Origin of the sequence: Mesorhizobium sp. Cs1321R2N1 (genome assembly GCF_037179725.1) — a bacterium.
Lineage (GTDB): Bacteria > Pseudomonadota > Alphaproteobacteria > Rhizobiales > Rhizobiaceae > Mesorhizobium > Mesorhizobium salmacidum.
This window is the reverse complement of record NZ_JAPYKP010000004.1, coordinates 57,672-111,656: the sequence shown is the minus strand read 5'-3', so window position 1 is coordinate 111,656 and position 53,985 is coordinate 57,672. Positions and strand designations below refer to the sequence as shown.

Genomic DNA, 53,985 nt, shown 5'->3' with positions numbered 1-53,985 from the left:
AGCAAGCCGCACCGTCCAAACCGTCTGCGACGCGATCGGCCAAATTCTCAACCGCATCACACCGACAGAATGCTCACACTACTTCGAAAACTCCGGCTATGACCGAAACTAATCTCATCACGCTCTAGCTATCTGGGACGCTGGCTCGCGCACGAATTTCATTTTCGGCGGCACGGCCAACTGGCTGAACCGATCAGCCAGGCTGTCGAGAGCTTGGCGCATGCCCACGCCCGCAGCCGCCGCCCCGTGTCCGCTGATGACCATCTGCGGCTTCAGTGCGGCCAAGCGCTTCACCGATCTTTCCGCCGCATCCCAGTCGGGCGTGAAATAGCGTGGCGGACCGTGCATCTCGAGATCCTGAACGGCGACCTCATAGACCGACTCCTGACCCGTGGTGATGAAAGCGTCTCCCACGATCAGAGAGCGGTCTTCCTCCCGCCAGAGCGAGATATGCCCCGGGGCGTGTCCTGGCGTGTGCAGCCATTGCCATCCGGGCATCCCGGGGATCGATCCGTCGGCAGGCAAGGACACCAAGCGGTCCCCAAGATCGATCGGCCCGCGTGGAAAGAGCGGCGAAAGCAATGCCATCAGTCCACCCCCTACCCAGGGGTCCGGTGGCGGATAGAACGTGGTTCCGTCCAGATAAGGGCGCTCGAGCGGGTGTGCGAAGACAGGCACGTCCCACGTATTCGCAAGGTCCAGAACCGTTCCCACATGGTCGAAATGGCCGTGAGTCAAGATGATCGCGGCCGGCCGCGTGTCAGTCCCAAAGCGCTTTTCCGCGACCGCAAGGATGCTGCTCCGGGACGTCGGCAACCCTGTATCGATCAGCACCCATTTGCGATCTCCGCTGCCCGGTGCGCCGAAGAACACGACATTGACGATTGCCAATCGCAAATAGCCCAGATCTGGTGCGATATTCCAAGCGCCGTCGCCACGATCCTCGCGCCTGGCGCGGTCGATATCGGAAAGTCGAATTTGAACGGTCATGTGATCCCGTGCCTCTGTTGTTTGCCGAGCATCCGGCCGAGCTGATCGATGCCGGTGGTACATCCCCGAACTTGGCTCGGGCCGCCTTGTTCCTGATTTGCGTTCGCCACCCAGCTACCGGACGGTGGACCACCGGAACAAAGACACGACCAATCGGTTCGGCACTACTCGGTCACGTAAGAATGAGGGGTATGCCGAACTGAGCAGGGGGATGCTGCTTGCCCGAACGGATGCGGTTTCTCCAAGGCAGTTCTCGCTCCGAACAATCCGGCCGAGTGCGAAGCCGACTGACCAAAGGAGACTTCGAATGAACGAGGCGGCACGCACGAAGGGCCAGGAGGTGGATGCTTCGGTTTCCGGTGCTTGGCGCTTTGCCAGTTTTTTCATGGCGGGGTTTGAATGCTCCTCGCATCGGCGCAAGGACGGCGTTCGCCTCGACCTTATTCGTGCGACCTCGCACAATTTGCATGCCCTGGGCGACTACCGCGGCTGTGCCGAACTCGGCCTTCGCACCATCCGCGACGGGTTGCGCTGGCACCTGATCGAAACCGCTCCCGGAACCTATGACTGGTCAAGTTGGGCGCCTATGGTCGAGGCAGCCCAAACGGCAGGTGTCCAGGTCATCTGGGACATCTTCCACTACGGATCCCCAGACCACGTCGATCAGGGGTCGCAGCATTTCATCGATGCCTATGCCTCGTTTGCGGCCGAGGCCGTGAGGGTGCACCGCTCGATTACCGGAACATCGCCTCTGTTGTGTCCAATCAACGAGATCTCCTTCTTCGCCTGGGCTGTTGAGGTCGGCTATTTCCCGCGCGTGGGGCCGAACAAACGCGGATGGTTCAAGCGGCATCTCGTCAAGGCTGCCATCGCGGGTGTTCGTGCAATGCGGCAGGTCGACCCAGCATGCAGGTTTGTCTGGGCCGAGCCGCTCATCCATATCGCTCCCCGCGACCGGACCCGCGCCGAACGGCGCCGGGCCGAAAACGCCCGACTGGGACAGTTCGAGGCTTACGACCTGTTGCTGGGCCGCGTCGAACCTGAGTTGGGCGGGAGCGAAGACGTTGTCGACGCCGTTGGCCTGAATTTCTACCCGCACAATCAATGGTACATAAATGGGCCGACCATTCCGATGGGGCACCACGAGTACCGGGCTCTGTCGGAAATGTTGATCGAGGTCGCTCATCGATACGGCAAGCCCATGTTCATCGCCGAGACCGGCTCGGAGGGATCCGGCGGGCCGGCTTGGCTCCATTATGTCTGCGACGAGGTGCGTGCGGCAATGAGCCTCGAAGCACCGATTGAGGGTATTTGCCTGTATCCGATAACCGCCTATCCCGGATGGGATAATTCCCGCCATGCCGAAGTGGGGCTGTTTTCGGTCATCCAGGCGGATGGCCTGCGACGCCTCCGCCAGCCAATTGCGGATGAACTGATTCGTCAGCAAGACCTGTTCGTGCCGAACCGCTGAAAGCGTGGCCGACAAAACCATGGGCAGGGCGCCAGCGATGGACGCCCCCCGCGCCCTTGGATCAGCTTTTTGCGGTTTCCCCCTCCTCGCGCAACTTGGCATACCGCAGGGTGACGTCGCTTAGGTTTTCCTTCAGCCAATCGGCCATGGCTTCCTCTTCGCTCAGATTTTGCTTGAGGGCCATTTCAGCATCCTGAAATCCGCCAGCCTCGGCGAGCACCAGCAGCGAATTGTAGGCGGCAATCTCGTAGTTCTCGAAGGCGAAATTCGCCAGGCTGTTCTTGATGATCTCGTCGCCGGCCATCGAGTGGCCCATGGCAGCCATGCTACCAACCATCGACAGGGCTGTGTCCTTGAGAGTGGAGTGCTCTTCATCGAGCCCCTCCAGAACCGCCTCGAGCCGCGTGATTTGGCCTTCGGTCTCCCGAATGTGCCGGCGCAAGCGATCGGCCACCTCTGGATAATTCTCAATACGCTCTACCTGTGGTTTCATGATCGACAGCGCCTGGTTCTCCATTGCATGCGCGTTGCGCAAGCCAACAATGAAGATCGAACGGCTCTCCGAGTTGAAGTTTGTGTCCATCGCAATTCTCCTTCTGATTTTGCCCCGCCCAAATTTAACTCCGGGGTGACGGAGTACTTACCGCCAGGCCCGCCAACGACGTCTTTCCCGCGCTTGCCCATTCCGGGACGCTCCTTTGGATGCGGGCGAAAGTAGCCAGAGCCTGTCCGACCACCTGATCCATATTGTAGTAGCGGTATGTTGCCAGGCGGCCGACAAACCACACGTCCGGACAGGTTGCGGAGAGCGCTTCATAGCGCTTGTAGAGCGCTTCGTTTTCGGCCCGCGGCACCGGGTAGTACGGATCCCCGATATCCGTGGGGTATTCGTAGGTCAGGCTGGTCCGCGAGTTCTGCTGGCCGGTGAGATGCTTGTATTCCGTGATGCGAGTGTAATCTTGCGTCTGCGGATAATTGACGACCGCGACTGGCTGAAACTGCTCGCAGTCCAGCGTCACGTGCTCGAAACGCAGCGAGCGATAGGGAAGATGCCCGAGCTGCCACCCGAAATATTCATCGATTGGGCCGGTATAGATCATGCGCCTGAACGGGATCTTCTCACGGATTTCGCGGAAATCGGTCTGCAGCATGATCTTGATGTTCGGATGATCGAGCATGCGTTCGAACATCCTTGTGTATCCGCCGGCCGGCATTTTCTGGAAGCTGTCGCTGAAATAGCGGTCGTCATGATTGGTCCTGGTCGGCACTCGTGCCGTCACCGATTTGCTCAGTTGACTGGGATCGACGCCCCATTGCTTCCTCGTATAGCCACGGAAGAATTTCTCGTAGAGTTCGCGTCCCACGGTGCTGACGACCACGTCCTCGGCCGTGCGGACGTCCTCCACAGTCTCGCGTCGGGACGCGAAGAAATCCTCCAGCTGTGCCGAGGTCAGGTCGAGCCCATAAAGGCGGTTGATCGTGTCAAGATTAATCGGGATGGGAACGAGTTTTCCGTCCACCGCCGCCAACACCCTGTGCTCGTATGACCGCCACTGGGTGAACTGCGAAAGGTAATCCACGATCGCCTGGCTGTTGGTGTGGAAGATATGCGGACCGTAACGGTGGATGAGGATGCCGGCTTCGTTATAACAATCGTAGGCGTTGCCGCCGACATGGCCGCGGCGATCGACCAGCAGAACGCTCTCGTGACGCTGCGAGGCTATTCTTTCGGCAAGCACGCTGCCGGCAAAACCTGCCCCCACGACCAGCCAATCGAACATGGCTAAGCGCTCCTGCGAAGCGGGACGACCTTTTTACGTTGATAAACGCGCTCAATGTGAGCTGCCATGGCATTCCATGTTCGTTCCCAGGACATGTCTGCAAGGTAGGCATCGACTTGCTGCAGAAGCACCTGGCGCGGGCGCAAAAGAACGGACCGCAGCTTGATTTCCAGGTCGTCGCCGTCGGCGATTTCCACCAGTCCGGCCGCGCCGTAGCTGCGCACCACGTCAACGATCGCCGTCGAGATCACCGGCAGGCCAGCCGCTAGGAATTCCGGCGTCTTGGTCGGGCTGATGAACCGGGTCGCTTCGTTGAGCGCGAACGGCATCCAGCCTGCATCCCAATGGCGCAGGTAGTCGGGCAGGTCGTGGTAGGCTTTCCCGCCCAACCAGTGCAGATTTTGCGCCTGCGGCAGGTCTGCGGGGTCGATCTTGACCACCGGGCCAAGCATGACGAAATGCACGTCCGGCATAGTCTCCGCCGCTTGAGCCACGAGATCGACATCCAGCCGCTCGTCGATTACGCCGAAATATCCTACCCTCGGGTGGGGAATGTCGGCCTGATCGGCTGGGTCTTTGCCCAGCTTCCTGGCCTTGTGAAAGTGGTTCACATCGATGCTGCTAGGGAAGGGATAGATCGCATGGTGTAGGTGGCGCTTGGTCTCGAACAAGCTCAGGCCGCCGGTGAAAACCAGATCGGCGCGGCGCAGAAGCGCCTTTTCCATCTGCTGCAGTTCGGGGGGCGCATTCTTGAACGCAGAGAGTTCGTCCATGCAATCATAAACGCATATGTCCGCCTCTAGATACTCCGTAAAGCGAAGAGCCATCGGCGTGTAATACCAAGCGATCAGCCGGCTGTGCGGCATAGAAGCGATTGTCTGCTGCACAAATCTCCGCTGCACGGCATCTGCTTTCGCGGCCGACGTGCCGACCGGGAGCACTGGTGTTACAATCAGAATGTTTGGCGAGGCCTCGCTCGTCCGCATTAGCGGCTGCGGCAGTTCTTCGAAAAGGGGTTCTTCAAAGTACACCACTCTCTGCTGCATGGACGCGAGAGTGAGGATATGCTGCGGGCGTTGATGAACGAAATTCCACCTTAAATGGGAAAAGCAAACCAGAAGATTTTGCCTGCCAGCGTGTTTACTGGCCGTTACCCCGCCCAAGGCTGCTTCCATTGAGATATTCCTTTTTATAGGCTGTGGTTTATGTTTGCGACTAACATTTGTTAGTCGTGCGTGAGGCGAAACTACACTTCCATTCCAGCTCCTAACTTTCGGACAGGGGACTTGTTCCAAGGTGAAACAGAGAGCCTCAGTCACCGCTTTGCATTGGACGAATGCAAACCCCGGCTGCAGCCGCCCGCGGCTGGTCATCGAAAGCCTCCGGACCAGGGTTTGGTGGTGGAGAACCGCCTTTGCCGTATTTGTGTTGAACTCGCCGGCTATAAAATGCTCAGGACATCAAATTGATTCGCCTGCATCACTGGGCGCGTCCAAGGGCAAGGGCAGATCCCGGGGGCTGAGATGAAGATCGAGTTCGATACCAACGTGTTTCCGCTGTTTCATCCGCAAAGCGTGGATGACCTCAAGGACCCATGCCCCGTCTTCGATGGCAGGCTGTGGCATGTCTTCGGTTCAAGCGGGACGGTAACGACCGAGACGTGGAGAATCCTGCACGCGACGGCGCCCGACCTTTATGGGCCTTGGTCTGAGCACGAAGTGATCGAGCTGCCTATCAACGGGACGGGGGTCGCGGCTCCGGGCGTCATCCACGAAAGTGGCGTCTTCCACATGTTCATCCAGACCGAGTTCATGAAATCCGGTGGCCGTTGCGAGCATGCGGTTTCCAACGACGGCTTCCATTGGGTGGTTCTCAGCCCAGCCATTCTTGCCATCCCCGACACGCAGGAGGATGGCATCTACGATCCGCACCCCGCCGTCATTGCTGGCAAGCGCTATCTCGTTTATTCCGGCATGCCAAAATTCAACAGGGTGCCGCAGCCCGACATCTATCTCGCACGCAGCCAGTCCGACTCGTGGTTCGGTCCATGGAAGCGGATCGGCAAGATCCTCGATCACGCTGATGTTCCTCATCACAATACGCGAGAGGATCCCAACTATGAATGGGGCATAGAGGGTGCACAACTGGTCGAGTTACCGGATGGCCGCGTGCTTTTGAACGCCACTTGCTTTCTCCCAAATGGCCTTCGTGGGAACCGTCAGCGCGTGTTTTTCGCCATCGCGGACGAGGTTGCTGGACCCTACGTGTCGATAGGCCCGGTGCTCGAACCAGGCCAGCCGGGCGAGAACGGTCATTCAACGGTAATGATCGAAGGCAGTCAGCTTTCACTGTTCTACCAGAGCCGGGTTGCCGCGACCGATCACCGGTGGCGCTACGGCTTGGCCAGATGTGACGTCGCTCTGTTTTCCAAGGTAGCATGACCCCGACCGTTAGCGCCAACAGTGCTCAGCCGGCCAGGGGTCTTCGCCGTGTTGCGTCCGCGAGCACGATGATGCCCCCTACCAGGACTTTCATCGAACGAGACCTGGCATGGAGATCAGGCGCAATCCAAATTGCTTGGCGGCTTAACCTGACACCCCAACATCGCTACCTATCCTACTGTACTTCGCGGTGATCAAACCTCGACATGCCAGCACCTGCACCACGTCAGTTTGACCTGGTCGGCCGGTGCCGGACATAATTTCAAAACCTTGTGGACGTTTCTATTGAAATCGAGATCAGCATGAACCTGGCAGGAACGGGCTATTGGTTTGCTTTGGCTGGGTTTGATGCGGAGGCCGGCGTCCGGACCGATCAATGCGGTCACGATATTCGTGGTGACCTTATCGGCGAAGGTAGAAACGAAGGTAGAAACTTAGTCTCGGCATAGCCGCGTGCATTGTTGCTCGAAGCCGCTTGACGAGAGGGTGGCTACCAGGATCTTCCGGAACTGTAAGGTGTGCTGCAAGATTTCCTCACTTGTGTGGAAGCAACTGCAAACCCGCTAGCAAACCCAACAAAGTCTCCTGTGTTGAGTTCCGCCGGGATCAATTTTAATGCGTGCAAGGATGATTGCGGACGCCTTCCTGCTCCCGCCGGAGCGACGTCCCCCTGCCATGCAAGCTGCATTAGGCCATTTTGGTCTAGAGCCGCGCCAGCCGTCCGCCATCCACGTTGAGCGCCGCGCCGGTGACAAACGCAGCGTCGTCAGATGCCAAGAAGGCAACTGCGGCGGCAATCTGATCGGGCTTGCCGACATCCTCGGGGCTGATGGTCTCAACGCCGGACTTGATGTTCGGATTTTCCCAAAGCATTGGCGTATCGATGGCTCCAGGCAGAACGGCGTTGGCCCGTATGCCTCGCTTCCGGCCCTCAATGGATGTAGACCGGGTGAGCGACAGCAGCGCAGCCTTGGCTGCGGCGTAAGGGGCGACCTGCGGCGTCGTTTCTACCGCGTGCACACTTGCGATGTTTACGATCGCGCCACCGGCGGTCATGTGGGCGAACGCCTCCCGGGTGAAATAGACCGCCCCAAGCAGATCGACGCTCAGCACCTTCAGCCAGTCGGCGCCTGTGAACGCCTCGAGGGGCTTGAAAGTTATCAAGCCGGCGTTGTTGACGATGATGTCCAGCCGGCCGAACCGGTCGAGCGCCAGTTGGCGGCACCGGGCGACCGCGGTCTCCTCTGAGACGTCGCAAATCGCCACTGCGCAGTCCGCCCCAGCTTGTCGGATTGCTTGCGCGGCCATTTCGGCCTTGGCTTGATCCAGGTCGGCAACGACGACCCGGGCGCCTTCGGCGCCGAGACGTGTAGCGACGGCGAGCCCGATGCCGCTTGCGGCACCGGTTACAATTGCGGTCTTCTCAGCCAGGCGCATCGGGTTTCGCCTTTTCCTTGGAAGGTTCAAGTGGTTCGGCCCCAGCCTCGGCGATCCGGTCCACATGCAAAAGGCCACGCGCATGATCTTGCTGCGCGAGAACAGTCGGGTCGTCCTGCTCGGATGGCAGAAAGATGGGCAAAGCGAGACAGACACTCTGGGTGGCGAGCAACTTGTTCCAGTTCGCGATGAGCGCCTTGTAAGCTCGGCCCACCGCCCTGACATTGCGGTCCAGATCGTAGAGGCCGACCGCATTGACCCGCCCGTTGCTCTCGCGAAGGGCACTATCCCAGTCAACCTGGTCGGTGAGGGAGTACCACGTGAAGCCCACGATAGGGATGCCGTCATTGCGGATGCGCAGCACGTTGGCCCACTCTTTCCATAACCAGTAGACCGCTTCGTCTCCCTTCGGGCCTTCGCTGATGTTGGTTTCCGTATGCATCACAGGCAGCCGGTAGCGGTTGAAGTACTGGCGCGTAATCTCGTCATAGCCAAACACCTCACCGGAGGCAGACGTGGTCCCGTCCGCCCAAACCCGATGTTCGTTGGTCTGGTAATAGTCAGTGCCCATCACGCAGTGCCTGCGCAGATGGTTCTCCAGGAAAAAACTGTACTCCTCGGCCGTCATCCCGTTTTCCAGCAGGTATCGATAGGTGCGCGCATCGACGTCATGTCCGTAGTTGAGGTCAAGCGATAGGAAACGCTGGCTATTGAAGCGCTCCGCCTTGCCGATGGCCTCCGGGGTGTCGGCGTGGAAGTATTCGGAGGACTCGCTTTGAATGAAGATGGCGTCCGGCCGCCCTTGCAGGATTGCCCGCATCGCCAGGACATTGGCTTTGACGATGTGCTTGAGGGCCGTGACGAAGGCGGTATCGGTGCTCAGTTGCTCGTTCCACCATCCCCAGCGGGCGGAAAAGGTGGCGCAGATGAACATTTCATTGACTGGGGTATAGAGCTGGATCCACGGAAAGCGGGTTGCGAAGTCGTGAGCGTAGCGTTCGAACAGCCGTGGAAAGTCCGGGTTCTGGAAATTGCCCACCCAGTCCGGGACACCAAAATGGCAAAGGTCGACGATCGGAAGAATGTCCTTAGCTTTAAGGTCCGCGAAGGTCTCATCGGCGAAGGTCCAGTCGTAGTGTCCGTCACCCAACCAAGTCTTGTGAATTGGAGGCCCGTAGCGGAGGAAACGAAGTCCCAAATCATGGACCAGTTCGAAGTCGGTCCGCCACAACTGGTAAAAGCGGCACTTCTCCAGTTCGTCGACCCGCTCTCGGCCTTCCCTGATGGTGGGAGCGCTGTTCTCGATGCCGGTAGCAAAGACGAAGTTGAACATGAATGGTCCCGAGGCAACCGAGGCTTGCCAGCGGTCTCCTAACGTCCAGGTGGCAACGCAGTTCCGGCACGTCGCGCTGATCCTGATGGCGACGCCGTCGCCGGCGACATGCCGGAGGAGGCGGCGCTCGATGGCGATGCCGCCGAACTGCCGGCCTTTCTCGCCGAGAATGTGGGTGCGTCCTCCGATGAGCCGGTGATCATCGACGGCGGCGAGACGGACCACCTCCAGGCCGCCCAATAGGCCCTCCAGTTCCACACCGGGCCCGGCACATTCGCCGGGCCCATTCTGTTTTTCCAAGATGGAGAAATTCGCATGTCCGACATATCATCTACGAAACCGCCCCTGTCATCCGCTACTCGGACGGCGCGGCGAAACCGCCCTCGCGCTTCACAAAAAAGCTCGCGACCTGGGGAAGCCGCAACGGCGTCGGTCGACTGGTCAGGAAGGAACCGCCGCGAACCCACACGACCTATACCTCGCCGGCCACCTTCACCCTGCATGAGGTCGATTTCGGGCAGGACGGCATCATCGTCGTCTCGGATCTTTGGCCCAGGGCGAGAACCCGGCCCTATCTCGCCCTGCCGGTGCTGGCGGGCAGCGCCGCCTTTGGAACAGGCGCGAGCCAGTCCGCCACGACGAGCGTGCCGGCATATTCTGAGTCCCTAATGGAACAAAGGGGGCCAAGACAGATTTGAAAGGTCCGTTGGCTTTGGAGTGGCGGACGGCTCGGCCCTCCGCGAGGTGCCGGCCGGCCTCCACCAATTAGGGCGCAGGTCACATGACGACAGGATTACAGCAATGAAACGTGTCCCCCTTATTCTGCTCAGTTTGGGTGCCATGATGATGCCCGCACCACTGCTCGGTGCTGAACAGTGGGAGGGCTTTGGGATCAAGCATCTCGGATTCGTATTCGATGTTCCTCCGGGGTTTGTGCTTGCCCAGCGCTCCGATCAAGGGGCAGCCTTTGAGGGCAAAAACAACGCGTTTCTCGCAGTCTGGGGGGCGCAACTCGGCAAAGCGAGCTTTCGCACCGAGATTGAGCATCGCATGGCGGTGAACGAGAACGACGGCTGGAAGGTGACCTATAAGCGAGTGACGCCGCAATGGGCCAGCTATTCAGGACTGAAAGATGGTCAGATCCTGTATGTCCGCGCCATCAAAATCTGCGGGGACAGAGCTGCATTGTTTACGGTCACGTATGCTCGCAACGAGAAGGTCCCTTATGATCCGCTTATCGTTCGCATGGTCAAATCACTCAAGGTCCAGAGCTGCTAGGCGGGTGCACGGCGCCAGCCGTTGCGGTGCTGGACGTCGGCGGCTCCCTTCGTGGTCGGACCACACAGACCATAGCGAACCATCGTTTGCCCGTCCCGAACTGCGCAGCATCGACTTCTCGGCCGCTCCTGAAGCTCCAGCGGATCGGCTATGCGCGCCATGCGGCATCAAGCGATGCCGGCGAAGGGCGCTGTGCCGGCCTTCTCTGAAGAAAGGAGCAGCCGTAGGAGCGTCATCCAAGGGGGCGGCGGTGCAGGCGCGACGCGGGACTGAATGCAACGACGAGACCGGTTATGAGAGTAGCCTAAACAGCGTCAGCATAGCGCCGCCGGGGGCGGGACGCGGGGCAGACTCCCGCGAGGAGCGCGGTATGGATTGCTGGAAAGCTGCGCTGCGCTTTGATCTGACATCCAGCCGCTGCGTACGGCAGCTTCTGGGAACTCGCCCGGCTGGGCTTCGCTTACTAGGCAGAGGCGCGCTCTGATACGACCCCGAGAAGGTCTTGGAGCTCCCCCTTGGGCAGTGGCCTGGACAGCAGAAAGCCTTGTAGCTGGTCACAGCCGAGTTTGCGCAGATAATCGCATTGGCTCTCCGTCTCAACGCCTTCGGCAGTGGTACTAAGTCCGGTCGCACGGGCTAAGTTGATAATCGCCTGAACGATCGCCTCGTCACCATTGGAGCGGCCAAAGCCCTGCACGAAGCTGCGGTCGATCTTGATCCTGTCGACTTCCAACGTCTGCAGCCTTCCCAGAGAGGAGAATCCAGTGCCGAAATCGTCAAGTGCAAAGCGCACCCCGATGCTGCGCAGAGCCTCAATGTTGTTTCGGCATTCGGTCCTGCGCTCCGAGAGCGCGCTTTCGGTAACTTCGATTTCGAGCCGCCGCGGATCCATGTGCGTCTCCAACAAGATACTCGTCACCCTCATGGCGAAACTGGGATTGTTCAGCTGCAAGGCTGACACATTTACCGCCAAGGTCTCGATGGGCCAGTGCACCGCGTCAAGGCACGCCTGTCGGAGAACGAGTTCGCCAAGCGGTTCAATTAGCCCTGTTTCTTCCGACAGCGGTATAAACAAGTCTGGCGCAACCCAGCCCCGCTCCAGATCAGACCAGCGGGCCAGGGCTTCGACACCCGTCATCCTGTTTGTGTCGGCGGCGTATAGCGGCTGATAGTGGACCTGGATCTGGCCTGGCATCTCCAGCGCTTTGCGCAGGTCCTGTTCGAGGCCCTTACGCATGGCCAGCGTCAGGTCCATCTCGTGCCCAAAGAAGGCGTAGCTACTGCGGCCGCCGGCTTTGGCATGATAGAGTGCCACGTCGGCTTTCCGCACCAACTCGACCGCGTCCAACCCGTCCTTGGGTGCAACCGCCACCCCGACACTCACGCCGACAAAGACCTGCACCCCGGCGACTTCGAACGGCCGACGGGCAGACTCGATCAAACGCTCGCACAGCGTCCTGACCTCATCCTCGCCTGCGAGCGAACGCTTGATGATGATGAATTCATCGCCACCCAGACGCGCCACTGTGTCTGCTTCAGTCGTCAGCCGCCTTAGCCGGTCCGCGAACTCCCTAAGCAGCTCGTCACCGGCAGGATGGCCGAAGCTGTCATTAACCTGCTTGAAGCGATCGAGGTCGAGGTAAAGGATCGCCAGTTGCTCGTCTGTCGATGGCAGGCGCGCCAACGCATCGGCCAGACGCTCGTTGAACTGACCGCGATTGGGCAGCGCCGTAAGCAGATCGTTATGAGCGAGGTGGTAGATCCGATCCTCAGTCTCGATCAGCTTCAACGTCCGCCTACGAAAGGCAATCAGGGCCACGATAACGCCCGCCAGCACCAAGCCGAACAAGGCGCCCAGAACTGGAACCAGTTGAAAGAGGACAAATGCTCCGGGCCGGTAGGGCCGCCACACGAAGAAGCCGATAGGGCCAGATCGGTCGACAAAGGGATAGGAAGCCTCTCCGGAAGCAACCTTGTCGGCCCAGGAGAACCGCGCGTCATCGAGCAGATAGTCTTGGCGCAAAGAAGTAAGAAGACTGCCGTCGAGATACCGAACGGCTACATGCAGGAATTCCTGACCTGGTATTTGTGCGATGTGGCCACTGTCGGAAACCACAGGCTTGATGCTGACGACTGCGGGGTGACCGGCGATAACGGCCATATCGGAAGCGCCTATGGTGAGCACCTGTTCCGTGACACCCTCGGTATCTCCCCGTTTCAGCCTGGCTCTGAGAGTCTGAACGAGAGGTGCGGTGGTCGCCTGTATGGAGCGGTAGCTGCCGGGGTCAACGATCGAACCGTCGGAGAACGCATAGACAGGCGCATTGTTCGCATCGAGAATATAAACCTCGTCATGGCCAAAGTAGGTGTGCATCCAGCTGCCGAGATTGGTATCGAGCCATTTCGCATCGCCGCTGCGCAACGCGTTAACGGCGTCGTCCCAAACCGTGACGCTCTCCTGGTCGTGCGCTACTGCGCTCTCCAGCTTGGATATGATCAGTCCAACCAGGCTTCTCTGCCGTGCAGCGGCAACGCGGTCAGTCTGGATCGTGGACCAAAGCAGTAACCCGGCGGTGATCATTGCGATGAGCAGTGTCAGCCCGATGACCGGCAGAGCCGTTCTCAAGAGGAAGAGACGACGGGTTGGTTCGGCAAAATGTCGACGTAGTTTCATGAGACCGCTATAGTCGACGAAGACTTCTGGACCGTTAAAAGGCCTGCGCTTCAAGCGCAGCTGCGCGAGGTTGCCAAGCGGCTTGGGGTTCGCGGGCGCTGCATTGCGGCACCCAGACCCACCGAAAAGCTGCGGGTCGAATCCGTGCAAGGATCAATGAAGGGCGAGCTCAAGAGGGGCTAAGATCGTGCTGGACGACCTTCGACTGAGAAACTTGGCGCAGGCCCCTTCCGGACTGCCTTTATGGAACGTTTCAGGGCGAAGCATGCAGATCCGCGCATGTTGAGCCGGACTGGGGGCATTGGGCTGTTCGTCTCTTCTCAGCGGCGTATCGAGCCGCCTGCGGGCCCTCCCCTTGAGGCTTAAGTCTTAGGCCAGCAAGCCTGTAGCCCGGTAATATCGCCGCAACGGTCCTACCCTCGCTTTTCGGGGGCTCAAGCGGGAATATCTGCGCCTCCTGTGCGTTTCCTCGATGTACAAGAGGAGGCGATCTATCATGCAGAAATTGAGCTTCACCCGAGTCGCGCTGCTGGCTCTGCGGGCTTCAGCCGCATTGTTTGTGGTTGTTGCGCCCTATCAGCTCAGCTTTGTCGGCTCGGGCAAACTCCAGCCAGCCGCCGCCTATGCCAAGAGCGAGGGCGGTGGTGGTGGTGACGGCCATGGCGGCGACTCCGGATCTGGCGGCGACGGAGACCACGACGGCGCCTCAGGGTCTGGCGGCAGCTCTGGGCCCGGTGGCGGCGATGGCGCAGGCGGCGACGACAACGGTCATCATGGGCAGGAGCATGTGAATGCTGCAGGCGACAAGGTTGAAGTCTCGGATGACAAAACTGAAGTCACTCATCCCGATGGCACCAAGGAAGAGATCGAAAATGGCCGTCTCGAAGTGAAGGACGCGACAGGGCGGACGATCGTGGAGCGGGCTGCAACACCTCAGGATATCGCGCGGCTGCGTTCGCTGTAAGGACACGAGCCAGCCTGCACCAACCGCACATCACGCCCCCTCGGCCGGACGGCGGAGGGGGCTTTCCTGCATCGCACTCGGCCGGAGTCCGTCACGCACGCTTCACGCAATCGGGACTGCGCAAGTGGCAACCGTTCAAAAAGGCTATTTCGCAAATAGCTTTTGGCGCCGCTATCCGTCGTACAGTGGCCGCCGCGCGGACCTGTGCAACAGTGGCCTGATCTGCAAGAGCATTCGGTCGGGTCGAGGCTCGGTGTCATGTCAACGTCTTCGCCGCCCAATAACCCCACAGCTTGGCCAGATCCAGCACCATGTCCTGCGGAACAACCTTTCTTGCTGGCGCTTACCGAACCATCGTTGCAGATGAACGTGCTGCCTTGGCAGTGTGAAATGCCGCCTTTGCGACCGCTGCACGGCGTATTGGCGGCTAGGGATGGTGAGTCCAGAATTGCCGCTAAGCAAATCCCAGCCAGATACTAGCCAACCGCCTCAAATGCCGCCCGCGCACCACATACTGGCGGTGTCACTGTTGATCCGCCACCGGTGCGTAGCGCATTAACGTCCTGCGGGATCCGACTACGCCGTCATCAATAGTTGCCGTTATAGTAACGGTCATCGCAAGGCGCGGTGTAAATACGGCCGTAGCGATCCTGGTAGCGGCAGAGCTGATCCTCGCGACGTTGCGGGGTGGTTGCGGAGCCGACGACTGCTCCGAGCAGCGCGCCGCCGGCCGCGCCGATCACGGTGCTCTTGGTGTTTCCGCCAATGGCCTGGCCGACCAGGGCGCCGCCGGCGCCGCCGAGCAGAGCGCCAGTGGTCGCCCGCTGCTGGCCTTCCGTCTGCGTTTCGCAGCCTGCCAGGGCCGCCGTCATCAGGACGGCCAAAACCGCTTTCTTGAGTATCATCTGAGGAACCTCCTTGAGGCCGCGTGGGCCGATCGCGCCAAGTGCTGCGGCATTGCGGCGGAACCGCGGCAGGCTCTCTCACGATGTGAGACATGGTTTCTCGCTGGTTGAAGGCTTCATGGCGTGCTGCGAAGGCTGGCTCCTGCCCGACAGCTTGAGGTCGCCAAGCTTTTGGTCGCCATGAATAGTAACCTATAACTACGCGAAGATGGCCACAGCCTTGAGCTCACAGTCGCAGCTAGCCGACGCATCGAGCCCAGAATCGAGGTTCGCCCGCCTGACCGACGCGCAGTTGGCATCGTTGAAACGCCAGTTCGCCAGTCTGTGCAACCGGTTTCGAACACAATGGAGCAGTATGGAATTCTGGCGCTGAGCTTGTCGTGGCACGCGGATATCTCAAGGACCTGACTAAAAAATGTGCGCGCCGCTCGATTTCGCGCGGAAATTCCCCGCAGGCCCCTTTCAGAATTTTGAGGGCGACCGAGCCTAAACAACCAGATGGTTAGCCGCGTCGTTGACGTGGTGGCGCAGACAGTGTTCCTGGCCGGCGCCGATCCGGCCATTTTCCCAACAGCGGCGTTGCATCGTTCTCAATTGCCGAAGTGCCCTTTATTGGGATCAGTGACGGCTCTTCAGTCTTGCGCTTACGTCCAGTTTTCAGGGCCTCGATTTCCTCATCACGCCTTGCGATCCGGCTTTCCAGGTTTGCGATGCGCTCTGTCAAAAAGTAGCGGCCAACGATGAACCCTCCGCCTCCAAAAAGAGCTGCGAAAGTCATGAAGGCTATAGGGTTGGCGATCACCAGAACCGCATTGCTCTGGAAGAAGGTGATCAGATCGTGCATTTTGAACGTCCTCTTAGTTCCGGGGAAGTCTGTGGATTTCCAATCTCACCGGGCCACCTCGATCGCAATTCGTGCAGAGAAGCGCCCGCTCAACGGTACTGAATAGCGCGTCCTTCCCGTATCGCCCGATCAGCGCAGCCGGCTTCACCTCGGCGTGATGAGAGCAAGTCTTGCACCACGCCCGCAGCTTGTGCCATTCGCGTAAGTCCCCGAGGGAGACGTCCAGACCGGCATGAATGCTTCCGTCGACAATTGCCTGTGGCGGGATCTTCACCTCCCCAGGCGTCAAGATTTTTTCCATGACATGCCGGCTGTTGTAGTGGATCAGCAGCATGCCGGGTCGACGGCGAATTGCAGCCTGCCAGGCGGCTTGGCTGACTGTCGCATCCGGGGACGTTGAAATCGTTTCGAGACGGGTCTTTTCCTCCCTGTCCCAGACTTCGATGCGGAAATTGTCCTCGGCCGTATTCGCCATCAGGTCCGTCCCCTGTGCCAGCCGCGAGAGAAGCCGTTGGAAACTGCCGCGCGCGACAGCGCGAACTCACGCTCAAGTTCAGTGTTCCTGGATAGAACGTGCAGCAGTGCGACTACGCAATCGCAGCCCGCCGCAGCGATGGCCTGCTGCATCGCGGTTTCCAACTCCGACATAGCTTCGCCGCCCGGCGCGTTCTGGCGCTTTCCCATAGCCTTGCTCATATGTCTTTCAGGAATAAGGAATATATTCCTGCCTCGTCAAGGCCACTCTTGACTTTTTGTTCTTATTTCGTTCACTGTTGACCAGATTAGCCGCGGGAGGCGAGTTATGAGGCTTCAGCTGGAAATCAAAGGCGCTTCGCCGCAGAGAAGCAACGCGGCATCGAAGCGGCCAAGGCTGTCCTTGCCGCAGCGGGAATATCCGCGGAAGAGGCAGCGGATGGGATAGCCGCGCTTGAAAACTGGGGCGATTCCAGCTTTGACGACGATGAGGCACCCACGGACGACGAGGATGTAGCGGCGGCGATCTGGATGGACGCCAACACGGCGGCAATCATGGCGTGCTGCGCTGACTGGCCAAGTGATGCGGTGCCGGAGACCTATCAATTCCTTGAATTGGTGGATTGATGTCCGACCACGGCCGACCTTCCCAGAAAAAGCCGAAACTCATCGTTGTCGTGGCCTTCGACCGAGGCGAAGATGGCGAACTGTTCACTGCCTATGGCCCGACTGATCAGCAAAGCGAGGAGCGCGCGATCAGGATGGCCAAGGCGCTCGCTTCGACGCATGTCGGCGTGATCGCGTGGAGCCGAGATGCCGACCCTGCATTAGGCGATTACGGTGCGCCCACAACGCTGTTCGTCAGTGGCGATGTCCCAGACATGGAAAGGCGCCGCCGTGTCACGCGCTTTCGGGCCGCACAGTCTCCACGGAGAGCGCCCCGGCCGAAAGCGGCCGCAAGAGTTCGGCCTCGGGCTTCGTAAGTTCGAGCCAAGCCCGCCAATTTTCTGGCTTGAGCACAACCACCTGGCGATTGTGATATGGCGCAACGTCCGGCCCGGGATCGGTCGTGAGCATCGTAAAGGTCGACGGCTTGTTGCCGGCAGCCTCACGCCATAAGCCGGCAATCGCCATAAACGGAGCGCCGTTGAGCGTGAACCGATGTTTGGCCTTTGGATACTTGGTGCCAGTGAATTCGAAGAACGCAGACGCCGGAACCAGGCATCGATTGCTGTTTGCGAATTGCCTGCCTTCCGAGCGGAAGTTGAACACCGGTCCGCCTTTCGGTCCGGATGGTGGGAACCCGAACGTCATCGATGCCAATTCTATGACGTCGCCGGCGGCACGCATAATTGGAGCGGGGTCGTTGATGCGAATGTCGTCTGCCTGGGGTAGATCGAGTTCCGTCTGATGGTTCGGGATCTTCAACGCCAGCGAGGCCATCATCCGGCAATATTCGGCCCACAGGACGTGCTGCTCATAGTCATTGCACATGGGAGGTCCTTCGGCGTTCTTGCAGGAACAGAACGGAGACCTGGACACTTGACAGCGCCAGCATTGCTACGCCGACTTTCGGGTCTTGGCTTTGGCGCCGCCCTTGATGCCTTCCTTGGCCAGGCTCTTGCGAAGAACCGAGGCCAGGTCGACGACATTCTCTTTTGGTGCCGGCACCGGCTTGGGCGGCGCCTTGCCTTTGCGCTTGGCATCGATCATGGCGATTAACGCGTCCTCGTATGTGTCTTCGAATTTTGATGGGTCGAACGTGGTGACTTTCTTGTCGATCAACAGGGCGGCTATCTCAAGAAGGTCTTCGTCGTATTTGTGGTTTTTCAAGCCATCAAACACGGTCTTTTCCGACGTCATCTCATTGTGAGCGCGCAATTCGGTCAGCAGCATCCCCTTCTGGAATGGTTGGATCAGCACCTCGCGCCCGCGCTGGTAGAGCACCACGCAAGAGCGCGCAGCCACGCGCTTGTTCGCCATCGCGTCGCGAAGAACGCAAAAGGCTTCGAGGGAGGCGCCGTCCGCCGGGATCAGGTAATAGGGCTTTTCCAGATATCGGGTGTCGATGTCTTCGATCGCGACAAATGAATCCACCTCGAGAGTGTGGGCCGATGTCAGCTTGAGTTTCTTGATCTCGTCAGGCTCGACCTTGATGAAATGGTCCTTGTCCACCTCATAACCTTTGACCTGGTCCTCACTCTCGACGACATCGCCGGTCTCTTCATCCACATAGGCACTTTTGACAGGCAGGCCATCTTCACGATTCAAAATCTTGAAATGGATTTTGGAGGCCTCGCTGGTCGCACCGACAATCTTCACGCCGCACGACACCGACCCGACCTTCAGGAAGCCCTTCCAAACCGCTCGTGGTGCCGCCATGACCTTGCTCCTTGTCTGCCGCGAATAAAGAACACACGAGGTCGTCACCCGTTCCGTCGGAGTATCCTGGCGGGCGCAGCTACTGGGTCGCCCCATCGGACTGATTTGGCGACAGCATTGCCCATCACCGGGAGATGCTGCGCGCCAGTAGCCGACCTCGTGCAGATTTGCCCGCTTCCACGGCATTGCCGATGACGCGGTCACCGGCTCCAACCCTCATTCGTTGACTCAGCTTGGGCCAAAGCGTAAGCCGACGTTCCCGCCCACGTCCAGGGCGCATCGCTGACCATAAGGTTTTAAAAAATGGACGATAAATACGCCAACGCGCGCGAGCATTTTTTCGCAGCAGTTCGTACGCTGGCCGCCTCCTCCGACCCCATACAAACAAGATTGATTGAGGCAAACCTGAACGTATTGCACGTCACTCTCGATGAATTCGACGGTGACCGGGAGCTCAAGCTCAAGTTTGCCAGGATATTGGACCTACTGGCCGCCGACCAGGACAACATGGAAACGGTCGCCATCGAGACGACCGCTCACATGACGGACTTTGAAGCTGTGAAGGTCGCGGATTTGATCTGCGATTTTTACTACGAACTCACATAGTTACGAGACCGATTTCCCGGGCGGCTCAAGGGTGCGATAGGCGTAGCGTGCGCCGCTCGTCGCTTGCGGCAACACAAGAGCTCCGTCCCACCTTAGAAAAGTACTTAAGTTCGGTTTTCCATCCGCCAGGCAATTCAGCATTGGAGGGCGGCACTTCGCGACGCCCATTGATCCCGAGCTCCGGATCGTACTCCCTTCTGGGTATCGACCTGGATGCCCTAGGCAGTCGCGGTGGACGGGACCGCGCGTTCCTGGAAGGACGAAGGCGACGAACAGGCTCGGTTCGATCGCGCAAGCGACGATCAAAGCTACCAAGGGCAGTCGGTTCAGGAAGACAAGGGCCGCGTTGCATATCTAGCCGCCCTGCCACTTGCACCCGCCGGCACACCACTAATCACTTCACGTGGTCCGCGTTTGCGCGCATCATGGCTGCTGAGTGCTGGCGCCGCAGTCGCATGGCCACGAGTTCGACGCCGGCATCGGCAAGCGCTCCACGCCATTGTTTCAACTTTGAGCAAATGGCAGACCAACCATTGATGCGCTTTTGTATCGGAGTGGACGACGGGTCGCTGCCCCTGCCGAGCTTGTCGAACTGCTTCTGGATGCAAATGCCGAGGCCACGGCGTTTTCGAGGGCATCGATAGGCTCCTTGGTCCGGGTCGATTTTGCGCTCGCGGATGCGCCGCGCCGAGGCCGGTTTGTTGATGGTCAATGTTGCGATTCCTGTGTGAAAGCTGACGGCGATGTGCGGATGTTCAGCCGTGGCCATTGCCAATCTCGGCAGACGGCGCACTGTCGCCAGCATGGTGGCTGGGCACGTTGAAATGGTCCTGTTTGAGCAATCGATCGCCGACAGCGATGGCTTACAGCGACCGTTTTCCGACAGGGTGGCCGATGCTGCGGATAAAACGGCGGGATCTGTTTTGTTCGATGTCCGCATCGACGGGGACGCCAATATTCAGCGGATGGCCGCAATAGGGTACGGTGAAGAGGATGCGGCTATAGTCGTGCTTGAGAAGAGCGGCCGCCTTAGGTGCGCGTCAGTAAATGGTGACGCTTCTCCTTTCGTCGCGGAACTGGCTGCCTGGGAATCGTCTCCGTTGAGCGAGCATGCGCGCGCCGAATACCGCGGCACCGCAATGATCCTGCTATCGAAACTTCGCAGTTCGGGACATTTCAACTAGTCAGCGATTCGGGACGCCCCCAGCCACGGGGCGCGGGTGCACTGCGTGGTAAACGTTGTTTGATTTTGCTAGGCAGCAGTGCAGCTTGGTGTCGAAGTCAGAGGCAATTACAGATGAGGCTAAATTCGTCCCACCTTCGCCGAAGGTCACTGCCCTTAGTTGTCCACACTGCGGGCGCATTAGCAAAGCAGTTTTGGCTAGTCGCCTCCGCAGCGAGATCGATAAGGACGAGACTCCAGACATCTGGACAAACAGATGGCAGAAGAAAATTGGGGCGTCGTATGCGTTGAAGTTCGCAAGGACAGCGGTGCTGTCGTCTTCAGCCACGCCGAGAACTAGTCAGTAGGAGGCCGCTTCCGTGCCCGAACATAAGCAAGTTCCCGCTTTATGAAAGGTTGATTGCGACATTGCGCAGGAGCGCAACCGATTTTCGCATACCTTCCATCGGGGTCAGCATCATGTCCTCGTGCTCGATTGACAAGACATCGTCGTAGCCAACCTGCTTGAGCGCGGTACAGAACTGCCGCCACCAGGTCTCACCGTGACCGTATCCGAGTGTGATGTAGTTCCAGGCCCGTTCGGCATAGAGGTTTGGTGGGCGCGGATCGAGCGTGCCGTCGATGGCCGCGGTGATTGGCTCGATCCGGGTATCTTTGGCGTGCACATAGTAAATGGTCGAGCCGAGCGCTCGAATGGCGGCAATCGGATCCGCCCCCATCCACAGCGGATGACTGGGGTCATAGTTGGCGCCGACCGTTTCACCGACCGCGTCACGGAGCTTGAACAATGTCTGGACATTGTACACGGCCTGATGGCCATGCAGTTCCAGGCACAGTTTGTGAATGCCGGCGTTGTTTGAAAACGCGACGAGGTCGCGCCAGTAGGGAATTATCCGCTCTTCCCACTGATAACGCTGGATCTTGAGGCATTCCGGCGGCCAATCGGTGATGATCCAGTTCGGGTTAGCGTCACCTGGTCCGCCCGGCAGGCCCGACATCATGACTACACGATCGATCTCCATGAGGCCGGCCAGCCGAATGGTGTCCTGTGTCACGCTATGATGGACCTTCCCCTGCGGCCCCGGGTGCAGTGGATTGCCCGAGCAATTGAACGCTGCAATGGTCAGCCCGTGATCCCGGATCTTGGCAACGAATTCCTTGCGCGTGGCGGCGTTCGCCAGCATGGCCTGCAGGTCGATATGGGGCGCCGACGACCAGTTGCCGCAGGCAAACTCCAGTGTCTGAAGTCCAAGCTCGGCCGAGGCGCGCAGCATCTCGTCGAATGAGAGGTCGCCGAGGCTGTCCGTAATCATCCCGATCTTCATCTGGAAGCTCCTCGTTTCGATTGCACTAAAACCTGACGGTCTCGAACCTGCCCGACTTGGCGGAGGCAAGCGCTGCCTCGCACAGGATCATCGCTTTGCGGCCGTCGCTTGCTGTGACGTCGGGCCGTCGCCCTGTCTCGACGCAGATGATGAAATGATCGATCTCGGCAGCGTAGGACTCGGCATAGCGCTCAACGAAGAAGTAGTAGGGCTTGTCGCGCGATATCGCCTTTGCGCCTGATAGTTCGACCGATGTCGGGACCCTGTTGCCGGCCCGCAGCATCCCATCCGCGCCATGCACCTCGATGCGCTGGTCGTAGCCGTAGGCGGCCCTGACGCTGTTGTTGATGTGACATTGCCGGCCGGACGCCGTGCGCAGCACGAACATCGCGGTATCGTAGTCCCCCAGCTTGGCATATTGCGCCGCGACAAGTGACGACCCGGTCGCGAAGAGCTCCACCGGCTCCTCGCCCAACAGGTTTCGTGCCATGTCGAAGTCGTGGATGGTCATCTCCCGGAAGACGCCCCCTCCCCCGGCCAGCGCTTCCTCGGTTTCCGGTTCCGGATCCCGGCTGGTGATGATGACCTGTTCAACGGCGCCGATCTCGCCTTGCGCAAGGCGCGCCTTCAGCGCCCGAAAACTCGGGTCGAACCGACGGTTGAATCCGATCTGAAAGGGCACACCTGCCTTCTCGACAGCCGCCAGACATTGATCCGTACGCTTGAGATCAAGATCGATCGGCTTTTCACAGAAGATCGCCTTGCCCTTGGCGGCCGCGGCCATGGCCAGGTCCGCATGCGTTCTCGTTGCCGAGGCGATGAACACCATGCGGATCGACGGGTCGTTCATCGCGGTCTGAGTGTCGGCGATCTCGGCTCCCGTCAGGGTCGCGGCCTTCGATGCGGCCTCGGTGTTTGGATCGACGATATAGCGCAGGCGCACCCGGGGATGGCGCGCCAGGTTGGCTGCATGCACCTGGCCGATAAGCCCCGCTCCGAATAGACAGACATCGATCATGCGCCTGATTTCCTTGAAAGGCCGCGTCGTGTCGCGCGGCCTTGAGCGTGGCCGGGACGGCGACTTGATTGAGGTGAGTGGCTGCCCAGCCGGGTCGTCATTTGACGGCTCCCATGGTCAGCCCGCGAACCAGATGGCGCTGCACCAGAAGCGCGAAGAAGACGATCGGCAGCGCGCCGATGACGCCGGCCGCCGACATCGAGGCCCAGTCGGTGTCGATGCGGCCGATCAGCGTGGCGGTGCCGCGCGGCATCGTCATCGCCCGCGGTGTGGCCGTCAGCGCCAGCGCGAACAGGAATTCGTTGAAAGTGACAAGCACGGCAAAGATGGCGGTCGCCGCGAGGCCGGGTGCTGCCAGCGGGAGGGTGATGCGCCGGAACGCACCGAAACGGGAATCGCCATCGACCATGGCGGCTTCCTCGAGATCCACGGGGATTTCCCGAAAGAAGCTCTCCATCATCCAGACGCAGAAGGTGATGTTGAAGGCGGTGTAGGTGGCGATTAAACCCAACCAGCTGTCGAGCAGGCCGAGCTTGAGCATCAGCAGATAGACCGGGATCAGGATGACGACCGGGGGCACGATGCGCAGCGTCAGCAGGAACAGGCCGACCTTGCGCTCCATCACGAAAGGCAGGCGAAAGCGGGCGATCGCATAGGCGCCCATGGCGCCGGCGACCAGGGCAATCACCACGGAGAAGAACGTCACCACCAGCGAGTTGGTCAGATAGGCGCCGAACTGCTTTTCGGTGAACAGCCTGATATAATTGTCCAGTGTCGGAACGTGCGGATAGAGCGTGCCTTCCTGGGTGATCTCGCGATTGGACTTCAGCGAGGTCGAGACAAGCCAGTAGATGGGCAAGAGCACGACGGCCAGCACCGCGCTCATTACCCCGACGCGGGCCAGACGACTGTTCATGATGCGTCGACCCTGCGCAAAAGCCGCACGGCGCTAAAGGCCAGGGCAAGCACAACGAGACCGATGGTGACGAAAAGTGCTGCCGCATAGCCCGTCTGCTGGAACTTGAAGGCAGTGTCGTAGCCATAAATCGAGACCAGCCGCGTCGCCTCGCCCGGTCCGCCCCGGGTGAGCACGAACACCTGGTCGAACGTGCCGAAGGCGTCGATCGTTCGAAGCACGATGGCTATCGCCAGCACGGGCCGCATCATCGGAAAGGTCAGGTCGGCAAACATCCGCCAGTTGCCGGCGCCGTCGACGCGGGCAGCCTCGAAAGGTTCGTGCGGCAGCGACTGCAGGCCGGCCAGCAGGATCAGGAACATCAGCGGCGTCCATTCCCAGACATCGAGAACGACGAGGCCGATGAAGGCCTTGACGGGGCTGCCGAGGATCTGCACCTGGCCGGCACCCATCCACTCGGAGATTGCCGTCAGCATGCCGGCATCGCTGGCATAAATCAGCCGGAAGACGATGGCGACCACGACCGGCGTGATCACCATCGGGATGATCAGGATGGTTCTCAGCAGACGGATGCCGCGAAATTCCCGCAGGCAAAACAGCGCCAGGGCAAAGCCCAGGATTGCCTCGAAGGTGACCGAGAGCGCGACGAATTTCACCGTCACCCACAGCGCGTTCAGAAACTGCGGATCGCTCCACAGCTGGATGTAGTTCTGCATTCCGACATCCGCTACGACCGAGCCGTAGCGATAGGCCTTGGTGCTGGCGCGCAGACCGTCCCACAAGGGATAGACGAGCACGCCAAGCACGATCAGCAGGCCTGGCGCCAGCATGAGATAAGGGAGGGCGAGGTCAAGCCCCGCCCCCTGCAGACGGTATTTGCGCCTCTGCGTCCCGCCGTTTGCCATCAATAGTAGCCGACCGAAGACAGGTATTCCTTGACCTGCTTGGCGGCATTGTCCAATGCGGCCCCGCCACCCGAGCCAGCCTGCAGCGCCTTGTTGAGCTCGATGCCGAGCAGTTCCTCGACCTTGGCCCAGTCTGGGGTGCGCGGCCTCGGCAGCGCGCCAGCGTCGAGCTGCTGCAGAGCAACCGGGATCAGGCGGTTGCCGGGCTTGGCAATGCCGAAGGCGCTGCGCTTGACCGGAATGGAGCCTGCTTCCGACAGCTTGGCCTGGATATCGGCGCTGACATACCATTTCAGGAACTCGACCGAGTTGGCTTTGTTGGGTGCCGATTTCGGAATGCCGGCAATAAAGATGCCCATCTGGGCTATCGCCGAAGCCTGCTTCGGCACGACGCCGAAATCGAGCTTGCCCGCCACTTTGGTCTGTGTGGGATCGTCGGCCTTTAGTGCATTGCCGGAATACTGGATGATCGCGCCGGCTTCGCCGCCGAGGATCGCCGCACCTTCCTGATCCGAGTCGAACTCGACGACGCCGTTCGGCGCGTTCTGCTTCATAGTGCCGACGAAGAATTCGGCGGAGGCCTTGCCTTCGGCGGAATTGAAGACCGGGTTCCATTTGTCGTCGAAGAAGGATCCGCCAAACGACAGGAAGACCGGATACCAACTGGTCACGATCGGATTTCCGGAAACGCCGCGGAACACGACCGGATATTTGATCTTGCCCGCCGCCACGCCTTCCTTGCCCTTGGCGATGACCTCGTCCCAGGTTTTCGGCGCACCGCTCGTGTAGACATCGTTGCGATAGGTCAGGGTCTGCAGATCGCCGACGAACGGCACGCAGATCAGCGTCGGCGTGGCGGTTTCGAAGCCTTTCACGCGTGCGCCCTTCTGCGGCGGCCAGTAGCCCATGTCAATCATCGAGCCGATCCAATCCTTGTCACCGCCATGGATGCCGGCCGCTCCAAGATCCTCGAGCACATTGGCGGCGCCGAACTGCGGCACCCATGGATCGTCGAGAAGGTAGAGGTCGTACTGGCCGGCGCTGTTCTTGGCGTCGGCGAACCACTTCTCCAGCGTCACGCCATATTCATCCTCGAGGAATTCGATGTCGAATCCGGCGTCCTTGGCCAGTGGGATGATCTTCTGTTTGAACGGCGTCAGGCCGCCATCGGCGAAAGCGCCGATGATCACCTTCTTGCCGGCCGCCCTGGCCGGGACAGGCAGGCCGAGTGCGGTAAGGGCGCTGCTGGCAAGCGCCAAACCAAGTCCTCCCTTGAGTACGGAGCGGCGAGTAAGTCTGCTGGACTGCGTCATTTCACTCTCCATCACTGTTGACCCTGTGGACGGCCGTGAGGCCGGCCGAATTGAAGAAGCATGCGTTCGACACATCAAAAGTGGCCGCGATATTGGCGCCCACCGCGCCCCTGAAGTCGCGGCCAGCGCGGACCGAGACATTGCCGCCGCCGATGCGAACATTGACCAACGTCTCGTTGCCCATCGGTTCGACAACATAAATTTCACCAGGCAGCGCGTTGGGCGCGCCCGGTGCCGAAACGCTCATGTCTTCCGGCCGCAGCCCGATCTCTACCACTTGCGCCACACGGCATGCCGCCAGTCGGGCAGCGGGGATCGACACCAGCGTTCCACCGATCGCGATGCCTTGTTCGGCAAGCGCGACCGGAAGGATGTTCATCGGCGGATTGCCGACGAAGGTGGCCACGAAACGGTTGGCTGGGCGATCGTAGATATCGCCCGGCGGCGCCATCTGCTGCAGCTCACCGGCGTGCATCACCGCGACGAAGTCCGCCATGGTCAAAGCCTCGACCTGGTCGTGGGTGACATAGAGGGTGGTTGCGCCGAGCCGCTGACAAAGCCGCTTGATCTCGCCGCGCATGGTCAGGCGCAACCTTGCGTCCAGGTTCGATAGCGGCTCGTCCATGAGGAAGGCCGCCGGATCGCGGACGATGGCACGCGCAAGCGCCACGCGTTGCCTCTGGCCGCCCGAGAGCTGGCGCGGCCGGCGATCGAGCAGATGGCTGATTTCGAGGACCGCGGCGACCTCGGCGATCTTGGTGCGGCGCTCGCCGTCAGGCATGCTGCGTATCCACAAGGGATAGCCGATGTTCTCGCCAACCGTCATCTGGGGGTAGAGCGCATAGCTCTGGAAGACCATGGCGATGTCGCGGTCGCGCGGCTGCAGCCGGGTGACCTCACGCTCCCCGATGAAGAGCTTGCCGGCGCTCGGCATGTCGAGACCGGCCAGGATGCGCAACGCCGTCGTCTTGCCGCAACCCGAAGGACCGAGGAGGGCCAGGAACATGTGGTCGGGGACAGCAAGGTCTAGCGAGCGCAAGACGTTCAGCGCGCCGTAGTTCTTGACCACACCTTGGTACAGGACAGAACTCATTGCCGCTCCCCAGCGCCCCGAAGGGTATCAGCTCTCCCGTTCCTTGACCTCGAAACCGGCCTTGAGGGCCAGGTCGCGCAAGTTGCGATAGCCCATCGTCGCATAAGTAAGGGGGTGGGCCTTGCCCGGATCCTGTTCGGCCTCGACCACCAGCCAGCCGGCATAGCCATTGTCGGCCAGCACCCGCAAAAGCGTCAAATAGTCAATGGACCCATCTCCTGGCACGGTGAAGATGCCTTCCATCACCGCGCCCATGAAGCTCATATCCAGGGCGCGAGCGCGCTTCAGCACATCCGGTCGCACATCCTTGCAGTGCACGTGGACGACGCGGCCGACATGACGCTGCAGCAACGTCTCGGGATCGCCGCCGGAAAACAGGCAGTGGCCGGTGTCATAGAGGAGGCCAACGGCTTGCCCTGAACCGCCCATCAGCCTGCCGATCTCGTGATCCGTCTCGACGATGGTTCCCATGTGATGGTGAAACGCCATGCCGACGCCGAAATCCGCAAACCGTTCGGCCAGTCGCGTTATCTTGTTGCCGTAGGACTTCCACTCGCCGTCGGCAAGCTTGGGACGCTGCGAGATCGGATCGTGAATGGCGTCATGGCGGCCTCGCGACGTATCGGCGTAGACGACGTGCTTGGCGCCGAGGTCGCGCAGCAGCGTCAGATGCGGCAGGATGGCGTCGAACTCCTCCTCGACCTCCTTTTCGCAAATCCGGCCATCGTACCAGCCGGAGACCAGCTTAAGGTCATGGGTCGCGAGAACCGCAGCCAGTGCCCTGCTGGCACGCGGGAACTTGCCGCCGAGCTCCGTTCCCGCATAGCCGGCTTCGGCCGTTTCGGAAAGGCAGACCTCGAGTGGCGTATCCCCGCCCAGCTCAGGCACGTCGTCGTTGCTCCATGTGATCGGATTTATGCCTATGCGGACAGCCATCATCGCTCCTCATCGGGCAGGCCATGCCATTGCTGGCGGCGCCTCATCCAACCAATCAGGTCGGTGAAGGCGTTCCGCTGGTGGTCTGTCTGGCCAGTCGTTCCCTATTTCTTTTCATTTAAGCGCCAATCTGTCTCCATCGCGAGAGCCAGTTTGACGGGAAGTGAAGGTGCCAGTTTCAATTGGCGCGGCGCTCGCCTAAGCTCGATCCGCTCTCATGCCGCGAGGCTTTTGCGATGCAGATATCAAGGCGACGGCGCCAAGCCTTTCCGATGGACGCGCTGATTATCGATCGGACAATTGATGAGCCGATCCATCGCCAGCTCTATCGGCAGATTGCCGCGATGATCCGTGGGCGTCGTCTGGCGCCGGGATCGGAATTGCCATCGACGCGCGCGCTGGCTGAGGATCTGGGCCTCGCCCGCAACACTATCGTCGGTGCGTATGACCAGTTGGCGACGGAAGGCTATCTTGCAAGCCGGCAGGGCGCGCGCCCGGTGGTCATCGACCTGCCCGTAAACTCGACCGGTCTAGGCAGCAAACCCAGGGCCACGGCAATCCATCGCCCGCTTTCCAGGCGCGGCGAGAGCCTGATGCAGCAACCCTTCCATCACGGATCGCCGGGACGCTTTGCCTTTCATCCGGGCATGCCGGACCCGCAAAACTTCCCGTTTGGGGTCTGGGGCAGGCTGCTCGCACGCCGGGCAACGTTCGGCGCCGATATGTTGTTCGGTACATATCATGTGACCGGCCTGCCGGCGCTCAAGGAGGCGATCGCCGGCTACCTGACCTCGGCCAGGGGGGTACGGTGTTCTCCCGAACAGATCGTCGTGACAACGGGAGCGCAGGCGGCGTTCGATCTGCTGGCGCGTCTGCTGCTCGATCCGGGCGACACGGTCTGGCTGGAGGAACCGGGCTATTACGCGGCCAAGGCGACTTTCACGGTCGCTGGCGCCAATATTGTGCCGCTTGCCGTCGACCGCGACGGCTGGCAGATGAGCCAGCCCGAGGTTTCACCGCGCCTGATCTATGTGACGCCCGCCTGCCAGCATCCCTTGGGGATAACGATGCGCATGGACCAGCGGCTGCGGCTATTCGAAATCGCCGAGCGCAACAATTCCTGGATCATCGAGGATGACTTCGACGGCGAGTACAGATTTCAGGGAAGGCCGGTCCCCGCCATACAGAGCATGGATTACGCTGACCGGGTCATCTATGTCGGCACCTTTGCCAAGTTGCTGTTTCCGGCGCTCAGGCTGGGGTTCATGGTCTTGCCCGCAGCCTTGTGCAAGGGCATTCCGCATGCGCTGAGCACCACCGGGCAGTTCGCACCCCTGGTGCTTCAGGCGGCGCTAGCCGATTTCATCGATGAAGGTCACATGAGCCGCCACCTCAAGCGCATGCGCCGCATTTACGCCGAGCGACGCAAGTTTTTCTACGAACTGTGCGAGACCGAACTGGCCGATCACATCACTCTTTCGGCGGCGGAAGCCGGTATCCAGGTCGTTGCCTCGCTTCACGAACGCTGTGACGATCGGGCGGTCGTGCATTGTGCCGACAAACTCGGTGTCAACGCATCGCCGCTGTCGAAATATTACTGGTCATCCTCCGGCAATGGCCTGGTGCTTGGCTATGCCGCCTGCAACAAGGCCGAGAGCCAGGCGGGAATCCGACGTCTACGCCAGGCCATCGAGCATGTACGGACCTTGCCGTGAGCCCGTCTGCCCGCGATGAAGTGGTGGTTGGCGCCGCCAGTTGGGCAGCTATCGGCCAATGTTGAAAAAGCTGGCCTAACGTTCGCCGACCAGAATACCGCCGATGGCTCCAGCTCTGTTTTTACACCATCACAGTTGGGGACTACACACCTAGGATTTTTGCTCTGGAGGACGAGAGACCCTTTCGCGTACGGACTGCTCTGTCGTATCAGCCGCAGACTTGACGATTTCACCAATCTTGTCGGCCACCGTGCCTGCTTGTGTGTCCTGCCGTCCAGCTTCCTGCTTGATCGTCTCATAGGCGTCTGCGGCAACCTGCTTGGCCTGATCGACGCCTTGCTCGAGTATGCTCTCCGAGGTCTGGCGAACCTTCTCGCGATATCCGCCCAGTTGCTCATCCTCCATCGCGGTATGGGGCAGCATGGCGCCTATCGCGGCGCCGATGGCGAGACCGACCGCCGCAACGGCCAAGGGCTGATCATTCAACAGCTCCTGTGCCGAGCGGCTGGCTTTCGCAGCCATCCCGCCAGCCGTCGATCCTGCACTGGTAGCGTTGCTCGCCAGTCCTTCGGCGGCACCCCGTGCTGCTCCTGATATTGTGGCTCCAACGCTGCTTGCGGCCGACGAGAGCGATTCAGCGGTTTCGGAGAGCGTGCTGCCCAAGCCGCCGCCCTCCGCCTCGTCACGCCCGCTGGGGGGAGTAGGCGCCGCATACGCGGCCGGGCGGCTCCGGCTGCCGTTCGATGGACCGCTGCCCAGCATCAGCCAAGCCAGACCTGCGCCCACCATCGTCACGGGCAACGGATTGTCCCTGACCTGTGTTCTCAGGTTGTCGAGCATGGCCGAACTTTCTCCCCCCGAGAAGATGCCGGTGAATTCGTCCAGCAATTGCCCCGGTGTCATCTTGCCTCGAATGGATTCGGCGGTTTCCACCACCCTGGCGCGCGCGGCCTCCGCCTCGCGTTCAAGTTCGGCTGCGGATTTCTCGGTCATCTCACTTGTCCCTTGATCACATTCGCGTCGCGCCTGAGCTGTTCCTGCGTCCGGTCAGGAGTAAGTTCGGAAGGCGCCATGCTTGCCATCCCGGTGCGCAGCAGGATGACGCCAAGAATTGCTACCACCACGCCGACCAACAGGGAGGACCACCCGGCGCCCAACCCTGCCCGAGTCAATGCGATGACCAGTGCTTGCAGCAGCACGATCAAAGCCGCGAGCAGGCAGATTGCTCCGCCCAGCACCTCGGCGGCGCCAGCTCCCGTCTTGGTAAGCTTTTCTGAGAGCTCCGCCCGCAGAAGCCTGGCTTCGGTTTGCACCAGCGTGGTGACGTTTTGAGCCAAGTCGGTCACCAGCGTCGCGAGGCTGGGATTGTCCTGAGTGTTCATCTGTCTTGCTCCGCATCCTGCGTAGTCAGGTCGTCATCGGCATTGCCATAGCCTCGGGATGCTCGGGGCCTGTCAGCCGACCAATCAGCAGCTCGAACGGTCTGCGAGTTGGCGTCTCCCGAGGCACTCCGAGATGCTTCGGGGCTTGTCGGTGGGGAGGCTTTGATGAAGCGTCCAAGCGCCAATCCAGCCAATACGGAGCCAGCGAGCAGGGCACCGGGGTTTTGCCGGCCGAAGGACTGCACATCCTCAAGCACCTGGCCGAACGGTTTTTGTTTCAACGAGGAGGAAAGCCGCTCCAGGCCGCCGGCGGCCTCCAAGGCAAATTTCGATGCAGTCCTTTCATCATTGTTGGCCAGGTGATCGCTGGCCGCGCGTAGCGCGCCCCCCAACGCCGCCAAGCTCGATGCAATGTCGCGCTGCGTCTCCTGCGCCTTGTCCGAAACAACCTGCGTGGCTTCTGTCGCGTAGTCGCCAGCCTTGCGGGTCAGTTCGTCGCGGGCATCGTGAAGCAACTCGCTCGCGCGCTCTTTTTCCCGGGCAAGCCTGTCGGAAACGTCACTTGTCGCCTTGTCGAAATCAGCGGGGTTACGGCCCTGGCCGTCATTACGTTGCATGGGTCACCTAGTGAAAACCGAGGAAGGAGAGGACCGCGAGCACGACAACGACGAGGCCGATAAGATAGATGACACTGTTCATGGCACGTTCCTCCGTACTGCCCCAACTTCATGGAACCTGCGATGTTCCGTCGGCCAAGAGCTTTTTGGGATCCAAGAGCAACGCGGGGAGAGTTGGCCGAAAGTTCCTTGTGAGAAAGAATGCCTTCCGAGCCAATCCACTAAGCCACCGTCAAAGTGCGCTTGAGAGAGATCGCTTGACCAAGTTAGGGTCCACCGTGCCCACGCGAATGCCAGGACCGCAATGACCCACGCTCCATCGAGACACTGTCCAGCCGCGCGCAGCGGTGGGCGATCGGACTGACCGAGCAGAAAAGCATCACCGGCACTGACGGCGAGGCTGCCTTCGGCCCATGGTTGGCGGCGCACCTCCGAGAGCAAGCGGCATTTCAGGACGCCGAGGTCTGGACGATCGAAGTCAAACCTCAGGACGGCCGTCACTGCGTGGCGATGCTTCTGCGCGGCTCCGGTCGCTCGACCGTGCTCTTGATCGGTCACTACGACACCGTCGGGACAAGCGACTACGGACAGCTGGAGCATCTGGCCACTCGGCCCGACGCCCTGACAAAGGCATTGCGCGATTCCCTCGTCCTCGCCAAGGCGCCAGCCGCCGTCCTGGCGCACGAGGATTTCGCGGGCGGCGAATTCGTTGCCGGACGCGGCCTTCTCGACATGAAAGCTGGCCTGGCAGCGGGGCTGGCGGTATGTGCCGAATTTGCCGAAAGCGCAAAGCCGGTTGGAAATCTGCTCTTTATCGCGGTGCCGGACGAGGAGAACAATTCCGCCGGCGCCCGTAAGGCGGCACAGATCCTGCCTGGACTCTGCGAGGAGCGCGATCTCGACTTGCTTGCGGTGATTAATCTTGATGCTATCGCGGATGATGGCGACGGCAGCAAGGGTCGCGTCATCGCGCTGGGAACTGTCGCAAGCTGCTTCCGGCCGCCTGGGTGGTTGGCGTCCCCACACATAGCGGCTTTCCCTTGAATGGGCTCAATGCGGGGGCGATCGCCGCCGCGATCGCTGCCCGCATCGAATGGGCACCCGAGCTCACCGACGCGTGCGGAACCGCACCCGGCACGCCGCCCAGCCTGCTCGGGATTGCGGACGGGAAGACCCGATACGACGTTACGACACCGGGGACCGCCCATGCCACTTTCAATGTGCTGAGTTATCGCCGGACGCCCGATGAGGTGCTCGACCGGTTCGATAGCCTATGTGCTGAAGCGGCTTCGAACCTGTTACGGGAGTTCCGGCACCGCGTCTCTGCGCAGCACGAAACAGGTCTGCTGGAGATGGTGCAATTGATCCCGGTCCACCGGTATGAGACTTTGCTGGCGCGTATCGACCAGTCGGAGCGGACGCGGTTCGAAGGTGTTTCTGCCTCGATCGCCGCCGGCGACCAGCCACTGCCCGAGAAGTGCCGATTGCTGACCGAGCAGGCCTGGGAGCTCAGCCGCTTGGCCGGGCCAGCCATAGTGACAGGCTTTCGGATCAATACCCTATCTGCCGACGAACCTTTCCGCGCAGCCGGCAGCCGTCAGGCTGCGAGCGGCTGCAATCGACGTCGCCAATGAGGCAGCGGCACGCTATGGCAATGTGGTCACCTGCGCGGACTATTTCGCCGGGATCTCGGACATGAGCTTTTTTGGCGAAGCGAACGAATCCTCCCTCGACATTGTCGCCCGCAACACGCCGGCGTGGAAAGACGCCGTGCGCTGGCCTCCGAAGCGAGCACTGGCCAACATACCGACCATCAACATCGGTCCATGGGGACGCGATTATCACACGCCGCTCGAGCGGCTGCATGTCGGCTATTCGTTCATCGTCCTGCCGCGGCTCATTCGCGATGTCTGCGCGAGGCTCCTTCAGCCTGACGCGTCGTGATGGAGGGCCCACGCTCGAATACCAACGGCGCAAAGCGGACGCGGTGGCTTTCGCCTGGGGGTTTTGCCTATTCCGCTGCCTTCCTGTCGAACATCTGCTCACTTTGGGCGCCGGAGCTTGGCCGGGGCGGCGAGAGCATTGGCTCCTCGCCCATCGGCGCGCCGCGGCAGCGGACACGCGGCTTCTGGCTTCCAAAAAGCACTGGGCAGACATTTAAGCAGTGGGTTGAACGCGCTACCTGGCCCAAACGCCAGCCGACGTCACGGCCGATAGGTCCGTTTGCACCAAGCAAATCTCAACTCATGCGGCGCGCCTAATCGCGTTTATGCATCCCTATCAATTTCTGGCCTACCTTTGGGCGGCATATACTAATGCCCGATTCCTACAGCCTTTTGCCGCCGAGACCTGACCGCCTCAAGCAATTCGCATTCGCTGGTGTGAACATTTCTAAACACGGCCACAATCATCACCGCCAAGATTTCGGCGTCCGGGTCCAAAGGGTCGAGATGTTCATCCGCGCAGATCCGTTCGAACACCCGTTCGCAAACAGTCAGATCATGAGGGCTGAGGCAGGTGCGATACAAATCCCGACGCAGCATCTGGGCGAACCTTTCAGAGCCCGCTACCCGTTCTTTCGGCGGGCTTTTTTGCTGATGAACCGCTAAAGCGATGGCTGTCTAAGTGCGACATCGCCCGCAGTGCGATGAAATTCGTTTACTTACTGACTGAGGACTGCTCTATTATCAAACCTAGAATGATCGCGCACTCTCGGGATTTATATTGTCCGGCGATCATGAGTCTGTAGTAATCTTGCAGTTTGTTTTCAGGGATTTGGAACCCACGTCGAAATTCAGCTGCTTCCTTTGGCGTTCTAGTGCAACCGAGCTTACTGGCGGTGACTTTTAAGCTCGCCAGTGAGCATCCGATCTTTGCCGCAATATTTTTCAACGGCTCGTTGTTATCGTATCCGTCAAGAATTATCCTGCGACGAGCTTCGCTATCGAGTTTTGTGGTCATTTCGGTGGTCTCCTCAACCAGTATCCCACGATGCTCGTTTCTATACCCTCAGGTCGAAGAGTGTCGTTGGCTTCGCATCCAGAAACTTATCTCGGAATGCATTTCTCGCCGTAATCCAGCGTGATCGCCGTTTCGGTCGACTCGAGTTCACCAGTCTTGCCAGATGCCTGAAGTACACCACATGATTGAGAGGGGCATGGAGCATACCCGATTCGGATATGGCACCACGCGATGGACAATAAGAGGCAAGACGAGCCCTCTGCGGGGCAGCCGCGGGACAGTGATCGGCGTCGTTGGCCGCGCGCAGGCCAAGTCCACAAAGAGGATGCGCCATCGCTCGCGCCGGCGTTCGAACCCCTGCTCTTTTCAACGCTCGAACTGGCGCCAGCGGATCAATTCGCCGCTTGGCAAGCGCATATAGCGCCGCTAGTCGAAGTCAGATTGCCGGATGACAAATCGCTGAACGATGGCTTTCCCGCCGACCACACGGCTTGGAATCTCGGTGGCATGCTGATTGTTCAACAGCGCGCGGCGGCACACAGCTACGTGCGCTCCACCGCGAAGCTCCGATCCAGTTCCATCGATCACTGGTATATTGTCTTGCCTCGCACTGGCCGGTCGTGGACGGAGGTCGATCGCCGCGTCGCGGAAAACCAGCCGGGCAAATTGGAGATCAGATCGCTTGGCTATCCGTTTCGCGGGAGAGTAACGGGCTCGGAAAGTCTCTTCCTCTACCTTCCACGTGATTTGTTCTCGGACGCGGCGTCAACCCTCGACGCAAAGAACAATTCAATTCTGTCCGGCAACTTTGCCAACCTCCTGGTCGACTACCTCAACAGCATCGAAGCAAGAATGCGCAATCTGACGGCTGAAGATCTGCCCCGCATCGTTCACGCGACGCGCAGCATGGTCATTGCCTGCCTCGCGCCTCCGGCGGAACATGCCGCGGTCGCCGAACAGTTGGCGAGTGTTGCGCTGATGGAGCGAGCGCGTCGACACGTCCAACACAATTTGGACGCTGCTCATCTGACACCGGATTCAATGTGCCGGGCGCTCGGCGTCTCGCGCTCTCGTCTCTATCAATTGTTCGAACCAAGCGGTGGGGTTATCCATTACATACAAAGCCGTCGCCTTCTGGCATCCCATGTCGCGCTCAGCGATCCGGCGGACGGCCGGCGCATTGTTGAAATTGCGGAAGCCTTCGGGTTCAGTTCAGCGGCTAATTTCAGCCGAGCATTCAGCAAGGAATTCGGTTACAGCCCCCGCGAAGGTCGCAGTGCCGTGGTGTTGCCGCGCCCTGCCCACCCCGTTTCGCCTGGCGGACACGACGAGGCCCCTTCCTTTGAAGGCTGGCTAAAGGCGCTCGGAAGCTGATTGCCGATCGGAATGTTGATGCGGGCGGGTCACACAGGGGCGGGAAAGATCACGCTGCCACATGAACCAGAATATTTCGTGTCCCATCCACCGCGCTATCAGTCATATAGCCGATTCCGGTTTATTAACCAACTGTTCATCGTTATCGCCGCCAATCACGGGGAGCATGCATTGCAAATACGCGGCACGCGATTGTTGTTGAGATTGCGAGTTGAATGTTTGCGAAGCTTGACAGCTATGCTATTTCTGGACTGGGGAAGCACATTCTTACCGCCTATGGAGGTGGCTATTGCACCCGGAGGCAACAGGGGTCGGCACAGAGAGTGAGGGGCCTTCCTCAGGCGATGCACCACGTCACGGCGAAGCGCTGTTCGCTGACCTTTTGGCGTACACGACCGAAATTTTGTCGTTTTATGATCGCGACTTCTGTCTGACGCACTACGCAGCCAAACTCAAAGGCGTGTACGGAGGTGCGGTGGTGCCGGGTGCCGCCGTTTGGGAGATCTACCCGAGCTTCCTCGATGCGAAATATCGTGACGAATTTCTTCGTGTGTTCCATGGCGGCTCACCGGCAAGCATTGATCTGCCACCATCATCGGATGAATCGCCGCGGTCCGCTTTCGTCTTCGCCACTGCAAATGGGGTGGGAATCATCGAATCAAGGGAGCGCGATGGGCGGAGCGTGGTAGAGGAGCAAGAGCATGTAATTCTGCTCCATCAAGCGACACACGACGTGCTGACCGGACTGCAGAATCGCCGGCGATTCGGCGAGCGGCTGCAGCGGGCAATGGCCGCCCTCGGCGGATCAAAGCCGAAAACCGCCCTTTTGCAAATCGATCTTGACGATTTCAAAGCGGTCAATGACACGCTCGGCCATGGCGCAGGGGACACTCTTCTTCAACTCGCGGCGGGTCGTATCCGCGACGCGTTACAGGACGGCGAATCCGCATACCGGTATGCCGGCGATGAGTTCGCTGTCATCCAATTGGGAAAGGAGCAGCCCGCAGAGGCTGAGCGCCTCGCCGGATCGCTGGTCGACGCTTTCAAGAACCCGTTCGTCATCAACGGCATTCCCGTCTTCGTCGGCTCGAGCATCGGAATTGCTTTCGGGCCGGAGCACGGGACCGATGGCGAACAGTTGATGAAAGCCGCCGACATTGCTCTTTACGCGGCCAAGACAGACGGACGCGGCTGCGCTCGAACATTCAACCGCTCGATGCTGCTCTTGCTCGAGCAACGCGAGAATCTGAGACGCAGCCTTCGAACCGCGCTGGCGCGGGGCGAGCTTTATCTGGAGTATCAGCCGCTCATTCGGCCTCCCTCCTCAGTGATCGGTTTCGAAGCGCTGCTGCGGTGGCGGCACCCCGAGGTCGGAATCATTCCCCCCAACGTGTTCATACCGATCGCCGAAGCCGACGGTCTGATGGACGACATTGGACGATGGGTGCTCGAGGAAGCCTGTCGCCAGGCAATGACGTGGCCTTCCTCGCTGACAGTCGCAGTCAACCTGTCACCAGCTCAGTTCCTTAGCGGTTCGCTGACGGACACCGTCGCTCAGATCATCGACGCGGTCGGAATCGAAGCCGACAGACTTGAACTTGAGATCACTGAGACGGTCCTGCTTGAGCAGACGATCGACAATATCGACACACTGAATACTCTGAACGTTTTGGGAATACGAATTTCCCTCGACGATTTTGGAACGTACTACTCATCACTAAGCTACCTCAAGAACTTTCCGTTCGATACATTGAAGATCGATCAGTACTTTATCGCGGACCTGGATACCGATCTCAAAAGCCAAACCATCGTGCGATCAATCATGAATCTGGCACACGGCCTGGGGATAAATGTCACTGCGGAGGGGGTCGAGACGTCGGCACAGGCAAGGTGGCTGATCAAGGAAAATTGCGATTGTCTGCAAGGAAATTTCCTGGGGCGGCCACTTGGCGTCGAGGCGGTCAGCGATTTCATCAGGCGGTCCCCGCTGAGGGTGGTACGGGCGATGGAGCGATCAAATCGGGCGCTCTAGCGCCTCATACCCTTTGTTTACGGTAAAGTGGAGATTTGCAGAAAGATCAAGGCAGATACCGCGCAATTCTTCGGGTCGGTGCGAGACTGACTCATCGGGCGCGGCGAACCTTGTCTCGCGGAGGCCATCCCCCCGGGAGGATTCAATAATGATGGAGCAAGTGAGGAAGCCAATGGGAACCGTTCATCATCACCTGGCTGGCGAGCCGACCTTTGCACCGATGATCCAGATCGATATGGAAATCAAAGCTTTTGTCTCCGCTTGGAAACATTGCGACTATGTCTCGACATACATGGCGCGGATGATCAGCCAAAACAGGTCAGACTCGGTCCATCACTCAAATCTCTTTTCCTCTGCCTTCAATGAATTGCTGGAAGTCGCCTTTCGCACGCGCCATGCCGACGGCGAACTGGCATGCAGGGTGTCTCGCCATGGTGGAACGGATAGAATCGAGTTGACATTTCCTTGCGTGCCTGAGGAGCGGCAATTCTACGAAGAAGCCGTGTCGCAACTCGCAGGGATAGAGGCCACAGAGCGATACCTCAATTCGGTGTCTGGGGATCTCGCGCCCAGCCGTGACGTTGTACTTCTGGAACTGGCTGTCGACTACAACGCGACATTCTGGATCGAGGAAGCCGAGGGCGATGCAATCAAGCTTGTCGTGGATCTTTCCCTGGAGGGCTTGCAAAATTGAGCCCTTACGACCTTCTCCCGCGCTTCAAGGTGCAATACGACGCCAATAGCCAGGAGTTTTGCATATCGGGAGTGGTCCGGCCTCAGGCGATTGATGAGCTTGGGCCCAGCATAGCGTTGCTTCGCGATGCGATCGGCCGCGTGCGCGGCGTTCTCTACGTCAATGTCAGGCGCCTGACGCAGATGAACAATGCTGCGTTTCACACCTTTTCGAGGATCATCATCGACGCTTGTCGCGCTCGACCCGATCTCAAATTCGTCGTCATCACGTCAAGCGTCGTCGGATGGACCTCGCGAAAATTTGGTCGCTTGAGCGGCATAGAACCGAATATCACGGTCGAGGAGTATGACACCGAATTCTATCCGGGGCAGGGCTTCCTTGAGGAAGGCGGGTTCGTACCGATCCTGCGCACTCAGACAAAGATGACATGGCGCCACGAGCGCGCAATCTTGCCGCGACACGGCATGAGGCCCGGGATCGTTATGGCTGACATTTGTTGTGGGATCGGTGATTTCGCCGTGCTCGCGCAGAAGGAGTTCCAGCCATCGCGGATCGTCGCCCTCGATCACTCCATGTCAAGCCTGAACTATGCTCGACGCGTGATGCGGGAGTTCGACATCCGGGGCATCGAGTATACCTATGGTGATGCGTCGGAGATGCTGCTCGATGAAGGGCAGTTCGACTTGGTCACCTGCCGACATTCCCTGCAAATCTTCAATCGACCTGAACTCATTCTCAAGGAGCTCTACCGCATATGCAAGCCAGGCGGGCGGGTCTATATCACCAACGAGAAGAATTCGCATTGCCTCGGCGAGCCCCGCGCCGAAAGCATTCGCTGGACCTACAACGAGGTGGCGAAGCTCTTCGGGCATTTCGAGATGGACGTCGAGCTTGGGCCCAAGAGCCGGCGATACCTGGTAGAAGCCGGATTCGAAGACATCCGTGTGGAGACCTTCATGGTCACTAACCTGGACGGCGATCCGCAGGACTTCGCCGACGTCATTGCGGCCTGGTCGGATGTCTATGCGGGCGAGATGGCGACCAAGCGCGGCGATGGACCGGAGTTCGTCGCACGGTTCCGGCAGGGCTTCGAGGACCACATTTTCGCCGCGCTCCACCCCAAGGGTTATGCGGGCTGGCCGATCTGGGTCGCATCGGGGCGACGGCCCCAATGAAAGCAGACGATGAGCGTACACCGCGCTTCGGCCTGCGCTCCTTTCGAGCGAAATTCGTATTGGTCGTTGGTGGCGCCGTACTGTTCGACCTCCTTTTGAGCGGTGGGCTGGCGCTTTGGAACGTTCAAAAGCTTTCGCGCGATGCCACGTCGGAAGTCGGCGAGGGCCTGACGACCGCAAATCAGGAATACATTCGTTCCTATGCCGAATCGACAGCGCTGAGCGTCGACCTGCTGCTCGATCGAGTCCATGGCGACGTCAAGGCCCTGGCGGGCGTGCTACAGGCTCAAATCGACGATCCAGGCAGGCAGCAACAGGTCGGAGCCACGCTTTCGCAGGAGGCGCCCGGCTCCGCGAAGGTAGTCTACGATGCGCGGGGCGATTGGGCGCAGAACCTGCCGGGCGCGCCTTCCGTGGTCAGCGTCTGGGGCTACCTGCTGGGCGCCGACCACAGTCCGCTGCCAGGCGTTCAACGGGAAATAGAAGACAGCACCGTGTTGGATCTCGTTGCGCCAACGCTCATGGCCAGCGGGGCGTCCAAACTGCAGATGTACTATATTGGTCCAAAAGAACGGCCGATCTTCAGGACGGTACCGTATACGGACCAGGCACAGACCTTCGACCGGCTTTATCCAGGGCACAACAAGGCGGAGTTCTGGGAGTTTTTCTTTCCCGGAATCTATGGATCATGGCAGCAGTGGGCCAGGGATTCGGCCTCGCGTCCGGTTGCTGACGATATCACCCAGACAGCGCCTTACACCGATGCAATCACGGGAAAGCTGATCGTCAGCTTTTTCCACCCGTTGTGGACGCGCGATCGCACCGGCATCGCCGGTACGGCGGGAGCGGACATCACTCTCGATCAACTCGCGGAAGTCGTCGAACGTGTGAAGATCGCTGGAACCGGGTTCGGCTTCCTCACGATGTCGACCGGCAACGTGGTGGCGATCAATCCGTCGGGTCAGGCGATCATCGGCCTGACGTCATCGAGCGATGCGGGCACCCAGGGCGTCACCGGCCTGGAAAGATCCCTGCGGGGAAGCACGCAGCCAGCTATCGCGTCGCTGCCTCTCGACCAGAACAATGACGGTGTCATTCAGCATATCATGCTCGATGACAAGGGCGAACGCGTACCCTACATCGTTGTTCTCAAAAGATTGAAGCCGACCAATCTGTGGAGTTCGGGACCGATCAAGTCCGAAATGATGTCGGTCGGGATCGTCGTTCCCGAACGGGAGATCTATGCCTCCCTGTTCGCCGCGCAGAAGAGTATTTCCCGCGCGACCAACCGTATACTGCTCTTCCAGATCGCCGCGATCGCCGTTTCGCTTCTGATTGTTTTTGCCGCTGTGCTCGGAATTTCGAAGCGAATCACTGCGGGGCTCAGAGCACTTGCCAGCGCTGCCCAGCGGCTCCAGTCCAAAGACTATTCAGTCCGCGTGAACATTCCAACGCGCGACGAGGTTGGAGCTGCAGGCATCGCCTTCAACCGGATGGCCGAGCAGATCAGCTTTCACACTGAAAACCTCGAGCAACTCGTCGATGAACGAACCAGGGAACTCGGGGACGCAAATCAGGAGATTTCCGCACTCAACGAAAAGCTCCAGGACGAGAACGTCCGCCTTGGTGCCGAACTGGCGGTCGCCAGGCAGATCCAGATGATGGTCCTGCCGAAGCAAATCGAACTCGAGGCCATTCCGGGGCTGGAGATCGCAGCCTACATGCGGCCAGCCGACGAGGTCGGCGGCGACTATTACGACGTCCTGCAGAATGGGCCACGGGTCAAGATCGGCATCGGCGACGTGACCGGTCATGGTCTCGAGAGTGGCGTGCTGATGCTAATGGTCCAATCCGTTGCACGCGCGTTGCAGGAGACCAACGAGGGGGATCCGCACCAGTTTCTCGATCGATTGAACAGGGCCATCTACAAGAACATCGAGCGGACGAACAGCGACAAGCATCTCTCGCTGGCCTTCCTTGACTTCGAGGATGAGCGGGTAACGCTATCCGGCCAGCATGAGGACGTTCTGGTCGTGCGTGCGGATGGGGCAGTCGAACGTATCGATACGATTGATCTGGGTCTGCCGGTTGGCCTGGAGAACGACATCTCGAAGTTCATTGCCACGCGTGACATCCTGTTCGGGAGCGGCGACGTGATCGTACTCCACACCGACGGTGTGACCGAGGCTGAGGATCAGGACAAAACTCTGTTCGGGTTCGAGCGCCTGTGCCGAAGTGCGCAAAAGCGTCACGGCAGCAGCGCCGAGGAAATCAAGACCGGCATCATCGACGATCTGATGGCCCATATCGGGATCCAGAAGATCCACGACGACATCACCCTCGTGATCATAAGGCATACATAGCCATGACAACGCTGTTCGGGACCCCTGATATTGCGATCGGGATGAAGGAGAGCATCAGTCGCGTGCGGCTGTTCGACGGGCCTCTCGACTTAGGTTGGCGTCATTGTGCCACGACCTCAGACTTCATCGCCGATCTTTTCGCGTTGCGCTTCCGGTCCTCCCGCAATGACTACATGGAAGTGCGGCACAGCATTGGATATCTGGTCAACGAACTCATCGAAAATGCCGTCAAATTTCGCGCACCGGGTGAGATCGTGATCGAGGCGTCGATGGATTCGGAGTGCTTCAAGCTCAAGGTGTCGAATGACGTCGGTGGTGAAGATGCGTCTGAGTTCCAAAGCCTCCTGGCGGACATCACGGTTGGCGACCCTATGGACCTGCTAATACAGCGAATCGAAGCCAATGCCGCCAACCCCGACGTGGGAGGCTCCGGACTAGGATTGCTGACGTTGATGAGCGACTACGGCGCGCGCCTGGCTTGGATATTCAGCGCCACCGACGAAACCGATCGGATTTGCGTGGAGACATACGCCTCCATTCCGATCTCGCAACCCACAACCAAATGAAACGATGCCAAGCTATGGAAATCAAGACAGACGACTACCGCGTATGGACTGAAGAAAGCGAGATTTTCTTTTATGGCGCAATGCGACTTGCCAGTTCCGACGCTGGTGCGCCTATCGCGGCGTTGGCGGCGAGTGTTCTTGCCTCGAATCCCGCCTCTATTACGCTCAATCTGAAGGACCTTCACTTCCTTAACTCTTCCGGCATCAACCTGCTGGCGAAATTTACCATCGAGGTGCGTAAGCATCCCGATGTTCGACTTGTCGTGCGTGGAACGCCCGACATACCCTGGCAGTCAAAATCATTGCCTAATCTGAAGAAGCTGCACCCTGCTGTGGTGCTTTTGATGGACTGACCAAGTTTGTCCGAAAATCGCAATCCAGGAGAAGCATCAAACGGTTTCGCCCCGATTGGATCGAAAATCAAAGAGTTAGAGCGGTGTGCGTTTCCGTGAAATGACGAACGCTCTAGGCAAGAGCTACGCAGGCTGGCGGCAATCCGGACAGCATTAAGCCGGTCGGGAACGGTGTAAGAGCCCCCGCACCGAGCGAGATATGTACGCCAGGACAAGTATTAGGATGCAAAGCTAACGACAAATTGGCCTTGTGCGCAGATATTCGCAGCGGCTTGGGGGGCTCGGTACAGGTGGCAGGCATCATGTTGGGTCGATGTCGTGCTGCCTGTGCCGGTCAGCCGCCGCTGCGCGATCAAAGGTGGCGCCATTGAGCAAGCGTGCCAAGGTCAATGGCGGCCGGCTGGAGTTTATTCCGCCGCAGATCCCGACTCGGGTAGAGCTGCCGCCTGCGGATGAGGGATGGGTCCACGAGACCAATCTCGACGGCTATCGAACGCAGATCGTCATCGATAATGAGGCGTCCGCCTTTACAGCAAAACGGCCGTGACTGGACCAGGAAATACTGGCCCATCGCACTGGCCGTCGATCTACCGTGCCGGACTGCCATTCTCGACGGTGAGGTCATTGTGCGAGGCGAGCAGGGAGATCCCGATTGCCCTGTGCTCGAAAGCGCGATCTGGAACGAGCCGAGCCGGCTGGTGTTCGTCGCGTTCGATATCCTCCATCTCGACGGCCGCGATCTAGCCGCCTTTCCGCTGCTGCGGCGCAAGGAGGCGCTGTGGCAACTGGTTGAGCCTGGGCTCGGCAAGATCCAATACAGCGAGCATTTCGAGGGCAGTGCGCTTGCGATCTTCCGCTCCGCCGGGAGGATGGGACTCGAAGGCATCATCTCGAAGCGCGCTGACAGCCGCTACAGCAGCGGACCGTCAAGCACATGGTTACTGAGCGTCGACTACCGCATCCGGCGCAACCGCGACCTCAGCATCAGCACCAGTAATGTCCGCTTTGGCCGGCGGCCATATCGGCCGGAATGACCGAGATGCTCGCTGACGTAATCAGACTGGCATAGGGCTCTCTCGTTGTTTGGAAGAAACGGCTTCCCAACACGGCCCCTACCTAGGCTAGTTGCAATAAGAACAAACACGGAATGTTAGGAATGAGCTTTCGATGGACATTACGAGAACAAAAATGAGTAACTTGGAAACTTTTAAGAAAATCTTTTCTACATTCTTAAACAGATGAGAACCACGACGAACGACGGTAATCTCCGTTAAGCAACTCAAGGCATTAGCAACGCCGGCCTTGGCGCCTCTGTGGACGGCTCGGGTGGCGTAAATGCCGGAGCCGGCTGGGCTTGGCGCCAATGTCGGTGGAACAGCCGGCGTCGGTGCAGGTTGGGAGTGGGTACCGGTCTCAACGCTGGTGTGGTCGGAACGGTCCCCGGCACGCTAAGCACCCCAGGAGCAACCCGCATTCCGGATAAGATGCCGGCCGTTGTGGCGGATATGTCGAAGTTCAACTGACGAGGATGAAGAAGCGTTGTGTCGATGTGCTGAACAGCCAAGACACCTATGACGGCGACCTGCGCCAGCTGTGCCTCATGATCTCTCGCCGTTGACGCCTGGGAATGGGGCTGCGGAACCAGCGGTGGGGCTTCGACCTCACTCTCCTGGCCTCCGGCCGGCAGGAAAGCTCGCCGCCCAGGCGGGCGTTCCGCTGCGATTGATAATTACCGTGGCCCAAGACAATGGGGGCGCTTGTCGGAGGCCCCCTCCCTCATAGGTCAGACAACGGTTTGAAGAAATCAAAGTCGATCCCGCGGTTCGCAGCCGCCCCTTAGGCTGGATCTTCAGGGAGGCAGATGTCGCTGGCGCGAAGCTCTTTTCTGCGCTGGGGGCCAGCAAGCGTCGTTTTCATCCACGCGGTAATCGAATCGCATAGCTCAGCCGGCCTTTTTGCCAAAGTACCAAAAAATTGACATAAATTAGTAATCGCTAATACACAGTACACTGCTATTTTATTTGGCAGTAGGACATGTCCTGAGAGTTCGAGCCGGGTACGGTTCGACCTCAATAAGGGGGTAGAGATTGCGAAGGCACGCAGCTGTTGCTGGACGCAAGCCGAAAACGGCGGCGCCGCAGAGGATTGGGGCTCACTCGGGTCGTTGGTTGCGTGCTTTGCTTAAGCCCGTTCTTTCTCCAGGTGCCAATGATGGACGATGGTAAGCGGGCTCATACTGAACCGGAGACGAGTTCCTGGACCGGCCGCAACAGGCGTCTCGACCCATCGCGCCTGCCGGAGACGGTGAGCTATACCACGCACGACGACTATGGCGACGTGACCTTCACCCTCAACCAACGTGGTGTGGTGGTCCGCCGCACGCAGGATGCAAGCAGCGTGCCGGCAATCATTGCCCTTCCCGCCAAGGTTTTCCGCGGCGTGGCCGCCTGCGCGATGGAGGATCCGGATGAAAAATTCACTGCGGAGCTCAAGCTTCTGCACAATGATCCGATGCTGACGGTGCCGCTGCTGGTGTCCGACGACCTCGAACTTGTTGCCGCCGACTGGCGTGCCTGGGCCGAGGCCTACCGACTGCCTATGCTTCTGCTTGGCGCCGACGGCATTGCCCGAACGCTTGACGAAACGCTTGGTGCCAACGTCAACGCGCTCTCACCCCAGCGACCGCAACATGGGCCGCGTCTCGACCATGCACCCAGGCTTTCCAAGGCTGGCCTGATGAACAAACTGACGTCTCTAGAGCATATCGGCCGATTGGTGGATCGGAAGTGATGTGACGCGTGTCTCGTGTTCATTTGGTCTGCAGGGTCGATCCTCCCACTGCGTTGGTCGCTGGGGAACCTCGCCAGGCGCGGCTAGGTCGCGTCGGCTTGGTTACGATTCCGATCGATGAGGATCCATCTGAGACGGCAGGGCTGCCGAAATGAAGCTCGCCGCCAAGCATTGAGGCAAGAGAGCGTCGGCGCCGTAAGGTTCGCCCATAGCTGCGTCACCCCATTGCAAGAAAGCATTGGTGACGGTGGCGAAGAGAGCAGAACTGCCGCAGCATGATGGAGACGGCAAACAGCACGACCACCGGGCAATGCTGGAAAAGGGAGGGCCCGCCGGCACGTAGCGGCCGTTCGATCAGGTCAAAGGGCTGCACGAGCAGCCCTTTGACCAGGCAGCGTAGGCCGACGGCGCTCAGCGCATCGAGATGATCGAGCACCGTCGTTGCGCCACGTTCCCGAACCTCCACAGAGCGGCGGCCAACAGCAGCAGTAGGTTGGCTGTGGCTTTGGCACCGGCCGCCTCAGGGAAGTGCCGGGCGATTTTGGCCAGCAGTACGGTGGAAGACCCACAGAATTGCTGGGCAAACCAGGAGCATGACCGCGCCGAAGTCGAGCGCGGCACTCGCGGAGCCGAGCGATGTGGAAAGCCGTATAGAATATTCCCATTCCGATCGCCCGCGTCTTCGGCTCGAGCACGCGCGCAGGCAAGGCTCATAATGGCGCCGGCAGGCAGCCCGCAGCTGAAGGCAGCGGTACCATGAAGGCCGTGTCAGATGCGGGATCGTGGCTGCAGAGCATAGAGGCAGTCCTCGAGCGGCAGCGGCGTGTAGCCCCGGAAGGCGACGCTGACGGCCTCCTCGTCGATGACGGCCCATCAAGCAGGAGCAAAACCTTGAGCGAACTGCCCGCGCGCCGGACGCGCACTCGCCAGGATTTCTTTTGCCTCGAAGATCGACCTTACAGAAGGGCGCGTCCTGCTTTTCAGGGCGGGAACATAGCTTGCGGCAGCAAGTTGGAAGGCGATCGGAGACAACGGGCACGCAGCAGATGGGCGTCCACATCAATCACTTCGTGAAGGATATCCTCATCGAGGTCGCTGAAATGCTTCCGACGACTCAAAGGGAAAGAACGCCAACTGACGAACTGCCCGTCGCAGCGCCGAACTTTCCCCATGATTTGGAACCGGTGATCCGAGCGAACCCATCACGCACTGGGCCGGCTGGGCCTGGCCGCACGCAAGGCTCCAACTAGGGAGCGGACGGCATCGACGCCTGAGCCGCGGGGCGGGATCGACGGCCTGAAAATCAGCCGGCCGTTGCGGAACTCGAAGCTCTGTGCGTTTTCAAAGCGCCATTCGAATGCTGCCGTTTTCTTGCGGAAGGTGATTGCGATGGCTTCGGGTCCCACGTCGACTTTGCTGATGCCCAGTTCCGCCGCGCCTATGCGCAACCTGGTCAGTTCCAGTAAATCCGCTGCTTGACCGGGCATATCTCCAAAGCGGTCCTCGAGCTCTTCGCCGAATGCGTCGAGATCCGTCTCGGAAGTCATGCGAGACAGCCTCGCATAAAGGCCGACGCGCACCGTGGGCTCGTTGACGTAGCTTGGGGGAAAGGCCCCATTTGGGGCGCCTTTGATATCGGCACGCTGCTTGTCTGGATCGGCCCCTCCCCCAGCCAGCGAGACCGCCCGCTCCAGCAGATGCTGATAAAGTCCCGCTCCGATCAGCTTCATGTGCCCGGCTTGATCTTCGCCGAAGAGGTCTCCTGCCCCGCGCAGGTCGAGGTCTCTTTGACTGATCGCCAGGCCGGAGCCAAGCCGATCGAGCGCAATCATGGTCGAAAGTCGAGCTCTTGTGCCTTCGGCCAGTTCGACGCCAGGCTCGGTCAGAAGAAAGGCAATGGCCTGCACCGGTCCCCTTCCGACGCGGCCGCGAAGCTGGTGCAATTGTGCCAGACCGAACCTGTCCGCCCGCCAGATCAGGATGGTGTTGGCCCGCGGTACGTCGAGGCCGCTCTCGATGATGTCGGTGCTCAAAAGGATGTCGCCTTCACCGTCAGCGAATCCGACCATGATTTCGTCCAGCCGTGTCCCTTTCATTTCTCCATGGGCCGTCACAACCGCGAGTTCCGGCACCAATCTGTTTAGCTGCTCGCCAACCGGGTCGATGTCCTCGATGCGTGGAACCACCAGGAAGCTCTGTCCGCCCCGGCGAAATTCGCGCAAAAGGGCGGCTCTAACCGAAGCTGGATCGAAGGGCTCCAGAATCGTGCGGACGGGACGCCTTTTGGCGGGCGGAGAGTTGAGGACGCTGACTTCCTGGATGCCTGACATCGCTGATTGCAGCGTGCGCGGTATCGGCGTGGCGCTCATGCTCAGCGTATGAAGGCGGGGCGCCATGTTCCGCAGCGCCTGCTTCAGCTTGACACCGAACCGGTGCTCCTCGTCGATCACCAGCAGTCCCAGATTGGCGAAGGTGACGCTCTTGGCCGCCAGGGCTTGCGTACCCACAACCACCGCGACTCGACCGCTCCGCAGCCCCTCTTTGACCGTTCTCGCCTCCGCCCCGCCAACCATTCTCGAGAGGTGGGCGACATCGAGGCCGGTCCCGGCAAACCGGCGGCTGAACGTCTCATAATGCTGGCGTGCCAACACGGTTGTCGGGGCTATGACCGCAACCTGCTTCCCGCACAGGGCGGCGGCGGCGCAGGCACGCAGGGCCACCTCTGTCTTGCCGAAGCCGACGTCGCCGCAGACAAGCCGGTTCATTGTTCTCCCTGACGACAGGTCGTCGAGCACATCGCGAATGGCGGCGGCCTGGTCGGGAGTTTCGGTATAGGGAAACTTCGCCGCAAACCGGGCGAGATCCGCGCGCGAGGGTTTCATGATCTCGGCAGGCTGGCTGGACCTGGCTTTGGCAAGGCCCGTCAAGCGCTTGGCAAGCCTGTCGATGTCGCGCAGCGCAGCCTTGCGTCGGCTGAGCCACCCGTCGCTGTTCAGGCGATCGAGCGACACGGCATCGGGTTCCGAGCCGTAGCGCCAAATCCGCCCAAATTCATCGACCGGAACCAGCAACGACGCCCCGCCATGATATTCCAGCCTGACGACATCCTGTGGCTGGCCGGCCAAGTCGACCTGTTCGACCGCCACCAAAATGGCCAGGCCATGATCCTCATGGACCACGACGTCGCCAATGCGCAACTCGGGTTCGAGCATACTCGTGGCGGCGCCGCCGTTTGCCTTCAAAGCCCGGCCAAAAAGATCGGTCGCAGCCACCAGCGCGATACGGGATTGCTCGTCGACAAACCCTTCGTCGACAATGAATTCGGCCTTGAGAAGAGAGCCCGTGGCGGCCGAACGGATTTGCGGCCAATCCTCCGCCTCCCCCATTCGCCGGCCAAGCCTCCGATAGAGCAGACGATCCGCACGCTGCAGTTCAGAGGCTTCGCCGGCGAACACCACAGTGACACCCGACCTCGTCTGCCTTTCCACAAACTCGGCGAACTGATCTCGGGATCGCGCCCGCCGAACGAATTTGGGAACTCGGGTGGCCGAGACGGTAGGACTCGTGCGGCGGCGTTTACGAACCGCGACATCCCATTCCTCGCGCGACAGGTAAAACTGTTCAGGCAATGGTGTTGCGGGTTCGGCAACCCCTTGCCTGGCACGACGTGCATCTTCGATCAGATCCAGGACGCGGTCGAGCGGCGGGCCTTCGAGCCCTTCTGGCAAGGAGATTGAGGCGCCGGATGCCACATCGAAGACCGACGGCATACTGCCATACAACGCGATCAGGCGTTCTTCCATCGGTGTCGTTCGCATTGGTGCCAACTCGGAATGATCAGCTGTTGCGAACATCAGCTCGGATGCCGGTCCAACAGTGATCGACTCTCGCGAATGTTCGCTAAGCTGGGTGACGGGATCGTAGATCTTGAGTTCTCGGATGCAGGTATCTGGACCGAGGACAAGACGGACCGGGTGATCGGCGCCAGCAGGGAAGATATCCATCAGGTCGCCCCGAAAGGCTATCTCGCCGGGTTCGTCCACCCTCTCGTCGACGGCGTATCCCACCGCCTCGGCTTTCGTTCGGAAGTCGTGCGGGTCGAACATTTGTCCGAGTTCCAGAATTGTGAAGCCCCCAGCAATGACTGGTGCGGGCGGCACCCGCTGGAGAGCGGTCTCGATCGACAGAACCACGACGCGCGGGCGTTTGGGCTCGCCTGCGATCTCATGCAGCGCGCGAAGCCTCCGCCCCATATTGGCGCGTGTCGGCCATACCCTGTCGTAGGGCAGGCAGTCCCAGGAGGGCAGGAAGATGATGTCTGCGCCTGGCAGAAACTGACGCAAAGCTCCAGCGATCTCTTCGGCACTGCGTTCCGAGGCGGATATATGGATAGTATGCTTGTTCGGACCGTCCTCCAGCGAGTCGGCCAGCGCCGCCGCAATTGCCGCAGAAGGCGAGACGCCCTGTTCTCTCGCGACCTCCCCGTCCTTTGAGGGGTGATCGAGTTGTTCGATAATTTCAGTCCGCGAAATAGGTCTGTTCACTGAGATCTCACCTTGCCAACGGTGGGGAACGTCAAGGGGGCGACCCCGTTCCTCTGGCGCGGATTAAAGTGTGGCAGGCAGTGGCAGGGCGTGCGGTTTATCGAGCGGCGATGCCAATACGCATCGCCTGCCGGAACGTGCGTAAAGCTGGGCGGTGTCCGGCAGGGGTAATATCCTCTTGAAGTCGCCTGCCCGGCTTCATGCATTCGAACGGAGCCCGTGTCATTGGTTGATGCCGCGCGACGCCCGTCGGTTCCGAACTGTCACCGCCAGCCGGAACTTTTGGCGTGAATAAAAGTTCGGTAGCCAACATCAGCTAGGTAGCCATTTTGTCTCCCACCTCATCCTCGGATGTACTTATCCGTAAACTGCAGACCATCTCGGACATTCGAGAAGCTGAAATTGGGGTTTTGAAAAGCATACCGATTCAGGAGAAAGATTTTTTGGCCAACCACGACCTGGTGCGTGAGGGTGACCAACCTGTTTACTCGTTTGTCGTTCTGGAAGGGTTGATCGGTTCCACCAAATACACGGGGGAAGGAAAACGACAAATCACCTCCTTCTTCGTGGCCGGGGACATTCCGGATCTGCACGGGCTGCATCTGTCAGTCATGGATTGTAATTTCTCGACGCTTACGCCGGCCCGAGTGGGCTTCATGCGACACGACGCTCTACGCAACATTTGCGACCAACACCCCCGCATCGCCACGGCTTTCTGGCGGTCGACGCTAATCGACGCCGCAATATACAGGGAGTGGGTCACCAATGTAGGGAGACGGGAGGCTTATACCCGCATGGCTCACATTTTATGCGAACTGATATCTCGCATGCGATCGGTGGGGCGCATTGAGGATCACGTTGCGGATATTCCCATAACTCAGGCCGCACTTGGCGATGCATTGGGTTTGTCAACGGTCCACGTCAACCGAATGCTTCAGGAACTACGACGTGAAGGCCTCATCGCCACCACAGGATCGAGAGTGCATGCTCGCGACTGGGCCGGCCTCAAGCGGGCAGGAGATTTCGACACAACCTACCTGCACCAAAAGAACCCCGCAGATTAGTGGTGACGGGAACTCTTCGATGGCACGATTTTTCTTTGACAGCGGTGATCGCGATCTGGTCTTGCAGGATGAGATAGGCGTGGAGTGCGCTGGTATCGAAGAGGTGCGCCGTGTCGGATTCGAGGGCCTCGTCGACCTCTCGAGAGACGAACTGAAAAGCATCGACGGGCAGCAATTGTTTGTCGAGGTGCGTGATGAGAATGGGGAAAAAGTCCTGCGACTAAGTCTATCACTTGACATCAAAATGACGAGATGAATTCGTACGGTTTTCACGCCCGCGGCTGCGCCCTTGCGACGGCATCCGGTTGCTCCCGAAATCTCTGCAACAGGAACGTGGCAACGGCGCCACGAACAAAGTTGCTTTAGTTTGCCGCCTGCCGGATCAGGCCCTGCCCACAAGCTAACCATGCCCATCGGACGCCATCCAGCGACAAGACGTCGAACGCTGTGACGCCGGGAAGATGGTTCGGGCTTGATCACGGAGTAGATCGGCGCAAGTGGGCGGGCGCTTTAATCTATGTAAGTGCATCAAAGTCGGTGAGCGACTAATCGGGTCTATGCGTGCCGAGCGACAATGCCCTGCTTCGCACGCAGGACTTGTCAGCTGACGGGGCCCGATATCAGCTTGGAGCAAGACATGACAATCGCTTCCTGGACCTTCATCTCGCCAGATCAGACCAACAAGAAAGAGGTTCCGTCGGTGGAGGATCCGTCTAATGGCTGAGCACCGTCGCAAGCTCAACGCGTCAGGTCCGGGCCTTCCGGAGCAGATACAGCCCTCTACCTGTCCTGGCGGCTCATCATTAGCAGGTTCTGGCGAACAGACGAACCTGGTCGAGCTTATTCCAGCACTGCGGGCGTTCGCACGCTCGCTCAGCGGCAGCATCGACGAAGCTGACGACCTTGTCCGAGAAACGCTGATGAAAGGAATTGCAGATCTCGATGGCCTTGATGGGAGCCGGGTTAAACCCTGGATCTTCGCTACGATGCGCAGGGCTTCCTTGGCCAGGCTTCAAGGCACAGCCTCTCAACCTCGAGAACCCGCTAGTTGCTTGTCGCAACCCTTTGCCGCCGATCCGCGGGGACAGATGGAAACCGGCCCAAAAATCGCTCGTGCCATTGACGTCCTGGCGAGCCTGGAGCGGCAAGCCATCGTTCTGGTTTGCATGCTCGGGCTCTCATATGAAGACGCCGCCGACGTCTGCGATTGCGACGCAGCCACTATCAAAGGCCGGTTACAAGACGCGAGGAAAGGAATGGCTGTCCTGTTGGGCAGCCCCACTAAGCCGGAGAGGCCGAATTGACGACGGGCAAGGCGGGACGGCTTTAGAGCAGGTTGAGGGCTGTCAGACAGCCGTCCTTTAGTTACCCAGGTCGCCGATTGCTCAACCGCCGCAGTTTGATATGCAGCCAGGGAACCATCAGGGAGCGTCCGAGTTCGACCAAGGAAAAGCTTGGGTTCCCAACATGGAAGAAATCGGCAAGGCCCAACAGAGGGCCATAGCCCGTCTCATACGTCAGTGGATTTCCTCGGACGCCAGCCGCCGCCAGCTTCGGCAGTTGCTGGATCTGCCGACAGATGCGGACATGCCCCGCGAACATCGGTCATTGCTCGACGAACTCGACCGCAGGGTCGACGAATGAGTGCATGCTTGCTCGCACGAGGGAAAATCCGACTGACCCGGTCGCGGCGGAGTATTTTTCTCGAAGCCCCCCGGAACTGCAACTTGCAGTAATCGTTGGTTTATCTCAGCAGCGGATAGTGCAATGCAACGAGCAGCAAAAGAAGCGGGCCGAGTGGCAAAAGGCCAGGAACTTGAGGTTGAACACCTGGTCGAGATCACGGAGATCGATCCCAAGCAGGCGCGAAGGCTTCTTCGCAGGCATGGGGCCGACTGGCCGAAGCTCAGAGACGAGGCGGAAGCTCTGAAGACGGAAGATTTGTCGTCACCTTCCCAGCGGCTGCCGAGAAAGCTGTTCAAGTTCGTTCTCGTCCGTAATCCCGGCTTGATAATAAGCAAGGATGCGCGATGCGCGCCGTTCTCTCTCGGTTTCGGTTTCGTTTTTGATATTGCTGCGTGCCAGG

The 53,985-nt window shown here is 59.8% G+C and carries 53 protein-coding genes and 1 pseudogene (1 of these 54 cut by a window edge); 27 read left to right on the top strand and 27 right to left on the bottom strand.

Annotation, left to right across the window (positions count from 1 at the left end; translation table 11 throughout):
- Positions 1-117: 117 nt before the first annotated feature.
- Entirely contained in the window at positions 118-990 is an 873-nt protein-coding gene (locus O7A61_RS02345; RefSeq protein WP_337128208.1) for an MBL fold metallo-hydrolase, read from the bottom strand.
- Positions 991-1,297: 307 nt separating this feature from the next.
- On the opposite strand from O7A61_RS02345, the gene O7A61_RS02340 reads away from it, so the two are divergent.
- Entirely contained in the window at positions 1,298-2,461 is a 1,164-nt protein-coding gene (locus tag O7A61_RS02340; RefSeq protein ID WP_337128207.1) for a beta-glucosidase, read from the top strand.
- Between the two features lie 61 nt (positions 2,462-2,522).
- Here O7A61_RS02340 and O7A61_RS02335 read toward each other — a convergent pair whose 3' ends face one another.
- Genes O7A61_RS02335 through O7A61_RS02325 form a run of 3 tightly spaced genes read right to left on the bottom strand, consistent with a single transcriptional unit; the run spans position 2,523 to position 5,417 of the window.
- Positions 2,523-3,044: a ferritin-like domain-containing protein gene (locus O7A61_RS02335; RefSeq protein ID WP_027144382.1), complete on the bottom strand. Its 522-nt coding sequence runs from the start codon at positions 3,042-3,044 to the stop codon at positions 2,523-2,525.
- 34 nt (positions 3,045-3,078) lie between these two features.
- The gene (gene glf / locus O7A61_RS02330) at positions 3,079-4,242 is read right to left on the bottom strand and encodes a UDP-galactopyranose mutase (RefSeq protein ID WP_337128206.1); all 1,164 of its coding nucleotides are present in this window, start codon (positions 4,240-4,242) and stop codon (positions 3,079-3,081) included.
- 2 nt (positions 4,243-4,244) lie between these two features.
- Positions 4,245-5,417: a glycosyltransferase gene (locus O7A61_RS02325; RefSeq protein ID WP_337128205.1), complete on the bottom strand. Its 1,173-nt coding sequence runs from the start codon at positions 5,415-5,417 to the stop codon at positions 4,245-4,247.
- A gap of 348 nt (positions 5,418-5,765) precedes the next feature.
- On the opposite strand from O7A61_RS02325, the gene O7A61_RS02320 reads away from it, so the two are divergent.
- Positions 5,766-6,683 (top strand): hypothetical protein, encoded by a 918-nt coding sequence (locus O7A61_RS02320; RefSeq protein ID WP_337128204.1) that lies wholly within the window; start codon positions 5,766-5,768, stop codon positions 6,681-6,683.
- Between the two features lie 702 nt (positions 6,684-7,385).
- On the opposite strand, the gene O7A61_RS02315 is transcribed toward O7A61_RS02320, so the two are convergent.
- Entirely contained in the window at positions 7,386-8,120 is a 735-nt protein-coding gene (locus O7A61_RS02315) for an SDR family NAD(P)-dependent oxidoreductase (protein WP_337128203.1), read from the bottom strand.
- Positions 8,107-9,453, bottom strand: a complete 1,347-nt coding sequence (locus O7A61_RS02310; RefSeq protein WP_337128217.1) for a family 1 glycosylhydrolase — start codon at positions 9,451-9,453, stop codon at positions 8,107-8,109. Before O7A61_RS02310 ends, O7A61_RS02315 begins: the two co-directional genes overlap by 14 nt.
- Positions 9,454-10,254: 801 nt before the next feature.
- Between O7A61_RS02310 and O7A61_RS02300 the strand changes: the two genes are divergently transcribed.
- Entirely contained in the window at positions 10,255-10,731 is a 477-nt protein-coding gene (locus O7A61_RS02300) for a hypothetical protein (RefSeq protein ID WP_337128202.1), read from the top strand.
- Between the two features lie 463 nt (positions 10,732-11,194).
- On the opposite strand, the gene O7A61_RS02295 is transcribed toward O7A61_RS02300, so the two are convergent.
- The gene (locus tag O7A61_RS02295) at positions 11,195-13,555 is read right to left on the bottom strand and encodes a putative bifunctional diguanylate cyclase/phosphodiesterase (protein ID WP_442921034.1); all 2,361 of its coding nucleotides are present in this window, start codon (positions 13,553-13,555) and stop codon (positions 11,195-11,197) included.
- 346 nt (positions 13,556-13,901) lie between these two features.
- On the opposite strand from O7A61_RS02295, the gene O7A61_RS02290 reads away from it, so the two are divergent.
- Positions 13,902-14,369 carry a hypothetical protein gene (locus O7A61_RS02290; protein WP_337128201.1) on the top strand — a complete coding sequence of 156 codons (468 nt, stop codon included), beginning with the start codon at positions 13,902-13,904 and terminating at the stop codon, positions 14,367-14,369.
- 587 nt (positions 14,370-14,956) lie between these two features.
- Here O7A61_RS02290 and O7A61_RS02285 read toward each other — a convergent pair.
- The 4 genes from O7A61_RS02285 to O7A61_RS02270 form a co-directional block, all read right to left on the bottom strand.
- Positions 14,957-15,274, bottom strand: coding sequence for a YMGG-like glycine zipper-containing protein (locus O7A61_RS02285; RefSeq protein ID WP_337108326.1), 318 nt, complete (start codon positions 15,272-15,274; stop codon positions 14,957-14,959).
- A gap of 502 nt (positions 15,275-15,776) precedes the next feature.
- Positions 15,777-16,118, bottom strand: a complete 342-nt coding sequence (locus tag O7A61_RS02280; RefSeq protein WP_337128200.1) for a hypothetical protein — start codon at positions 16,116-16,118, stop codon at positions 15,777-15,779.
- 13 nt (positions 16,119-16,131) lie between these two features.
- Positions 16,132-16,593 carry a hypothetical protein gene (locus tag O7A61_RS02275; RefSeq protein ID WP_337128199.1) on the bottom strand — a complete coding sequence of 154 codons (462 nt, stop codon included), beginning with the start codon at positions 16,591-16,593 and terminating at the stop codon, positions 16,132-16,134.
- Positions 16,593-16,814 carry a hypothetical protein gene (locus O7A61_RS02270; protein ID WP_337128198.1) on the bottom strand — a complete coding sequence of 74 codons (222 nt, stop codon included), beginning with the start codon at positions 16,812-16,814 and terminating at the stop codon, positions 16,593-16,595. The genes O7A61_RS02275 and O7A61_RS02270 overlap by 1 nt, the downstream gene beginning before the upstream one ends.
- Positions 16,815-17,218: 404 nt before the next feature.
- On the opposite strand from O7A61_RS02270, the pseudogene O7A61_RS02265 reads away from it, so the two are divergent.
- A pseudogene (locus tag O7A61_RS02265) lies at positions 17,219-17,479 on the top strand (hypothetical protein); the annotation flags it as partial.
- A gap of 13 nt (positions 17,480-17,492) precedes the next feature.
- On the opposite strand, the gene O7A61_RS02260 reads toward O7A61_RS02265, so the two are convergent.
- Both O7A61_RS02260 and ku read right to left on the bottom strand, forming a co-directional pair.
- Positions 17,493-18,086: an SOS response-associated peptidase gene (locus tag O7A61_RS02260; protein ID WP_337128197.1), complete on the bottom strand. Its 594-nt coding sequence runs from the start codon at positions 18,084-18,086 to the stop codon at positions 17,493-17,495.
- A 66-nt stretch (positions 18,087-18,152) separates the two neighbouring features.
- Entirely contained in the window at positions 18,153-19,178 is a 1,026-nt protein-coding gene (gene ku, locus O7A61_RS02255) for a non-homologous end joining protein Ku (protein WP_337128215.1), read from the bottom strand.
- Positions 19,179-19,277: 99 nt separating this feature from the next.
- Here ku and O7A61_RS02250 point away from each other — a divergent pair, with 99 nt between their 5' ends.
- On the top strand, positions 19,278-19,580 hold the full coding sequence (locus O7A61_RS02250; protein ID WP_027146111.1) for a hypothetical protein: 303 nt from the start codon (positions 19,278-19,280) through the stop codon (positions 19,578-19,580).
- A 394-nt stretch (positions 19,581-19,974) separates the two neighbouring features.
- Here the strand turns inward: O7A61_RS02250 and O7A61_RS02245 are convergent, their stop codons facing one another.
- Positions 19,975-20,349 carry a hypothetical protein gene (locus O7A61_RS02245; RefSeq protein ID WP_337128196.1) on the bottom strand — a complete coding sequence of 125 codons (375 nt, stop codon included), beginning with the start codon at positions 20,347-20,349 and terminating at the stop codon, positions 19,975-19,977.
- Between the two features lie 34 nt (positions 20,350-20,383).
- On the opposite strand from O7A61_RS02245, the gene O7A61_RS02240 reads away from it, so the two are divergent.
- Positions 20,384-20,764, top strand: coding sequence for a hypothetical protein (locus O7A61_RS02240; protein WP_442921035.1), 381 nt, complete (start codon positions 20,384-20,386; stop codon positions 20,762-20,764).
- A gap of 385 nt (positions 20,765-21,149) precedes the next feature.
- On the opposite strand, the gene O7A61_RS02235 is transcribed toward O7A61_RS02240, so the two are convergent.
- From O7A61_RS02235 to iolE, 7 genes are all read right to left on the bottom strand, one after another.
- Positions 21,150-22,088, bottom strand: coding sequence for a sugar phosphate isomerase/epimerase family protein (locus O7A61_RS02235; RefSeq protein WP_337128194.1), 939 nt, complete (start codon positions 22,086-22,088; stop codon positions 21,150-21,152).
- 25 nt (positions 22,089-22,113) lie between these two features.
- Positions 22,114-23,106 (bottom strand): inositol 2-dehydrogenase, encoded by a 993-nt coding sequence (gene iolG, locus O7A61_RS02230; protein ID WP_337108313.1) that lies wholly within the window; start codon positions 23,104-23,106, stop codon positions 22,114-22,116.
- 97 nt (positions 23,107-23,203) lie between these two features.
- Positions 23,204-24,022: a carbohydrate ABC transporter permease gene (locus tag O7A61_RS02225; protein ID WP_337128193.1), complete on the bottom strand. Its 819-nt coding sequence runs from the start codon at positions 24,020-24,022 to the stop codon at positions 23,204-23,206.
- Positions 24,019-24,927 (bottom strand): carbohydrate ABC transporter permease, encoded by a 909-nt coding sequence (locus O7A61_RS02220; protein ID WP_337128192.1) that lies wholly within the window; start codon positions 24,925-24,927, stop codon positions 24,019-24,021. The genes O7A61_RS02225 and O7A61_RS02220 overlap by 4 nt, the downstream gene beginning before the upstream one ends.
- Entirely contained in the window at positions 24,927-26,240 is a 1,314-nt protein-coding gene (locus tag O7A61_RS02215; RefSeq protein WP_337128191.1) for an extracellular solute-binding protein, read from the bottom strand. The genes O7A61_RS02220 and O7A61_RS02215 overlap by 1 nt, the downstream gene beginning before the upstream one ends.
- A gap of 1 nt (position 26,241) precedes the next feature.
- Positions 26,242-27,333, bottom strand: a complete 1,092-nt coding sequence (locus tag O7A61_RS02210; protein ID WP_337128190.1) for an ABC transporter ATP-binding protein — start codon at positions 27,331-27,333, stop codon at positions 26,242-26,244.
- Between the two features lie 27 nt (positions 27,334-27,360).
- On the bottom strand, positions 27,361-28,269 hold the full coding sequence (gene iolE, locus O7A61_RS02205; protein WP_337128189.1) for a myo-inosose-2 dehydratase: 909 nt from the start codon (positions 28,267-28,269) through the stop codon (positions 27,361-27,363).
- Between the two features lie 272 nt (positions 28,270-28,541).
- On the opposite strand from iolE, the gene mocR reads away from it, so the two are divergent.
- The gene (gene mocR, locus O7A61_RS02200; RefSeq protein ID WP_337128188.1) at positions 28,542-29,984 is read left to right on the top strand and encodes a rhizopine catabolism transcriptional regulator MocR; all 1,443 of its coding nucleotides are present in this window, start codon (positions 28,542-28,544) and stop codon (positions 29,982-29,984) included.
- Between the two features lie 150 nt (positions 29,985-30,134).
- On the opposite strand, the gene O7A61_RS02195 is transcribed toward mocR, so the two are convergent.
- Genes O7A61_RS02195 through O7A61_RS02185 form a run of 3 tightly spaced genes read right to left on the bottom strand, consistent with a single transcriptional unit; the run spans position 30,135 to position 31,983 of the window.
- Positions 30,135-30,977 carry a hypothetical protein gene (locus tag O7A61_RS02195; RefSeq protein ID WP_337128187.1) on the bottom strand — a complete coding sequence of 281 codons (843 nt, stop codon included), beginning with the start codon at positions 30,975-30,977 and terminating at the stop codon, positions 30,135-30,137.
- Complete coding sequence (locus O7A61_RS02190; protein WP_337128186.1) at positions 30,974-31,366, bottom strand: phage holin family protein; 393 nt, start codon at positions 31,364-31,366, stop codon at positions 30,974-30,976. Before O7A61_RS02190 ends, O7A61_RS02195 begins: the two co-directional genes overlap by 4 nt.
- Positions 31,363-31,983: a hypothetical protein gene (locus O7A61_RS02185; RefSeq protein ID WP_337108305.1), complete on the bottom strand. Its 621-nt coding sequence runs from the start codon at positions 31,981-31,983 to the stop codon at positions 31,363-31,365. Before O7A61_RS02185 ends, O7A61_RS02190 begins: the two co-directional genes overlap by 4 nt.
- A 510-nt stretch (positions 31,984-32,493) precedes the next feature.
- Here O7A61_RS02185 and O7A61_RS02180 point away from each other — a divergent pair.
- The 4 genes from O7A61_RS02180 to O7A61_RS02165 all read left to right on the top strand — a co-directional run bounded on the left by O7A61_RS02180 (position 32,494) and on the right by O7A61_RS02165 (position 34,592).
- Entirely contained in the window at positions 32,494-33,027 is a 534-nt protein-coding gene (locus O7A61_RS02180) for a M20/M25/M40 family metallo-hydrolase (protein WP_337128214.1), read from the top strand.
- Positions 33,024-33,617 (top strand): hypothetical protein, encoded by a 594-nt coding sequence (locus O7A61_RS02175; protein WP_337128185.1) that lies wholly within the window; start codon positions 33,024-33,026, stop codon positions 33,615-33,617. The genes O7A61_RS02180 and O7A61_RS02175 overlap by 4 nt, the downstream gene beginning before the upstream one ends.
- 61 nt (positions 33,618-33,678) lie before the next feature.
- Positions 33,679-33,927, top strand: a complete 249-nt coding sequence (locus O7A61_RS02170; protein WP_337128184.1) for a hypothetical protein — start codon at positions 33,679-33,681, stop codon at positions 33,925-33,927.
- A gap of 371 nt (positions 33,928-34,298) precedes the next feature.
- Complete coding sequence (locus O7A61_RS02165) at positions 34,299-34,592, top strand: hypothetical protein (RefSeq protein ID WP_337128183.1); 294 nt, start codon at positions 34,299-34,301, stop codon at positions 34,590-34,592.
- Positions 34,593-34,641: 49 nt separating this feature from the next.
- Here O7A61_RS02165 and O7A61_RS02160 read toward each other — a convergent pair whose 3' ends face one another.
- A complete protein-coding gene (locus O7A61_RS02160) occupies positions 34,642-34,944 on the bottom strand; it encodes a hypothetical protein (RefSeq protein ID WP_156938222.1) in 303 nt (100 codons plus the stop codon).
- Between the two features lie 231 nt (positions 34,945-35,175).
- Here O7A61_RS02160 and O7A61_RS02155 point away from each other — a divergent pair, with 231 nt between their 5' ends.
- From O7A61_RS02155 to O7A61_RS02110, 10 genes are all read left to right on the top strand, one after another.
- Positions 35,176-36,318 carry a helix-turn-helix domain-containing protein gene (locus O7A61_RS02155; protein WP_337128182.1) on the top strand — a complete coding sequence of 381 codons (1,143 nt, stop codon included), beginning with the start codon at positions 35,176-35,178 and terminating at the stop codon, positions 36,316-36,318.
- Positions 36,319-36,700: 382 nt separating this feature from the next.
- The gene (locus tag O7A61_RS02150) at positions 36,701-38,350 is read left to right on the top strand and encodes a putative bifunctional diguanylate cyclase/phosphodiesterase (protein WP_337128213.1); all 1,650 of its coding nucleotides are present in this window, start codon (positions 36,701-36,703) and stop codon (positions 38,348-38,350) included.
- Between the two features lie 151 nt (positions 38,351-38,501).
- Positions 38,502-39,044 carry a ubiquinone biosynthesis methyltransferase UbiE gene (locus O7A61_RS02145; protein WP_084636760.1) on the top strand — a complete coding sequence of 181 codons (543 nt, stop codon included), beginning with the start codon at positions 38,502-38,504 and terminating at the stop codon, positions 39,042-39,044.
- Complete coding sequence (locus tag O7A61_RS02140; protein ID WP_027144709.1) at positions 39,041-40,219, top strand: class I SAM-dependent methyltransferase; 1,179 nt, start codon at positions 39,041-39,043, stop codon at positions 40,217-40,219. The genes O7A61_RS02145 and O7A61_RS02140 overlap by 4 nt, the downstream gene beginning before the upstream one ends.
- Complete coding sequence (locus O7A61_RS02135) at positions 40,216-42,582, top strand: SpoIIE family protein phosphatase (RefSeq protein WP_337128181.1); 2,367 nt, start codon at positions 40,216-40,218, stop codon at positions 42,580-42,582. Before O7A61_RS02140 ends, O7A61_RS02135 begins: the two co-directional genes overlap by 4 nt.
- 2 nt (positions 42,583-42,584) lie before the next feature.
- Positions 42,585-43,148, top strand: coding sequence for a slr1658 superfamily regulator (locus O7A61_RS02130; RefSeq protein WP_027144708.1), 564 nt, complete (start codon positions 42,585-42,587; stop codon positions 43,146-43,148).
- 14 nt (positions 43,149-43,162) lie between these two features.
- Positions 43,163-43,501, top strand: a complete 339-nt coding sequence (locus tag O7A61_RS02125) for a slr1659 superfamily regulator (protein WP_027144707.1) — start codon at positions 43,163-43,165, stop codon at positions 43,499-43,501.
- A gap of 367 nt (positions 43,502-43,868) precedes the next feature.
- Entirely contained in the window at positions 43,869-44,048 is a 180-nt protein-coding gene (locus O7A61_RS02120; RefSeq protein ID WP_337128180.1) for a hypothetical protein, read from the top strand.
- A complete protein-coding gene (locus O7A61_RS02115; protein WP_337128179.1) occupies positions 44,014-44,535 on the top strand; it encodes an ATP-dependent DNA ligase in 522 nt (173 codons plus the stop codon). Before O7A61_RS02120 ends, O7A61_RS02115 begins: the two co-directional genes overlap by 35 nt.
- Positions 44,536-45,712: 1,177 nt before the next feature.
- Positions 45,713-46,291, top strand: coding sequence for a DUF6101 family protein (locus O7A61_RS02110; protein ID WP_337108380.1), 579 nt, complete (start codon positions 45,713-45,715; stop codon positions 46,289-46,291).
- 217 nt (positions 46,292-46,508) lie between these two features.
- Here the strand turns inward: O7A61_RS02110 and O7A61_RS02105 are convergent, their stop codons facing one another.
- Positions 46,509-46,727 carry a hypothetical protein gene (locus O7A61_RS02105; protein WP_337128178.1) on the bottom strand — a complete coding sequence of 73 codons (219 nt, stop codon included), beginning with the start codon at positions 46,725-46,727 and terminating at the stop codon, positions 46,509-46,511.
- 766 nt (positions 46,728-47,493) lie between these two features.
- A complete protein-coding gene (locus O7A61_RS02095; protein WP_337128177.1) occupies positions 47,494-50,835 on the bottom strand; it encodes a DEAD/DEAH box helicase in 3,342 nt (1,113 codons plus the stop codon).
- Positions 50,836-51,164: 329 nt separating this feature from the next.
- Between O7A61_RS02095 and O7A61_RS02090 the strand changes: the two genes are divergently transcribed.
- The 5 genes from O7A61_RS02090 to O7A61_RS02070 form a co-directional block, all read left to right on the top strand.
- A complete protein-coding gene (locus O7A61_RS02090; RefSeq protein ID WP_337128176.1) occupies positions 51,165-51,899 on the top strand; it encodes a Crp/Fnr family transcriptional regulator in 735 nt (244 codons plus the stop codon).
- 19 nt (positions 51,900-51,918) lie between these two features.
- On the top strand, positions 51,919-52,155 hold the full coding sequence (locus tag O7A61_RS02085) for a DUF6894 family protein (protein ID WP_027144704.1): 237 nt from the start codon (positions 51,919-51,921) through the stop codon (positions 52,153-52,155).
- A 460-nt stretch (positions 52,156-52,615) separates the two neighbouring features.
- Positions 52,616-53,203 carry a sigma factor-like helix-turn-helix DNA-binding protein gene (locus tag O7A61_RS02080; RefSeq protein ID WP_337128175.1) on the top strand — a complete coding sequence of 196 codons (588 nt, stop codon included), beginning with the start codon at positions 52,616-52,618 and terminating at the stop codon, positions 53,201-53,203.
- 163 nt (positions 53,204-53,366) lie between these two features.
- Positions 53,367-53,543 (top strand): hypothetical protein, encoded by a 177-nt coding sequence (locus O7A61_RS02075; protein ID WP_156938220.1) that lies wholly within the window; start codon positions 53,367-53,369, stop codon positions 53,541-53,543.
- Positions 53,544-53,666: 123 nt separating this feature from the next.
- A protein-coding gene (locus tag O7A61_RS02070; protein WP_337128174.1) for a hypothetical protein crosses the window boundary here: on the top strand, positions 53,667-53,985 show its 5' portion. The gene runs 26 nt beyond the window's last position; the window shows 319 of its 345 coding nt (coding positions 1-319); its start codon is at positions 53,667-53,669; its stop codon lies off the right edge, out of view.

Bases quoted from the DNA above. Each gene is read 5' to 3' on its own strand.
- O7A61_RS02155 (WP_337128182.1), top strand. From the start codon at position 35,176: ATGGACAATAAGAGGCAAGACGAGCCCTCTGCGGGGCAGCCGCGGGAC.
- O7A61_RS02165 (WP_337128183.1), top strand. From the start codon at position 34,299: ATGCCCGATTCCTACAGCCTTTTGCCGCCGAGACCTGACCGCCTCAAG.
- O7A61_RS02080 (WP_337128175.1), top strand. From the start codon at position 52,616: ATGGCTGAGCACCGTCGCAAGCTCAACGCGTCAGGTCCGGGCCTTCCG.
- O7A61_RS02125 (WP_027144707.1), top strand. From the start codon at position 43,163: ATGGAAATCAAGACAGACGACTACCGCGTATGGACTGAAGAAAGCGAG.
- O7A61_RS02240 (WP_442921035.1), top strand. From the start codon at position 20,384: ATGGTGGCTGGGCACGTTGAAATGGTCCTGTTTGAGCAATCGATCGCC.
- O7A61_RS02215 (WP_337128191.1), bottom strand. From the start codon at position 26,240: ATGACGCAGTCCAGCAGACTTACTCGCCGCTCCGTACTCAAGGGAGGA.
- O7A61_RS02280 (WP_337128200.1), bottom strand. From the start codon at position 16,118: ATGCACGATCTGATCACCTTCTTCCAGAGCAATGCGGTTCTGGTGATC.
- O7A61_RS02285 (WP_337108326.1), bottom strand. From the start codon at position 15,274: ATGATACTCAAGAAAGCGGTTTTGGCCGTCCTGATGACGGCGGCCCTG.
- O7A61_RS02075 (WP_156938220.1), top strand. From the start codon at position 53,367: ATGGAAGAAATCGGCAAGGCCCAACAGAGGGCCATAGCCCGTCTCATA.
- O7A61_RS02345 (WP_337128208.1), bottom strand. From the start codon at position 990: ATGACCGTTCAAATTCGACTTTCCGATATCGACCGCGCCAGGCGCGAG.
- O7A61_RS02250 (WP_027146111.1), top strand. From the start codon at position 19,278: ATGGACGATAAATACGCCAACGCGCGCGAGCATTTTTTCGCAGCAGTT.
- O7A61_RS02110 (WP_337108380.1), top strand. From the start codon at position 45,713: ATGGACGATGGTAAGCGGGCTCATACTGAACCGGAGACGAGTTCCTGG.
- O7A61_RS02340 (WP_337128207.1), top strand. From the start codon at position 1,298: ATGAACGAGGCGGCACGCACGAAGGGCCAGGAGGTGGATGCTTCGGTT.
- O7A61_RS02170 (WP_337128184.1), top strand. From the start codon at position 33,679: ATGAGCTTTTTTGGCGAAGCGAACGAATCCTCCCTCGACATTGTCGCC.
- O7A61_RS02310 (WP_337128217.1), bottom strand. From the start codon at position 9,453: ATGTTCAACTTCGTCTTTGCTACCGGCATCGAGAACAGCGCTCCCACC.
- iolE (WP_337128189.1), bottom strand. From the start codon at position 28,269: ATGGCTGTCCGCATAGGCATAAATCCGATCACATGGAGCAACGACGAC.
- O7A61_RS02145 (WP_084636760.1), top strand. From the start codon at position 38,502: ATGGAGCAAGTGAGGAAGCCAATGGGAACCGTTCATCATCACCTGGCT.
- iolG (WP_337108313.1), bottom strand. From the start codon at position 23,106: ATGATCGATGTCTGTCTATTCGGAGCGGGGCTTATCGGCCAGGTGCAT.
- O7A61_RS02300 (WP_337128202.1), top strand. From the start codon at position 10,255: ATGAAACGTGTCCCCCTTATTCTGCTCAGTTTGGGTGCCATGATGATG.
- O7A61_RS02180 (WP_337128214.1), top strand. From the start codon at position 32,494: ATGCTTCTGCGCGGCTCCGGTCGCTCGACCGTGCTCTTGATCGGTCAC.
- O7A61_RS02260 (WP_337128197.1), bottom strand. From the start codon at position 18,086: ATGTGCAATGACTATGAGCAGCACGTCCTGTGGGCCGAATATTGCCGG.
- glf (WP_337128206.1), bottom strand. From the start codon at position 4,242: ATGTTCGATTGGCTGGTCGTGGGGGCAGGTTTTGCCGGCAGCGTGCTT.
- O7A61_RS02245 (WP_337128196.1), bottom strand. From the start codon at position 20,349: ATGGCCACGGCTGAACATCCGCACATCGCCGTCAGCTTTCACACAGGA.
- O7A61_RS02115 (WP_337128179.1), top strand. From the start codon at position 44,014: ATGAGGCGTCCGCCTTTACAGCAAAACGGCCGTGACTGGACCAGGAAA.
- O7A61_RS02325 (WP_337128205.1), bottom strand. From the start codon at position 5,417: ATGGAAGCAGCCTTGGGCGGGGTAACGGCCAGTAAACACGCTGGCAGG.
- O7A61_RS02085 (WP_027144704.1), top strand. From the start codon at position 51,919: ATGGCACGATTTTTCTTTGACAGCGGTGATCGCGATCTGGTCTTGCAG.
- O7A61_RS02225 (WP_337128193.1), bottom strand. From the start codon at position 24,022: ATGAACAGTCGTCTGGCCCGCGTCGGGGTAATGAGCGCGGTGCTGGCC.
- O7A61_RS02275 (WP_337128199.1), bottom strand. From the start codon at position 16,593: ATGGCGAATACGGCCGAGGACAATTTCCGCATCGAAGTCTGGGACAGG.
- O7A61_RS02135 (WP_337128181.1), top strand. From the start codon at position 40,216: ATGAAAGCAGACGATGAGCGTACACCGCGCTTCGGCCTGCGCTCCTTT.
- O7A61_RS02320 (WP_337128204.1), top strand. From the start codon at position 5,766: ATGAAGATCGAGTTCGATACCAACGTGTTTCCGCTGTTTCATCCGCAA.
- O7A61_RS02220 (WP_337128192.1), bottom strand. From the start codon at position 24,927: ATGGCAAACGGCGGGACGCAGAGGCGCAAATACCGTCTGCAGGGGGCG.
- O7A61_RS02160 (WP_156938222.1), bottom strand. From the start codon at position 34,944: ATGACCACAAAACTCGATAGCGAAGCTCGTCGCAGGATAATTCTTGAC.
- O7A61_RS02210 (WP_337128190.1), bottom strand. From the start codon at position 27,333: ATGAGTTCTGTCCTGTACCAAGGTGTGGTCAAGAACTACGGCGCGCTG.
- O7A61_RS02335 (WP_027144382.1), bottom strand. From the start codon at position 3,044: ATGGACACAAACTTCAACTCGGAGAGCCGTTCGATCTTCATTGTTGGC.
- O7A61_RS02195 (WP_337128187.1), bottom strand. From the start codon at position 30,977: ATGACCGAGAAATCCGCAGCCGAACTTGAACGCGAGGCGGAGGCCGCG.
- O7A61_RS02290 (WP_337128201.1), top strand. From the start codon at position 13,902: ATGCAGAAATTGAGCTTCACCCGAGTCGCGCTGCTGGCTCTGCGGGCT.
- O7A61_RS02315 (WP_337128203.1), bottom strand. From the start codon at position 8,120: ATGCGCCTGGCTGAGAAGACCGCAATTGTAACCGGTGCCGCAAGCGGC.
- O7A61_RS02130 (WP_027144708.1), top strand. From the start codon at position 42,585: ATGACAACGCTGTTCGGGACCCCTGATATTGCGATCGGGATGAAGGAG.
- mocR (WP_337128188.1), top strand. From the start codon at position 28,542: ATGGACGCGCTGATTATCGATCGGACAATTGATGAGCCGATCCATCGC.
- O7A61_RS02185 (WP_337108305.1), bottom strand. From the start codon at position 31,983: ATGCAACGTAATGACGGCCAGGGCCGTAACCCCGCTGATTTCGACAAG.
- O7A61_RS02270 (WP_337128198.1), bottom strand. From the start codon at position 16,814: ATGAGCAAGGCTATGGGAAAGCGCCAGAACGCGCCGGGCGGCGAAGCT.
- O7A61_RS02235 (WP_337128194.1), bottom strand. From the start codon at position 22,088: ATGAAGATCGGGATGATTACGGACAGCCTCGGCGACCTCTCATTCGAC.
- O7A61_RS02190 (WP_337128186.1), bottom strand. From the start codon at position 31,366: ATGAACACTCAGGACAATCCCAGCCTCGCGACGCTGGTGACCGACTTG.